Raw genomic sequence first — 57,671 nt, 5'->3', positions numbered from 1 at the left:
AGCGGGTAACGGCACGAGAACACCGTAGTACCCGGCCCTGAACACTTCGTAACCGGCCGGTGCCGCGAGCGCGCAACTGACGAGGCCCGCGGTGCGCCGCGCCCCCGGCAGCGTCACGCACCACAGGGCGACCAGGAACACCGCGGAGACCAAGGCGAGTTCGGGTCGCACCAGCGGGCCCAGGCCGATGACGGCGGCGCCCGCGTACAGTCGCCGGGTCCCGCGGGCGGTGCGGGCGGCGACCAGGAACCACCAGGCGAGCGCGATCCAGAAGGTGGTCAGGCCGTTCTCCAGGCCCGAAGTGGTGTAGTCCCAGTCGGCCTTGACCGGCAGCAGCACCAGCATGCCCAGCGGCAGCAGCGGGGCGGCGCTCATCGGGCGGACCGCCTTGCGGGCGGTGGCCACCGCGAGCGCGTAGCCCGCGCCGGTCAGCACGATGCCCAGCGACACCGCGACCACCGCCGGGTCCGTACCGCCGGCGTAGGCGGCCGCGGCCACCAGCCACTGCCACAGCGTGCCGGTGGTCGCCTCGGCGCGCTCGACCGGGTTGAAGACGGGGCCGTGCCCGGCCAGCAGTTCGCGGACCGTGCGGGTGTAGATCATGCCGTCGTCGCCGACCCACCGGTGCCGGTAGCCCATCACCATCACGGCCAGCGCCGGCACCGCGGCGATAGCGGCCTCCCGCAGCCTGCGGGCCGGCAGCAGCACCGGCAGCAGCGCGACGGCCCGGCCGGCCAGCGCCGCGGCCCTGCCCAGCGGCCCGGGCGGCCGGGCGCCGGGGACCAGTTCGGGTGATGTCACGACAGCTCCAGATCGGCTCGGCCGGCGGCTCGGCCGCGGATCGGCCGGGCAAAGGCGCCGACGGCGGCGACGGCCTCGAACGCGGCGAACACGGCGAATGCGGTGAATGCGGTGAAAGCGGCAAGGTCGGCATCGCCGGCGAGGCCAGCCAGGTCAGCAGGGTCGATGCCAGCCTGCCAAGGGGTCAGCACAGCATCAGGTCCGCCACGCGGGCGGCGGCGCGGCCGTCGTCCAGGTGGCAGAAGGCCGAGCGGAAGGCCGCGTACGCCGCCTCGTACGGGCGCACGGCCGCCGCCGGGTCGCGCAGCGCCTCGATCAGCGCGGCCGTGGATTCCAGCAGCGGGCCCGGCGCGACCCGCTCGTGGTCCACGGCGAAGCCGCGCAGCGTGTCGCGGAAGTACGCCAGGTCCGGCGCGTACAGCAGCACCGGGCGGCCGGTGACGGCGAAGTCGGCCAGCACCGCGGAGTAGTCGGTGACCAGCACGTCGGCCGCGAGCAGCAGCTCGGCCAGGTCCGGGTGGCCGGAAACGTCCCGCACGAAGCGGCCGTCGGCCGGCACGGTGTCGGCGACCAGCGGGTGCGCCCGCACCAGCAGCACATGACTGCCCGCCAGCTCCCGCTCCAGCGCGGCGAGGTCCAGCGGGAGGTGCAGCCGGTGGCGGCCGGCGCCGTACGACTCGTCGTCGCGGACCGTCGGGGCATACAGCACCACGGTGCGCCCGGCGGGCAGGCCGAGGCGGGCGCGCACCTCGTCGGCGACCTTGTCGCGGTCCTCCGCGCACAGCCGGTCGGTACGCGGCAGCCCGGTCTCGGCGATCTCGCCGCGAAAGTCCAGCGCCCGGCGCAGCACCGGGGTGGCGGCCGCGCTCGGCGAGAGCAGCAGGCTCCACTGCTTGCCGCCCCGCTGCGGTGGCCAGCCGTGGTCCAGGGCGGCGCACAGGGTGCCGGCCAGGTCCAGGCCGATCCGCTTGACCGGGGTGCCGTGCCAGGTCTGCACCACCCGCTGCCCGGGCCGGCGCTCGAACCAGGGCGGCAGGTGGGTGTTGGTGAGCACGTACCGGCTGCGGGCCAGCGCCTCGTACCAGGCGTGGCTGCCGTGCACGACGGCCCGCCCGGCCACCGGCACCGCGGTCCGGCCGTCCCTGACCACCCACAGGTGCTCCACCGGGGCGCCGCGCCGGACCAGCTCCTCGTGCACGGCCCGCGGGGAGTCGCCGCAGTCGTGCCCGTCGAAGCTGCTGTAGAGCACCGCTGGCCGCAGCGCCCGCCGGGCCAGCACCGGATAGTGCCGCTCCCGCAGCAGCCGCTGCCGGTACGGGCCCCGGTCCGCCGCCGGTACGGTCCCGCTCGCGGTCACGGCCAGGTGGTCGTGGTCCCGCCGGTCCAGCCGCAGGGCCCGGCCGCGCGCCGACAGGTCCAGCGGGACCGGCTCCGGCCCGGCCGCGGCCAGCCGCACCGGGGTGTCCCGTCCGTCCGCCCGCAGCAGCAGCCGCCACTGCCCGGCGTGCGGCAGCGCGGCCGCGTCCGGCTCGGCGGCGAACCGCTCTCCGGTCACGGCCACGGGGACGGTGACCTCGGCGGCGTACGTGTCGTGCCGCAGCACCAGCAGCGCGTCGTTCTTCGTTCCTGCTGCGGGCAGCGCGCCCTCGACGCGGAATCGGCCGCCGCTGGTACGGGTCAGCGTGTCGGCGAAGATCTGCGGCAGGTCGTCGCGCAGCACCAGGGTGCCCGCCGGGCCCGCCTCCACCGACAGCTCGCGCGAAGTGCCGTCCGCCGCCGGCGGCAGCGGGCAGCGGCACGGCGCGGGCGGGCCGTCCACCGCCACCCGGGCGGTGCTGCCGTCCGCGAACAGCACCTCGGCCCGCCAGGTCACCCCCGTCGGCGGTACGACCTCCCGCGGCAGCCCGTCCGCGGTCGGCCGCGCCGCGGTCAGCCGGTCCGGCCGGACGACGGCGAGGGCCCGCACCCAGCCGCCACCGGCTCCGCCGGATTCCACCGTGATCGGCACGTCCAGCGCCCCCCCGGGCACCGGCCCGCGCAGCCGCAGCGCCACCGGCGGCCGGCGCTCGCGCAGGGCCAGCTCGATGCGGACGGCGCGCTCGGGTGGGGCGGCGCCTGTGGCCGGGGTGGTGCGTGAGTTCGAGTTGATGCTTGTGCCGGGGGCACTGCCCGAACTCGGATGGGTGCCTGCGTCCGGGGTGCTGCCCGAGCTTGGCTGGGTGCCCGTACCCGGGGTGCCGCCCGCGTCCGAGTGGGGGCCTGTGCTCTGGTTGCCGCCCTGGCTCGGGTCGCTGCCCGAGGCTGGGTGGGCGCCCGGGCCCTGGTCGCCGCTCGTGCCCGGGTTCCGGCCCGGGCCTGGGCCGCTGCCTGTTCCTGGCGTGGTGTCCGAGTTCTGGTGGGGGTCTGGACCTGAGGTGCTGTTCGAGTCCTGGTCGCCGCCCGAGCCCCAGTCGCCGCCCGTGCCTGGGCCGCTGCCTGTTCCTGGGTAGGTGCCGGTGCCTGGCGTGGCATCCCAGTTCGGGTGGGGGCCTGTGGCCGGGGTGCCGCCCGCGTCCGAGTGGGTGCCTGTGCTCTGGTTGCTGCCCGGGCCCTGGTCCGTGTCCGAGCCGGGATCGTCGCCTGAGCTCGGGTGGGTGCCTGGGTCCTGGCCGCCGGCCCAGCTCGGGTGGGTGCGTGTGCCTGGGGTGCTGCCGGAGCTTGGGTGGGTGTCGGTGCTCGGGGTGCTGTCCGGACCCGAGTGGGTGCCTGTGCTCTGGTTGCTGCCCGGGCCCTGGTCGCTGCCCGATCCTGGATCGTCGCCCGAACTCGGGCGAGTGCCTGGGCCCATGGTGCTGCCCGAGCCCCGGTCGCCGCTCGTGCCTGGATTGCTGGCCGCGGCCGGGCTACCGTCCAGGCTGCCGCCCAGGCGACCCGGCACCGGCCGGGTCCGGTGGCCGGTCAGCCGGGCGCGTACCGGTTCCACCGCCACCTGGAGCCGGCCGTCGCTGAACCAGGGGACCAGTCGCAGGCCGTCCGTCACCCGGTACGGGGCCGGGGACGCGCCGGAGCAGGATTCGTCGGGGCGCAGGGCGGCCGGGCGCACCCGGGTCCCGGTGGCCAGCACGATGCCGATCCGCCACTGGCCGGGCCGCAGTGCGCCGCCGTGGCGCAGCCGGCGCGGGTCGAGGACGATCTCGAAGCCGGCCCAGTCGTAGCAGTGCCGCTCCTGCCCGGAGGCGTCGGTGACCTCGGGGGAGGTGATGGCGCGCAGTGGCAGCAGCAGGGTGCGGCGCCCGCAGGTGGCGAGGGCGGCTCGCAGTACCGAGTGCCGGGAAGGGGCGTCCACGTTGCGGATGTAGGCGTGCCCGCGCAGCACCAGCCGGCCGTCCCGCCAGACCGCCTCGCGCAGCCGGGCGACCACCGGCAGGTCAGGGGCCCGCACCGCCACCGCGGACCGGGGCAGCGGCACCGGTGAGCCGTCCGGCCGCGGCAGCACGGCTCGGCGGCGGCGCAGCGGCGGCCCGGCCAGGTCGAACACACCCCGCCCGCCGGCCAGTTCGTGGCCCAGCACCACCATGAGGTCGGCCAGCCGCCCCTCGTCGACGAGCCGCCAGCGCATCCGCAGTTCCACCGGCAGCGCGGCGAGCAGTGACCGGTCCACCCGGGCCAGCCAGTCGCGTGCCCCCGCCATGAACGTCCGCCGGTACTCCGGGCCCGCCACCGGCAGCGCGGCCATGAAGTACAGCAGGTCGTCGGTGAGCACCGAACGGTCGTAGTCCCGTTTGTGCGCCGGGAAGGAGGCGGCCAGGAAGCGGGAGACCCGGTCCACGCCGGCGATCCGGTCGCGCACCCCGGTGACGTCGGTGCGCCGCCGGGTGATCGACCCCTCGCGCAGCCGCCAGTAGTAGACGTGGTCGGCCAGCACGTCCACCGCCTCGGCCAGGAAGTGCGCCGGGATGGTCACCGGCGTGTCCTCGTACAGCACCCCCTCGGGGAAGGCGAGTGCGTGCCGTTCCCAGAACGCCCGCCGGAACACCTTGTTCCACGCCACCCGGTCGGCCAGCAGGCCCAGGTCCCGGGTGATGTGAGTGCGGGTCACCGTCCGCGTCATGCCGCGCTGCTGCCACGCCTGGCCACGGCCGCGGGCGTCCAGCCGGTACACATTGCCGGTGGCGAAGTCGGAGCCGGACTCCTCCAGCAGCCCGACCAGCCGCTCGTACGCCCCCGGCGCCACCACGTCGTCGCTGTCGGCGAACGCCAGGTAACGGGTGCGGTCGTCGGCGTGCCGCACCCCCGTATTGCGGGCGTGGCCCAGGCCCGCGTTGTCCTGCAGGACCAGCCGGAACCGCCGGTCCCGCCGCGCCCAGCCCGCCGCGATCCGCGGCCCCGCGTCCGTGGAGCCGTCGTCCACCATCACCACGTCCAGCGCGCCGAAGCTCTGCCCGGCGATCGAGGCCAGGCAGTCGTCCAGGTACCGCTCGACGTTGTGTACGGGCACGACGACGGTCAGGCGCGGTTCCATGGGCGGCGGCCGTCCTCTCGGAGCGCTCTCGGAATGTGCGGAAGTGGGGTCGGCAGAGGGTCGCGTCGCGCCGCGGCCGGGGGTGCCGCCCGGTTCAACCCGCGGCGCGCCGCCCGGGTCACCGGATATGAGCCGAATGGGGGACAGCGCCGGATCGACACAGCGTGTCCGACTGACTACGCTCGGGTGTCCAAGGTCGGTGGGCGAGCCCGAGTTCGCCGGGAGCGGCCCGGGCGTTGTGCTTGCGCTTCCCCGGGCACCCTCCGCGGCCCGCGCCCGGGCCGGAACGCCCGGCTTGCTTCATACCCGTGCGGGGTACGAGCGGTCGCCGTCCGCCGGACCGTGCACGGGGGGCGGACCCTGCTCCATGGGCCGGGCGCCGGCGTCGCCCGCCCGCCCGCCGAAGTGCTCCGCGGCCCGGCCGCGATCCGCGCGATTCCAGGATGGTCATGCCCCGCTTCAGCCTCGTCGTCCCCGCCCACCGCTCCCGGGGGTTGCTGCGCACCTGCCTGGAGTCGGTGCTCGCGCAGTCCTTCGGGGACGTCGAAGTGATCGTGGTGTCCGGGGCGGAGGAGGACGTGAACGGGGATGGGAGCGGTGCGATCGCACGCGAGTGCGCTGCCGCGGATTCGCGGGTGCGGGTGGTGGAGTCGGCGCAGGTCGTGGCGTCGGGCCACGCCCGGGACGCCGGGGCGGGGGAGGGCGCGGACCCGGATACGAGCGCCGGTGCCGATCCGCAGATGGTGGACCTGGCACAGGCCATGGCGCCCGGTCCCGCGCGGGACGTTGGCGTGGGGGACGACGCGAATCCCGACGTGCGCGGTGCGGCCGCGCGCGAGTGTGCCGCCGTCGATCCGCGGGTGCGGGGGGTGGAGCCAGCTCAGGCGATGGCGTCGGGCCGCGCCCGGGATGCCGGTGCGGAGACCGGCGCGAACCGGGACGCGAGCGCTGCCGCCGGTCCGCGGGTGGTGGAGTCGGCGCAGGCTGTGGCGTCGGGCCGCGCGGGGGGCGGCGCGAATCCGGACGCCAGCGCAGCCGCCGATCCGCAGGTGCTGGACCCGGCCCAGGCCATGGCGCCGGGCCACGCCCGGGACGCCGGCGCGGCTCGGGCCCGGGGCGACTACCTGCTCTTCCTCGAGCCCGCCGATCTCCTCGCGCCCGGTGCGCTGGCCGCCGCCGACGCTCGCCTCAGCCGGGCCGGCGAACCCGATCTGCTGCTGCTGGGCCACGAGCACCTCACCGTTCTGGGCGAGCCCCGCTCCAGCGGTGACCACGACGCTCTGGCCGCTCTCGGTGAAACCGTCACCACGGCCACCGCGAGCCCGGACCTGCTCGCCCTGCGCCCGGCGCCGGCCACTCGCCTGATCCGCCGTGACTTCTTCACCGGTCACGCATTCCGGTTCGCCGCCGGGGACCTCGAACTCGCCAACCGGGTGCTGCTGGCCGCCGGGCGGGTCGCAGGGCTGGACCGGGTGTGCGTACGGCACCGGGAGCGGCCGGAGCACAAGGACGGCGGGTGGGGGAACGGGCTGGCCGTAATCGACCAATACGAGGAACTGTTCGCGCAGATCGCGGGGGAGGCCGGGCGGGCCGCGCTGTATCGGCAGGCGGCCGGGGTGCTGGCCGGGATCGCGTTGGGGGTTCCGAAGGACGGGCGGCGGGAGTTCGTGCGGCGGGCCGGGCGACTGCTGGCCGCGTACCGTCCGGCGGACCCGGCGGACCCGGTGGACCCGGTGGACCCGGCGGACCCGGCAGCCCCGGCAGCCCCGGTGGGGCCCGGCGGGGAGGTGGGGGAGTGGCTGCACGCGGTGGGTTCCGGTTCGTGGCCGCGCTTCCGCGTGGTGACGGCCGGTCGTGCGGTCCGGGCCGGAGTCGGCGCGCGGGCGCGGGGCCCAAGGCGGGCGCTGCGGGGGCGGGCGCTGCGGGCCTGGTACCGGCTGCGGTTGCGCCGTCCGCTCGACCCGCGCCTGGTGGTGTACGCGGCCTACTGGAGCCGCGGGGTGTTCTGCAATCCGGCCGCGATCGCCCGTAAGGCCGCCGACCTGGCCCCGCATCTGAAGGCGGTGTGGGTGGTGGGCAGCGCCGACCGGGAGCGGCTGCCGCCCGGCACCGCGCATGTGGTGGCGGGCTCGGCGCGGTACTGGGACGTGATGGCCCGGGCCGGCTTCCTGGTCAACAACGCGGGCTTCCCCGGCGCCGTGGTGAAGCGCCCCGGCCAGGTCTACCTGCAGACCCACCACGGCACCCCGCTCAAGCTCATGGGCACCGACCTTTACGACCGCCCGGCCGCGGCGGCTGCCATGGACTTCCCCCGGCTGCTGGAGCACGCGCGCCAGTGGGACGTCTCCCTGGTGCCCAACGGGCACTCCGCCGAGGTCTGGGAGCGGGTCTATCCCGGCGGTTACCGGACCCTGCCGTCCGGCTACCCGCGCAACGACGTGCTGTGGACCGCCGGGGCCGCCGAGGTCCGGGCCGCCCGGGCCGCGCTGGGCCTGGCCCCCGGCACCACCGCGATCCTGTACGCGCCCACGCACCGCGACCACCGGCGGCGGTTCACCCTCCCGCTGGACCCGGTACGCCTCAGCCGCGACCTCGGCCCCGGCCACACCGTGCTGGTGCGCGCCCATTACTTCTACGACCGGCCCGACCTGGCAGACCTGCACGAGCGCGGCCAGGTGCTCGACGTCTCCGGCCACGACTCCGTGGAGGAGCTGTGCCTGGCCGCCGACGCCCTGCTCACCGACTACTCCTCCCTGATGTTCGACTACGCGGCCCTGGACCGGCCGATCGTGGTGCACGCCCCCGACTGGGACGCCTACCGCGCGGCCCGCGGCGTGTACTTCGACCTGCTGTCCGGAAAACCCGGCGAGACCCCCGGTGTGATCGCCCGCGACCAGGCCGAGGTCGCCGCGTCCTTCCGCACCGGCGCCCACCGCGGTCCCGGGGCCGCCGCCCTGCGCGCCGCCTTCCGCGAGCGGTTCTGCGCGTACGACGACGGACTGGCCGCCGAACGCGTGGTGCGCCACGTCCTGCTCGGCGAGCCCGGCCTGCTGCCGCACCGCCCCCTGTACGAACGCAGCCCCGCCCCCACCCCCGAGGCGGCCGAGCGGGCGGGGACGGTCTCCCCCGCATGAGCCGCACAAGCCGAATATGCCGTGACGACGCTAGTTCTTGGGCGCCGCCGCCCCCGGCGCCGAGGGCGTACGGTCGCCGGCCGGTGGCAGGGCGCCGGGCGCGGGGGCCGGTCGGCGCAGCGCCATCGGGACCACCGCAGGGAGCCCGGCGTCCTCGCGCAGGAACACCCGGCGGACCACCCGCTCGGCCGCGTGCCCGTCGTCGTACGCGCAGAAGCGTTCCCGGAAGGCGGCCCTGAGCTGCGCGGAGCGCGGGCCGCGCCAAGCCCCCGTGGCCAGGATGTCGGTGAGGTCGTCCTGGCCACGGGCCACCAGGCCGGGCGGGTGCTCGGTGATGTCGAAGTACACCCCGCGGGTGGCCCGGTAGACCTCCCAGTCCGGCAGGTGCAGCAGGATCGGCCGGTCCAGGCCCGCGTAGTCGAACATCAGGGACGAGTAGTCGGTGATCAGCCCGTCCGAGGCCAGGCACAGCTCCTCGGCCGAGGGATGGGCCGAGACGTCCAGGACCCGCGGATGGTCCGGGGCGGCGTGGCCGGGCGGGTAGCGGTGGTGGGCGCGGTGCAGCAGCACCACGTCCGGGCCGAGTTCGCCGGCCAGCGCCGCGAGGTCGAGGTCCGGCACATATCCGCGCCGGTAGTCGCGGTGGGTGGGCGCGTACAGCAGGGCGGTGGCGCCGGCCGGGATGCCGAGCGCCGCGCGCAGGGCCGCCACCCGTTCGGCGTCGGCGCGGTGGAAGACGTCGGTGCGCGGCTGCCCGTACTCCAGGGTGGTGAACGCCGACGGGTAGGCCCGCTCCCACACCAGGGTGGAGTGGCGGCTCGCCGAGAGGCTGAAGTCCCAGCGGTCCACGTGGCGCAGCAGCTTGGCGAAGTCGGTGGTGCCGGCCGCGGCCGGACGGTCCATCAGGTCGATGCCCATGTGCTTGAGCGGGGTGCCGTGATGGGTCTGCACATGGATCTGGCCGGGCCGCTTGGCGTACCTGCGGTGCAGGTTGACGTTGCTGACCAGGTACGTGGCCCGGGCCAGCGCGGTCCAGTACGCGGCCGACTCCGGTTCCAGCCGGGTCACGCCGGGCGGCAGGGTGTGGGCGTGCTCCGCGGTGGTGATCCAGGCCGCGCGCATGTGCGGGGCCAGCTCCCTGACCGCCGCCTCGATCGCGGCCGGGTTGCACACGTATCCGCGGTCCCAGTAGGCGCAGTACACCGCCAGGTCCGGGTCCAGCGGGCGGCGGCGCTGCATCAGGTAGTGGGCGTGCAGCAGCGCGGTGCGCAGGGTGCCCCGCCAGGCCCGCGCGCGGCGGGCGGCGACCGGCCGCAGCTTCTGCAGCGCGCCCAGCGCCTCGAAGGTGCGGCGGGCGCCCAGCGCCACCAGCAGGTAGCGCACCCCGCTGCGGCTGACCGGCGCCGGGCGGAAGCCCTGCGGGCGCAGCGTGCGGTACCGGGCGCGGCAGCGGCGGAAGAAGTCCGCGCGGGAGCGGCGCGGCACCCGGTCGGGGTAGCCGAAGATCGTGGTCAGGTGGTCCAGCATCCGCCGGAACAGCACCGGCCGCCAGCGCTCCAGCTCCGGGTGGCTGTCCAGGAACGCGAACAGCAGGTCGTACTGCCCGAAGACGTCGAAGTGGCGGCGGCTGGTGGTGCGCAGGATGCTGCCCCGGCGGCGCTGCCGGTAGTGCACGCACACCCGGTCCAGTACGGCGATCGACCGCGCGGCCAGCAGCGCCGGATACGTCCAGGGGGTGTCCTCGTACCAGCCGGACGGAAAGGCGAGCGGCAGCTTGGTGACGAAGTCCCGGCGGTAGGCCTTGTTCCAGGCCACCATGATCAGCCGCAGCATTTCCGGGTGGTCGTCGAGGGTGAACACCCCGGAGCCGGCCCGGGTGAGGATCGCGGCGAAGTCGTTCCGCTCGGCGCGGCCGTCCCAGTACGTGCGCTCGTAGTCGAAGACCAGCAGGTCCGGGTCGCCGGTCTCGGCCAGGCGGGCGGCGACCGCCTGGAGGGTGCCGGCCGTCATCAGGTCGTCGCTGTCCAGGAACAGCAGGTAGTCGCCGGTGGCGCGGGCCATGCCGGCGTTGCGGGCCCGGCCCAGGCCCACGTTCTCCGGCAGGTGCAGCACGGTGACGCGGCAGTCCCCGGCGGCTACGGCGTCGGCGATCTCGCCGCTGCCGTCCGGCGAGCGGTCGTCCACGACGATCAGCTCGAAGTCGCCGTAGGTCTGGGTCAGGACGGACTCCAGGCAGGCCCGCAGGTACGCCTGCACCTTGTAAACGGGGACGATCACACTGAAGCGCGGCACGGCACATCCAGGGGCGCGAACGGACGGACCCGCCCGGTCGGGCGGCGGGCGCGGGGTGGATTCCACCCCCACTCTCGCGAACGCATCCGCTTCGTCCCGGTTACGGCCTGATCGCGACATGCGCACGCACGGGTCGGCCGGGTACGGCTTCCGGGGGATCCCCGCCGCTCCTACGGTCCCGGGCCGCCCCATGCGAGAGGGGCGGCCTCCCGCACCCGGGAGAGCCGCCCCTGCCCACGTACCGCTGCGTACCGCTGCGGCCGCGCACCGCCGCCGCCGCTACTTGACGGCGCCCGCCATCACGCCGGAGACGAACTGCCGCTGGAAGGCGAAGAACACCGCCAGCGGGATGATCATCGACACGAAGGCGCCGGGCGCCAGGATGTCGATGTTGTTGCCGAACTGCCGTACCTGCTGCTGGAGCGCCACCGTGATCGGCTGCGCGTTGCTGTTGGCGAAGATCAGCGCCACCAGCATGTCGTTCCAGACCCACAGGAACTGGAAGATGCCCAGCGACGCGATGGCCGGGCCGCCCAGCGGCAGCACCACCCGGGTGAACAGCCGCAGTTCGCCGGCGCCGTCCAGCCGGGCCGCCTCCAGCAGTTCGCGCGGGATCTCGGCGAAGAAGTTGCGCAGCAGGAAGACGGCGAACGGCAGCCCGAAGGCGGTGTGGAAGAGCACCACCCCGGAGATGTCGCCGAAGATGCCGATGTCGCCGAACAGCCTGGCCACCGGCACCAGGGCGACCTGCACCGGCACCACCAGCATGGCCACCACCGCCATGAACCACCAGTCGCGCCCGGGGAAGTCCATCCAGGCGAAGGCGTATCCGGCCAGCGAACCGATCACCACGACCAGCAGGGTCGAGGGCACGGTGATCAGCGCGGTGTTCCACAGCGAGTCGGTGATCGCGTGGTTGTGCAGCAGATGGCGGTAGTTGGTGAAGGTCAGCTGCGAGGGCGAGCCGAACACCTTCCACCAGCCGCTGGCCGAGATGTCGGTCGGGGAGCGCAGGCTGGACAGCAGCAGGCCCACCGTGGGCAGCAGCCAGAACAGCGCCACCACCAGCAGGAAGACCCGCATCACGCCGCCGCCGGCGCGGGCCGCCAGCCGGGCGCCGAGCCCCTGGCGGGCCTTGACCGGGCCCCCGCCGCGCCGTTGCCGGGCCCCCGCCGGGCGCCCGCCTGCCGTGCTCGCCGTGCCCGCCGTCGCGTCCGCGCTCATCGGCGTCCCTCCCTGCGCAGCCGCCGGATGTTGAAGATCATGACCGGCAGGACGAGCAGCAGCAGGATCACGCCGATCGCGCTGCCGACGCCCTGGTCGTTGCCGCCGCCGAAGGACGACAGGTAGAGCTGGAGCGCCAGCACATTGGCGTCGTTCTGGGTCTGGCCGGGCGCGATGATGTACACGAGGTCGAAGACCTTCAGCACGTTGATCATCAGTGTGACCATGACGACGACCAGCACCGGCGCCAGCAGTGGCACCGTGATGCGGCGGAAGACCTGCCACTCGCCGGCGCCGTCCACCCGGGCCTGCTCCAGCAGTTCCCGGGGCACCCCGGCCAGGCCCGCCGCGATCAGCACCATCGCGAAGCCGGCCCACATCCACACGTAACCGGCGATGATCGACGGGGTGATCAGGCTCGGGCCGAGCCAGTCGATGCCGTTGTACTTCCCGGCGAAGTTCGAGGACGGCAGCCGCAGTTGCGCCCCCGCCGCCTTCGCGGGCAGCGCGTAGGTGCCGTCCTTGCCGGAGGTCGCCGAGGCGATCACCTTGCCGCCCTTGATCGCCTGCACCTTCACGCCGGACAGCGCCTTCTCGCCCGGGTCGATCACCCCGGGCTTGCCGGTGCCGCCGGGCCGGAAGTCCAGCCACACCGTGCCGGTCACCTTGTCCGGCCGCGGCGGCGCCGGCCGCGCCTGTCCCGCGCCGCCGGGCAGCTTGTTCTGCGGGATGCCCACCAGCGGCAGGTCGTTGGGCCGGCCCATGGCCGCGGCGGACGACGAGGTGTACGAGCCGCCGGCCGTCGGCTTCAGGTCGCTGTCCGGCCGCGGCCGCGCGCCCGGATAGGCCGCGCTGCTGCTGAAGGTGTCGTGGACCGCCACGACCACCGCGTTGGCCACCCCGCGGCTGGGGTCCTGGTCGTACACCAGACGGAAGATGATGCCGGCGGCCAGCATCGAGATCGCCATCGGCATGAAGACGACCAGCTTGAACGCGGTTCCCCAGCGCACCCGTTCGGTGAGCACGGCGAAGACCAGGCCGAGCGCGGTGGCCACGGTGGGCGCGACCGCGACCCAGATCGCGTTGTTGCGGACCGCGGTGAGGATGCCGTGGTCGCTGAAGACGGTGCCGAAGTTCTTCAGCCCGACGAAGCCGCTGCCGTTCGCGTCGTAGAGGCTGCGCCACACGGTGTACCCGATCGGGTACGCCACCAGGGCGCCGAGCAGGACGAGCGCGGGCAGCAGGAACAGCACGGCGAGCCAGGGGCGGGTGCGCACCACACTGCGGGCGCGCGCGGCGGTGCCGCGGGGCCGGGGCAGGCCCGGGCGCGGAAGGTCGGGGGCGGCGCCGGCGGCACCGCCCCCCGCCGCCCCCGGGAGGGAGGCGTCAGTCATGGCGCCTCAGTTCCCGTACGCCTTGGCCGCGTCCGACTCCAGCGCGGCCTGCGCCCCCTTGACGTCCTGCGGCTTGGCGAGGAAGTCCTGAAGGTCCTTCCACTCGCCCTCGCCCTTGGTGCCGCCGAACGCGGCCGGCGCCTGGTCCGACATGTCGAACCGGAAGTCGTCGCCGGAGGCGATCAGCGCCTGGGCGATGCTGCGCTGCACGTCGTCCGGATAGGCGGAGAAGTCCAGCGACTTGTTCGGCGACACATAACCGCCGCCCTGCGCCCAGATCCTGGCCGCGTCGGTGGAGGCGATGAAGGTCAGCAGCGCCTGCGCGCCTGGGGAGTCCTTCAGCGCCACCGCCACGTCACCGCCGCTGACCACCGGCGGCTTGCCGCTGCCGACCGCGGGGAACGGGAACACCTTCGCGTCGGTGCCCACCTTGGCCTTGGTGTTGGCCGAGACGAACGCCGAGACGAAGTCCGCCTCGTAGACCATGGCCGCCGGGTTGCTGCCGGTGAAGACCTGGGTGACCGACTTGGGGAAGTCCGCGGCGAGCGCGCCCTTGGTGCCGCCGGCCAGCAGATTCTGCTTGGTGAACAACTGGCCCAGGGTGGTGAGCGCCTGAGTGACCGACGGATCGGTCCACTTGATCTTGTGCTGGGCCAGCGCGTCGTACTTCGCCGGGCCCGCCTGGCTGAGGTAGATGTTCTCGAACCAGTCGGTGAGCGTCCAGCCGTCCGCGCCGCCGACCGACACCGGCGCGGTGCCGGACTCGTACACGGTCTCGGCGGTCTTCAGGAAGTCCGCCCAGGTCTTGGGCTCGGTGGCCCCCGCGTTCTCGAACGCCTTGGCGTTGTACCAGATCAGCGACTTGTTGGAGACCTTCGCGTAGACGCCGTACTGCTTGCCCTTCCACGCGCCGAGCTGCTGCCAGCCGGGCGAGAAGTTCGCGGTGAGCTGGGCCTGCGCCGGCGCGCCCAGCGGCTTGAGCCAGCCCTTGTCGGCGAACTGGTGCAGCACGCCGTTCTGGGCCAGGAACGCGACGTCCGGTGGCGCCCCGCCGGCGATCTTGGTGCCGAGGAAGGTCGACTGGCTGTCGCCGGTCGGCACATACGTGGACTTCGCCCCCGTGCGCTTGTCGAACTCGTCCAGCACTCGCTGGAAGTTCTGCTGCTCGGGGCCGGTCCACACCGCGGCGACCTCCAGCTTCTGCCCGTGCAGGTCGGGCAGTTGCAGCCCGCCGGCCGAGCCGGACGCCGACGCCGAGGCGGATGCCGACGGCGAGGAGCCCTTGCTGTCGTTCTTCTTGCTGTCGCTGCTGCACGCGGCAGCGGTCAGCGCGAGCGCCGAGGCCGTCACGGCGGCCAACGCTATGCGCGTAGTGCGGCTGGTGCGTGTACGTGTATATGTACGCATCTGCGCCATCCCCTCATCCCGTGGCGTCCGTCCTACGCCCGGGTGAACAAGGGCCGCAAGGGAGTGAACAGGCACGCGGGGGCGTCGTGACCACTCCGTGATCTTGTGTCAAACCTGTTGTCGGGGGCATGTTTTGAGCCGCCTGGGAACCCAGCCGCCCCGGGCACGCCACCGCGCCGTCACCGGGAGTGGCGGCGGGTGTGCCGACGGGTGTGCCGTCGTGAGTGGACGCGGGGACGTGCCGGGCCCCTGCCCCCGGACCGGGGCAGGGGGTCAGACCAGCGGTGTGGTCAGCGGGGCCGCCGGGGGACGGGGATCGTCCGGGGTGTCCTCCGCGGCGCGCTGCAGGGCGCTGGCGAGCAGGGCCAAGTCGGTCGGGCCGTTGCCCAGTTCGCGCAGCGGGCGGCGGGTGGGCGGGTCGCCCATCCGGTCCCACTCCAGCGGGACGACAGTGGGCCGCAAGGTCGCGGTCCGCGGGATACGGGCGCTCACCCGGGCCGCCTGGAACGGCGTCACCGCGCCCCCGGGCCGGCGCAGATAGCCGCGCCCCGGCAGGTCGTCCAGCGCGGCCGGGTCCTCGACGTGCACGACCAGCGCGGCCGACTCCGGGTCCTGCGCGCGCAGGCTGATCCGCAGCCGCGCCATGCCGTCGGCGTCCGTTCCCGTGGTCCGCTCCGGCCGCCCGGTGGCCGCGACCAGGTGCACCCCGAGCCGCTCGCCCTCCCGGGCCACCGCTTCCAGCGCCCGTACCACCGAGCCGGCCGCGGGCCGCCCGGGACTGCCGAGCCCCGGCGCGACCAGATCGTCGAAGTCGTCCACGACCACGACCAGCCGCGGCATCGCGGGCCGTGCGCGGGACGGCCCGGCCGCCTCACCGCCCCGGCCCCCGGGGCCTGTGGCCGGGCCGCGCCCGGCGGAGTGCGCCGGCCGGAACACGCCGCCCTCTCCCGGCCCTTGCCGGCCGGTGTCGGCCGGGCCGCGCCGCTCGTACCCGTCCCCGACTCCTTCTTGGCCGGCCGCGCGTGGGGCCGGCAGCGCCGCATGGGCCGCGTGCCAGGCGGCGAAGGTGCTCGCGCCCAGCACCTCGGCGCGCCGCTTGAGCTCGGCGGTCAGCGCCTGGGCGAACTCGCGCATGCGGACCGGGTCCGAGGCGATCAGGTGGGTGGAGACATGCGGGAGGTCGGCGACGGCGTGCAGGCCGTCGCCGCGCTCCTGTCCGGCGCCGTCGACCAGCACGAGGGCGAGCCGTTCGGGGCGCTCGGCGGTGGCCAGACCCGCGGCCAGGGAGCGCAGCAGCTCGGTCTTGCCCGCGCCGGGGGCGCCCCCGACCAGCAGGTGCGGGCCCTCGGTGACCAGGTCCACGGCGACCCGGCCGTCCGGCCCGGTGCCCAGCACGGCCGTGGCCCGCGCGAGCGCGGCCGGCGCCTCGGCCCACCGGCTGCCGATCCGGGCCGGGGTGGCCAGCGCCAGGTCCAGCTCGTCCAGCAGCCGTACGGTCGTGGGCAGGGCGTGCCGGGAGCGGTCCCGGCCGCCCTCGCCGTCCGCCTCGCGCAACGGCGCCAGCGCCCGCGCGAAGTGCTCGGCCCAGGCCGCCGACACCGCGTCGAGCACGATCTCCTCGGACCCGGAACCGCCGTCACCCGCCTCGTGCACCTCGCCGCCGTAGCCCTCGGCGTCGAATCCGGCCCCGCTGCCGGCCGGCGGCTCGGCGGCGGGCGTCAGCCGCAGCGTGGTCGCCACGTCGCCGGACAGCCGGGCCACCACTCCGCTGGAGACGGGTGGCTGCTCGCCGGTCTCGGCCAGGCACAGCACGTGCACCCCCGCCGAGGGCCCGGCGTGGGCCAGCCGGTCCACGGTCTCGCGCAGCGCCGCCGAGCCGGGGTCGCCGTCCACCACCAGCAGCGTGAACGGGCCGTCGTAGGCGACCGACGCGGCGGCCACCAGGTCCTCGGGGGCGGCGGTCCAGCCGGGGCCGAGCGGGCCCGCCTCCAGCCGCCGGACCAGCTCGGCGGTGCGCGCGTCGGCCTGGTCGCGGTCGAAGGCCAGCAGCAGCCGGCAGTCCTGGCCGTGCGCCGGGCGCAGGTGCGGCAGCCAGTTCAGCCACGACCACTCCTCGCCCCGCTGGTCGGCCGAACGCGTCCGGTCGGCGCTGACCAGCACGATCTCCAGCACCCCGGGGGCGTGCAGCGCGCAGAGCTGGGCCAGCACCGCGCGGGCCAGCCCGGCCAGCCGCGGCCGCGGCCCGGTCAGGGTGAGCGCCGCGCTGCGCGGGGAGCGCAGGTCCACGGTGACCGGCACGGCCGGCAGCCGCCGGGCGCCGTCCTCGACCGGCAGGTCCGCGGTGCCCAGCCGTACGGTCAGCGCGTCGGGGTGGTCCACCCCGCGCTCCCACAGCCGCCGCTCCGGGCCGAGCGCGGTGAGCAGCACCGCCGCCGGGTCCGGCCAGCGCTCGCGCAGCGCCTCCGCCTCGGCGCCGCCGTCCGTTGCGCCGCCCTCCTCCGCTTGCGGCGGCGGGGCCAGCCGGCGCCGCGCCCAGGCCCCTATGGTGCCCACCACGCCGCCCCGCTGCTCGCCCTCGCCCGTCCCGCCGCGCAGCCCGCGCCGCCGCTCCCCGGTGGGCCGCCGCCCGGCCTCCGCCGGCAGCCCCCGCCCGAACGTGTCCCGCCCGCCCTGCGCGTACGGCGCCGGGTCCGCGCCCTGGTGCCCGGCGGGCGGTGCCTGCGGTACGGGGGGCAGGCCGGCGCCGTGGGTGGCGCCGGCCGGCGTACCGGAGCCCGTGCCGGAGCCGTGGCCCCCGGACGTACCGGAGCGGGAGCCGCGGGGCGTACCTGATTCCGTACCGGCACCCGTGCCATGGGGGGCACCCGCGCCGGACTCGCCGGCGGAGCCCGTACCGGCGCCGTATGCCGGGCCCGCACCCGTGCCGTACGCCGATTCCGCTTGCGTACCGCCGCCGTGTCCCGCGCCGGCGTCCCGACCCGCGCCGGAGGACCCGGAATCCGTCCGCTGCCCAGGAACGGCCGCGACGCCGTGCCCCTGCGGGGGCGGTACGGCGCCGGACGGGCGGCGGGCGGGGACGCCTCCGCCGCCGGGGCGGGCCGTGGACCAGGGGGAGCCCTCCGGTGAGGGCCCGGGCAGCGGGGACGCGCCGCGGGCGCCCTCGCGGACGGTGACGCGCAGGTGGCCGTCGCCGTCGGGGACCGGGACCAGGGACGGCGGCGGGACGGGCGTGGCGGCCCCGTCCAGGCGCAGGGTGGACTCGCCGATCCGGAGCAGGCCCCCCGCGGGGAAGGCGACCGGCTGGTCGCCGACCGGGTGGCCGGCGAGCGCGGTGCCGTTGGTGGAGCCCAGGTCGAGCACGGTCACCTCGCCGTCCTCGCCGACCGTGACCTCGCAGTGCAGCCGGGAGACGTCCGGGTCGTCCAGCGGCACGTCGGCGTCGGCCGAGCGGCCGATCCGGGCCTGGCCGCCGGGCAGCAGGTGGACACCGCCCGCGTCGGGGCCGCCCACCACGTGCAGGCGCGCCATGTCGGCGGGCGGGCGGCCGTACTGCCCGAAGCGGCCGTACTGGCCGTGGTCGCCCTGCTGCTCGGCGGGCGTGTGCAGGGACAGCAGCGCGCCGTCCACCAGCGGGGGCACGCCCAGCACGGCGGTGGGTTCGAGCCGCCGCGCGCCCGCGTAGAGCACCACGGCGGCGGACCGGCCGGGCTGCCCGGCCCCCGCGGCCGAGGCCAGCGCCCCGGCGACCGCGCTCAGCGGCGTGCCCGCGGGCGCCGTGACGAGCACGTCGCAGCCGCGCGCGGCCCGGCCGCCGCGCGGCCCGAGGACGGTCAGCCGGATCTGCATCTCGTCCGCGGTCCCTTCTGCCCGGTGCCCGGGCACACGGCGGAGAAGCCCCTCCCCGGCCGCGCGCGGGCGCGTCGACACAACCGCCGGCCCGGCCGCCCAGCCGGACCAGCACAACACCTACGGCGGCCCGATCCCCGTACCCCGGCCGTCGCTTACGGATGCATCCTCCCACCCGCCACCGACAACTCGACGCCGGTACCGCGCCCCGGTGATCTTGACCGGCCGGATGACGATCATCTCGTACCACGGACGGGCGGCAAACCGCCCGGGCACCGTCCCGATGCCCACCGTGACGGACCTACTACCCCACACGAGTGATGCATCAGGCAACCGCTGACGTCAGCGCCGCGTCCTACCCGGGAATCCGGAGGCGCCGCCGGGACGTGACCGGGCCGGGCGGCACTACGCTTGCCGGAATCGGGCACCTTTTCCGGTGGTGGGTGCCCGCCCGTCCGGCCGGACGGGCAGGTCGAGTCAGCGAAGCCGAAGCCCGCGCATTCGTGCCGGGCAGGGAAGTCGGCGGACATCATCAAAACCGTCGAAAACCGTCGAACAGGGAGCACACGACGTGCGGCCGGTAGGCAGCAAGTACCTCCTGGAGGAGCCGCTCGGGCGCGGTGCCACGGGCACCGTCTGGCGCGGCCGGGTCCGCGGCGCCGAGAACGAGGCGCAGGGTGCGGGCCCGGGCGAGGCCGTCGCCGTCAAGGTGCTCAGGGAAGAGCTGGCCGGCGACCCGGACGTGGTGATGCGCTTCCTGCGCGAGCGCTCGGTGCTGCTGCGGCTGCGCCACCCGCACATCGTGCGGGTGCGCGACCTGGTGGTGGAGGGCGACCTGCTCGCCCTGGTGATGGACCTGATCGACGGCCCCGACCTGCACCGCTACCTGCGGGAGAACGGCCCCTTCTCGCCGATCGGCGCCTCCCTGCTCACCGCGGCCGTCGCCGACGCGCTGGCCGCCAGCCACGCCGACGGGGTGGTGCACCGCGACCTGAAGCCGGCCAATGTGCTGCTCGCCACGGTCCGCGCCGCGGACGGCACCGAGCAGATGCACCCGATGCTCACCGACTTCGGCATCGCCCGGCTGGCCGACTCGCCCGGCGTCACCCGCACCCACGAGTTCGTCGGCACCCCCGCCTACGTCGCGCCCGAGTCCGCCCAGGGCCGCCCGCAGACCTCCGCGGTGGACGTCTACGGCGCCGGGATCATGCTCTACGAGTTGGTCACCGGGCGGCCGCCGTTCCGCGGCGAGAGCGCCATCGAGGTGCTCCAGCACCACCTGAACGACGAGCCGCGCCGCCCGACCACGGTGCCCGAGCCGCTGTGGACGGTCATCGAGCGCTGTCTGCGCAAGGACCCCGACCAGCGCCCGTCCGCCGAGAGCCTGGCCCGGGCGCTGCGCGTGGTCGCCGCCGGCGTCGGGGTGCACGCCAGCCCCGCCGCGGCCGAGGCCGCCCTCGGCGTGGCCGCGCTGCTCGGCCCGGACCCGGACCCGGCGCCGGTCCCCGGCACGGCCGGCCTCACCGGCCTGACCGGCCTCAGTGGTGACGCCGACCCCACCCAGGTGCTGCCGTCCGGCTCCGCGCCGGGGAACGACCCGAACGCCGCCACCAGCGTGCTGCCCTCCGGCGGCGCGCCCGGCGCCCCCGGCTCCGGCGGCGACCCCACCCGGGTACTGCCGCCCACCGTGCGCGGCAGCGTGCCCGCCGAGCCGCCGACGCCCCCGCAGGCCCCCGGCCCGCACCCCTGGGAGTCGCAGCTCAACGCCGCCCGGCACCGCAACGAGCAGACCGAGCCGGTCTTCCTCACCCCCGACCAGGACCCCCTGCGCCGGCGCCCGCAGCGCCAGCCGCAGCAGCAGCCGTATCCGCCGCAGGGCTACGGCCAGGGAGGCCAGGGGGGCCAGGGGTACGAGCAGGGCTACGACCGGGGCCGGCCCGCTCCGGCCGCCGCGCGGCCCGCGCCGCGGGCGTACCAGCAGCCCCAGCACTACGACCGGCCGCCGGTCGCCGCCCCGCCCGCCCCGGACCCGGGCCGGATCCGCGAGCCGAGGGAGCCCCGCGAGCCGCGCCGCCGCAGCGCGAACCCGGTGCACATCCCGGGCCTGGGCTGCCTCAAGGGCTGCTTCGTGGTGGTCCTGGTGCTGCTCGTGATCTTCGTCGTGGTCTGGTACACCACCCCGCTGCCGGACTGGGTGAACAGCACCCGCAACCTGTGGGACGCCTCCTGGCACTGGTTCCACCAGGCCTACGACAAGATCTCCTCGATCACCGGCGGGTCCGGCTCGGGCGGATCGGGCGGATCCGGGAACGGCTGACGCCACACCGGCTGACGCGGATTCGGTTGACGGATTCGGCCGGCGCGGATGCGACCGGCCCCGGGGGAGCGGTACCAGAAATGCCCGCTCACATTGGGGATTTGTCGACTTCCAGAGGGTGATTTCTTCCGCAGAACGCCCATCGACCGTTTCCCTGTACCCCGAACAGGCCGGTATCCGCGTAGCTTTGTCGCCAGCACCACCAGCGCGAGCATCGACCAGCACCACCAACGCGACCAGCGGCGGGCGGCGTGACGGCCCGTCGGAGGGCGCGGTGCGCGGAACCGTCGGAGGAGTCGGAGAGCAGCCTTGGCCAGGAAGATCGGCAGCCGGTACACCGCCCACCAGGTGCTCGGGCGGGGATCCGCGGGCACGGTGTGGCTCGGCGAGGGCCCCGAGGGCCCGGTCGCCATCAAACTGCTGCGCGAGGACCTCGCCTCCGACCAGGACCTGGTCGGCCGCTTCGTGCAGGAGCGCACCGCGCTGCTCTCCCTGGAGCACCCGCACATCGTCGGCATCCGCGACCTGGTGGTGGACGGCAGCGACCTGGCCCTGGTGATGGACCTGGTCCGCGGCACCGACCTGCGCTCCCGGCTGGAGCGGGACCGCCGGCTGACCCCCGAGGCCGCCACCGCCATCGCCGCGGACGTCGCCGACGGCCTCGCCGCCGCGCACGCCGCCGGTGTGGTGCACCGCGACGTCAAGCCGGAGAACGTCCTGCTGGACTCCGCTGCCCCGGCCGGCCCCGGCGGCGCCCCGCCCGCGCTGCTCACCGACTTCGGCATCGCCCGCCTGGTGGACTCCCCGCGCCGCACCCGCGCCACCCGGATCATCGGCACCCCCGACTACCTGGCCCCCGAGATCATCGAGGGCCTGCCGCCGCGCGCCTCCGTGGACATCTACGCGCTGGCCACGGTGCTGTACGAGCTGCTGGCCGGCTTCACGCCGTTCGGCGGCGGCCACCCCGGGGCGGTGCTGCGCCGGCACGTCACCGAGACCGTGCAGCCGCTGCCCGACCTGCCCGGCGAGCTGTGGCAGATCCTCGCCCAGTGCCTGGCCAAGGCCCCGGCCTCCCGGCTCACCGCGGCCGAGCTCGGCGCGCGGCTGCGGGCCCTGCTGCCGCAGCTGGCCGGGGTGCCCGCGCTGGAGATCGACGCGCCCGGCCCGGACGGCGCCGCAGAGGGCCCGTACGACGACGAGCCCGGCCCGGCCCCCGCCACGGACCCCGCGCCGCCCGCCGCCCCGCCGTACCGCAGGCGCGGCGCCGTACCCCTGGTGCGCGGCACCGCGCCCGACTCCAGCCGGGACACCCACACCAGCATCAAGCTGCCCACCGCCGAGGAACTGGCCGGTTTCGGCGCCGGCGGGCGCGGCGGCAAGGGCGGACAGGGCGGCGCCGGCACCGGTACCGGCGTGTTCGGCAAGGCCGCCCGCGCCTCGGCGCCCGGCCGCCCGGCCAGCCCCCGGCATCGGGCGGTCTCCGACGCGCTGCGCCAGCGCCGGATCAAGCTCGCCGCGGCCGCGGCGGCGGCCCTCGCGGTGGCCGGCATCGGCGGCTGGGGCATCGCCTCGGCCGGCTCCTCCACCGGCTCCGGCCCCGGCACCTCGCGCGACGACCAGCTGCCGGCCCCCGGCCCGGACGCCGGCACCGGCCACGGCACCACGGGCCACGAGGCCACCGGCAACGGCACCACCCCGACCGCGCCCACCGCGGGCGACCCCTCCCCGCAGGGCCGCACCGGCGCGCCCGTCGCCCTGCCGCAGTGGTCGTACCCGCGCGACGCGCCCGCCCCCGGCGTCACCCTCACCGGCGGCCCGCGCGTGCTCACCGTGGACGGCGCCACGTACGTCTTCGCCCGCGGCGCCGACCGCAGCGTCTGGTACGTGGTCCACGACGGCTCCGGTTACGGTGCGTGGCACCGGCTGACCGGCATAAACGTGGCGGCCGACCCCGCGGTGGCCTCCTCCCGGCCCGGCCGGATCGACCTGTTCGCGCTCGGCACCGACGGCCTGCTCTACCGGCGGACCCTGTCCTACGGGGTCTGGAACGCCTGGTCCCAGGTGGACGAGCGGACCCACTTCGACGCGGCGCCGGCCGCCGCCTCCTCCGCGCCCGGCCGGATCGACCTGGTCGGCCGGGTCGGCGGCGACCTGGTCACCGCCTCCCTGGTGGACGGCCGGTGGAACGCCTGGGCATTGGTCCCCACCGCCGGGCGGATCACCGCCGCGCCCGCCCTGGTCTCCCGGGGCACCGGCATGCTGGACGCCTTCGTGGTCCGCAAGGCCGACGGCGCGGTGCTGCGGCTGCCCTACTCCGGCGCCGCCTGGCGGCCCGCCGTCGTGGTCACCGGCCTGGCCGCCGGCACCCGCCCCGACGCGGTCGCCGCCGACGGTCGCATCTACGTCTTCGCCGGCGGCGCCCAGGCCGCGGGCGCCGCCGGCACCTGGTCCAGCGCCCCCCTGCCCGCCACCCTCTCCGGCCCCCCCGGCACCGCCGCCGACGGCCGCACCCTGGCGATCTTCGCCCTCAGCCCGCACGGCACCCTGCTGCGGGCGACGGCGACGATCTGAAGCTTTCGCGCGGGGCGCGGGACCGGACGGTGTGCGCGGCACCACCGGGTGCCGCCCCGCGTCATGCGGCCCGTACCGGCCGCGGGCCTCGGGCTCGGCGATCTGCATGGCGCGCGCTGAGCACCGGACCGGGCGGTGCGCGCTGCGCGCGGCCGGGCGATTCGGGCCGTCGGCCCGCCGTACCTCCGGGCGGTCGGTCCGCCCGATGACCGGGCCCCGGCGGCCGGCGCCCGCGCCTCCGCAGCGCCCCCGCGCGGGTCGACCGCCCGGTCCCGGCCTCACGGTCCCGGCCCCACGGTGCCGGCCTCACGGTGCCGGCCTCACGGTCCCGGCCTCACGGTCCCGGCCCCACGTCCGGACCGCGGCAGTCCGCCTGCGGACGGTCGGCCGGCCGACCGCGCCGGAGCCGGTGAGCCGCGCCGCCCCAGGCCCCCGCCGCCCCCCGGCCCCCCGCGAAACCCCTGGCCCGGGCAGGGCCTCGCGGCGGCGGGGTCCGTCCGTTCACCCAGCCGGTAGGCTGGTGGGGTGGCGATCGTCGATGTATCCGAAGAACTGAAATCCCTGTCCTCGACCATGGGCTCCATCGAGGCCGTCCTCGACCTGGGCCGGATGAGGACGGATATCGCCGCGCTCGAAGAGCAGGCCGCGGCTCCCTCGCTCTGGGACGACCCGGAGAACGCGCAGAAGATCACCAGCAGGCTCTCCCACCTCCAGGCGGAGCTGCGCAAGGTCGAGACGCTGCGCGGCCGGATCGACGACCTCGGCGTCCTGTTCGAGCTCGCCGACGCCGAGGACGACGCGGACACCCGCGCCGAGGCCGAGACCGAGCTGGAGGCCGTACGCAAGGCGCTGGACGAGATGGAGGTCCGCACCCTGCTCTCCGGCGAGTACGACGCCCGCGAGGCGCTGGTCAACATCCGCGCGGAGGCCGGCGGCGTGGACGCGGCGGACTTCGCCGAGCAGCTCCAGCGGATGTACCTGCGCTGGGCCGAGCGCCACGGCTACTCCACCGAGATCTACGAGACCTCGTTCGCGGAGGAGGCCGGCATCAAGTCGACCACCTTCGTGGTCAAGGCCCCCTACGCCTACGGCACCCTGTCCGTCGAGCAGGGCACCCACCGCCTGGTGCGCATCTCGCCCTTCGACAACCAGGGCCGCCGCCAGACCTCCTTCGCCGGCGTCGAGGTGCTGCCGGTCGTGGAGCAGTCCGACCACGTCGAGATCGACGAGACCGAACTGCGTATCGACGTCTACCGCGCCTCCGGCCCCGGCGGCCAGGGCGTCAACACCACCGACTCGGCGGTGCGCATCACCCACCTGCCCACCGGGATCGTCGTCTCCTGCCAGAACGAGCGCTCGCAGATCCAGAACAAGGCCAGCGCGATGAACGTGCTCCAGGCCAAGCTGCTGGAGCGGCGCCGCCAGGAGGAGCAGGCCCTGATGGACTCCCTCAAGGGCGACGGCGGCAACTCCTGGGGCAACCAGATGCGTTCGTACGTCCTGCACCCCTACCAGATGGTCAAGGACCTGCGCACCGAGTACGAGGTCGGCAACCCGCAGGGTGTCCTCGACGGCGACATCGACGGCTTCATCGAGGCCGGCATCCGGTGGCGCAAGTCCCGCGAGAAGGCCGCCGCGTAACGGCCCCTCGTACCCCCCGCGCAACACCATTTCCCCCCGCGCGGGCGCGTTCCATGTCACAGAGCTGTGCAGAAGTGCCCGCCAAAAGCGGGCACTTCGCCTGCATTCCCGCCTAACGACCTTGACGCTGCCCGGTAAAACCACAAGGGTGTTGCGCGGCATGCGCACAACTGAGGCGTAGGCACACGGGGGGCGAAGCGCACACCGAGTTCCCGCAGTGACATCCGCCAGCTCCATGGCAGCGCAGCCCGAAGCAGCATTCAACTGGGGGTTCTTGAGCGATGAGCAAGCGCAACACAAGGCTGCGCGTCACCCGTATCGCCGCGGCCGCGGTCATCGCCGCGGGTGCGTCCTTGACGGCCGTGGGTGCGGCGCAGGCCGTGACGAACGACAGCGGTGTCCACCTCAAGGTCACCCTTGGCGCCGACGACCAGGGCAACACCAGCCTGGGCGAAAGCAGCAGCACCACGACGACCGGTGGTGGCGACACCACCACGGACGGTGGCACGACCACGACGGACGGCGGGTCCACCACCACGGACGGTGGCACGACCACGACCGATGGCGGGTCCACCACCACGGACGGTGGTTCGAGCACGACCGACGGTGGTTCGAGCACCACGGATGGTGGCTCGACCACGACGGACGGTGGTTCGAGCACGACCGACGGTGGTTCCACGACCACCGACGGCGGGTCTGTCACCATCGGCGGGACCGTCAGCATCGGCGGCAATTCGGACGGTGGTTCCGACAATGGCGGCAACGCCAACAGCGGTGGCAACGCCAACTCCGGCGGGAACGTGAACTCCGGTGGCAACGCCAACAGTGGTGGGAACGCCAACTCCGGCGGGAACGCGAGCACCGGTGGCAACTCCGGCGGCAGCGGCAACAGTGGCGGCTCCTCGTCCGCGACCGGTGGGACCTCCTCCACCGGCGGTTCGGGCAGCGGCAGCAGCGGCGGCAGTTCCACCTCCGGCGGTTCCGGTACGGTCTCCGGCGGTTCGACCGGCTCGAGCGGTTCTTCCACCTCCGGCGGCAACGGCAACACCTGCACCCTGACCGGTGACAGCGTCGACTGCGGGAACAACAACCCCGGTACCGACAACACCACCCCGGTCACGCAGGCCAAGACCACTCAGCAGCTCGCCGAGACCGGTTCCAACGGCACCACCTTCATGATCATCGGTGCCGCCACCCTGATCGCGGGCGGCGTCGGCTTCCGGCTCACCCCGCGTCTGGTCAACCGCCGCACCGCGGCCTGACCGACCGGCCCTCGGCACGCAAAGTGGCCGAGTGTCAACACAAAGCGACGGCCCGGCTCCTCGACAATACGAGGGGCCGGGCCGCCATTTGCTCAGGCTGTGGCGTGCTCCACGACCAGAACGACTGCCAGCAGCGCCACGACCAGGGCAATCAGGGTTGCCGGGGTCAAGGCGGACCAGGGGTTCTCCTGCTGGAGCCGCTCGCGGTTGGCACGGCAGACCGGGCAGCGGCCCTCACTCACAGGACCGGCGCAGTTCGCACACACCAGTCGGTCGGATGTCATCCGATCTCCTCCTCCGTCCGGTGAAACGCGCCGGGTGCCGAAATGGTTCCCGCGCCTTGTGCGGTCTACTCCCGCACCCCCTTCTTCCACTGTGCCAGTTCCGGCCCGATTCGGCGCCCCGCCCTCCGAAACCGCCCGGAACGCAAGCGCACAGGCGCACGAATCTCCGTAGTCCTTTGCCGCTCTTTGTCCAAAGATGCCCTGTGGGCAAAGCCACCAACGCCCTCCGGCGACTGCGCGCCCGCTCGCCGTTCGCGTAGTGTCGCCCCCACATCCCCTATCCGCTCATCCCCGCAACCCTGGTGCGAACGTGATCCGATTCGACAGCGTCACCAAGACCTACCCCAAACAGAACCATCCCGCCCTGCGGGACGTCTCGCTCGAGATCGAGAAGGGGGAGTTCGTCTTCCTGGTGGGCTCGTCGGGCTCAGGAAAGTCGACCTTCCTGCGGCTGATCCTGCGTGAGGAGCGGACGGACACCGGTGCGGTGCACGTCCTCGGCAAGGACCTCGCTCGGCTGTCGAACTGGAAGGTGCCGCACATGCGGCGCCAGCTCGGCACCGTGTTCCAGGACTTCCGCCTCCTGCCCAACAAGACCGTCGCCGAGAACGTGGCCTTCGCCCTCGAAGTGATCGGCAAGCCCCGTGGCACCATCCGCAAGACGGTGCCCGAAGTCCTCGACCTGGTCGGCCTGGCCGGCAAGGAGGACCGCATGCCGGGCGAGCTGTCCGGTGGTGAGCAGCAGCGCGTGGCCATTGCGCGGGCCTTCGTCAACCGCCCGATGCTGCTGATCGCCGACGAGCCGACCGGAAACCTGGACCCCCAGACGTCGGTCGGCATCATGCGGCTGCTCGACCGGATCAACCGGACGGGCACCACCGTGGTGATGGCCACCCACGACCAGAACATCGTCGACCAGATGCGCAAGCGCGTCATCGAACTGGAGAAGGGACGACTGGTCCGCGACCAGTCGCGCGGTGTCTACGGCTACCAGCACTAGCAATCGCTCGTACGCCCGCGGACCCACGGAAAGGAACCAGCAAGAATGCGTCTCCAGTTCGTCCTGTCGGAGATCGGTGTCGGCCTGCGCCGCAATCTCACGATGACCTTCGCCGTCATCATCTCCGTGGCGCTCTCGCTCGCCCTCACGGGTGGCGCCCTGCTCGCCAACAAGCAGGTCAACGCGATGAAGGGCTACTGGTACGACAAGGTTCAGGTCACCATCTACATGTGCAACAAGGCGGACGCGAGCACGACGCCGAGTTGCGACAAGGGTGCGGTGACCGACGACCAGAAGAAGTCGATCCTGGCCGACCTGAAGAAGCTGCCGGTCGTGGAGCGGGTCTATTACGAGTCGGCCGAGCAGGCGTACAAGCGGTACCAGGAGCAGTTCAAGGGCAACCCGCTGGCCAGCACCGTCACTCCGGACCAGATGCAGGAGAACTACCGGGTCAAGCTCAAGGACCCGACGAAGTTCGAGATCGTGGCCAGCGCCTTCGCCGGCCGGCCCGGCATCCAGACGGTCGAGGACCAGCGCAAGGTGCTGCAGAACCTCTTCGACCTGCTCAACGGCATGACCAGAGTCGCGTACGTGGTGCTCGCCTTCATGCTCACCGTCGCCATGCTGCTGATCGTCAACACCGTGCGCGTCTCGGCGTTCAGCCGACGGCGTGAGACGGGCATCATGCGGCTGGTCGGCGCGTCGAGTTTCTACATCCAGATGCCGTTCATCGCCGAGGCCGCCTTCGCCGGCCTGGTGGGCGCCGCACTGGCCTGCGCGATGCTGCTCGGCGGCCGCTACTTCCTGATCGACAAGGGGCTGCGGCTCCAGGAGAAGATCCCGCTGGTGTCCTTCATCGGCTGGGACGCGGTGGTCACCGTGCTGCCGTTGGTGCTGCTCATCGGCGTCCTGATGCCGGCGCTGGCCGCGTTCATCGCGCTGCGGCGGTACTTGAAGGTCTGAGCCGGTCGGGGCCCGGCCGCGCACCTGCCGGGCCCGGCCCCGGACCTGGATTTCCTGACGGTACGTCACGGGCGGCGTACGGAAGGACCGGTCGGTACCGACCGGCGCGCGCAGGCGTGGTGTACGCCACGTCACGGGCAACCTTCCGTACGCCGCCCGTTTCTGGCCTAGACTTCCGCCCATGTCCGGCCCGTCGCTGTTCGGGACGCCCCGCCGCATTCGCCGCGGGGCCACCCTGACATTGGTGTTCGGCACCATGCTGGCGACCGGCGCCGCGGCGGGCAGTTTCGCCGAACCGGCCGGCGGCCAGCGGTCGCACGGCGGGACCTCCGCCCGTATCGCCACCGTTGCCGACGCGGCGGGCGCGCGCCGGATCGCGCCCCGGGCCACCGCGCCGGGCAGCGGCACCGGGAAGCCGGCCGACAGCGGTACGGGCACCGGCACCGACGGTGGCGCGGACACCGGCACCGACAGCTCCAGTGGCGGCGACGACGGCCGGGCCGCCGCCGACACCGCGCGGATCGCGGCCGAGATCGCGTCCGGCACGGTCGGCCCGCAGGTCGTGGAGAAGCTGGTCAGCCGCAGCGGCGACCGCTGGTCGTCGTTCTACACCGCCCAGGAGTACGCGGGGCTCCAGCAGGCCCTCGACGGCCGGTACGTCGGGGTCGGCCTGTGGGTGCGGCGGATCGACGGCGGCCGCATCCAGGTCGCCCGGGTCCAGCAGGGCAGCCCGGCCGGCCGGGCCGGCGTCCAGGTCGGCGACGTCATCGCCGCCATCGGCGCCACGCACTGCACCGGCCTCGCCGTCACCGAGGTGGTGGCCGACCTGCGCGGCGACAACCAGCCGGGCAGCACCGTCACCCTCGCGATGGAACGCGGCCGCAGCGCGTGGTCCGTCACCCTGCGGCGTGCCACCCTCGCCACCGAGGCCGTCACCGTCACCCGGGAGACGGACGGCCCCACCGTCGTCAAGATCGACGCCTTCACCCGTGGGGTGGGCGCACAGGTACGGCAGGCGGTCCGCGGCGCGCGCCACGGCGTCCTGCTCGACCTGCGCGGCAATTCCGGCGGCCTGGTCACCGAGGCCGTCGCGGTCGCCTCCGCCTTCCTCGACGGCGGCCTGGTGGCCACGTACGACGTCGACGGCCGGCAGCACGCCCTGTACGCGGCCGGCGGCGGCGACACCGGCACGCCGCTGGTGGTGCTGGTCGACGGCGGCACCATGAGCGCGGCCGAGATGCTGGCCGGAGCCCTCCAGGACCGGGGGCGGGCCGTCGTCATGGGCTCGCGCACCTTCGGCAAGGGCACGGTCCAGATGCCCAGCGCGCTGCCGGACGGGTCGGTCGCCGAGCTCACCGTCGGCCACTACACGCTGCCAGACGGCCGCGAGGTGGACGGCAAGGGCATCACCCCCGACGTCCAGGTGCCCGGCGACCAGGATCCCGTGGCCGACAGCCGCGAGGTATTCGCTGGCCTCGGGGCGGCCTCGTAGTGGGACAATGGCCGGATCATGGCTAAAGAGACCGGTCGCAAGATGATCGCGCAGAACAAGAAGGCGCGGCACGACTACCACATCCTCGACACGTACGAGGCGGGCCTGGCGCTCACCGGTACCGAGGTGAAGTCGTTGCGCCTGGGCCGCGCCTCCCTGGTGGACGGCTTCGCCCAGCTCGACGGCGGCGAGGCGTGGCTGTACAACGTGCACATCCCCGAGTACACCCAGGGCACCTGGACCAACCACGCCGCGCGCCGCAAGCGGAAGATGCTGCTACACCGCTCCGAGATCGACAAGCTCGCCCAGAAGCTCCAGGAGACCGGCCACACCGTGGTGCCGCTCGCCCTGTACTTCAAGGAGGGCCGGGTCAAGGTCGAGATCGCCCTGGCCAAGGGCAAGAAGGAGTACGACAAGCGGCAGACCCTGCGGGAGAAGCAGGACCGCCGCGAGGCCGACCGCGCGATGTCCGCGGCCCGGCGTCGCCAGCGCGCCTGAGCGGTCCCCCGCGCGGGTGACGTACGGGTGGACCCGCCAGGAATGCACTGGCCCCGGTCTGCGTTGATCCCGTACAATGAAGAGGTTCCGCCCGGTGACGGGCGGTGCACCTTGATAACACCACATGGGGATGATCGGTTTCGACTGGGGATGTCGAAGCAGGGGAAGCGAGCCGAGGAAGCGGCAATGATCTCGTTAACCATATGCCGAAACCAATAATCGCCAACACCAAGCGCGATTCCTTCGCCCTCGCTGCCTGAGTAGCGACTTTGCGAAGTGTCAGCCCGGGGCTGTTCCCGACCCGGATCCTGGCATCATCTAGGGAACTAAACTGCTGAGACCGGTCACGGGTCTCAACAGGAAATCAAACAGTGACTGAGCCCGTCGGCGGCTTGTCCGCGTGACCGCCGGGGCTGAGAAAAGCACAGCGGACTGCGCTCGGAGAAGCCCTGGTTCCGCACCACAGGACGCGGGTTCGATTCCCGCCATCTCCACTCGTCGAGGGGCGAGGTGTGTCTGCTGAGAAGCGCAGACCACCTCGCCTTCGTCGTTTTCTGCGCGGCTCCGCCGCGCGCGGCGGGGGGCCTGCGGCCCACCCGCACCCCCCCGTCAGGGGGGCTCCGCCCCCCTACCCCCGGCCTTCTTCCGGGGGCGGCCTCGTGCGGTGCGCTCGGGGTTTCCCGAGGGGGTTCTCCCGGATGCGGCCTTGGCGGTTCGCCCGGGTCGGGGCGGGGTGGGGTTTGTTCGGTTGGTCACTCAGAGTGGCTGTGCGTGATGTAGCGTGTGCGGGGTGGGGACCCGAATCGATTACTTCGACGACCCGAGCGCGCCGCAGGCAAACAGCATCGTGCCCTCGGCGAATGTCATTGTGACCGATGACGCGGGACGCATCCTCATGATTCGGCGGAGCGACAACGGCAATTGGGCGGTGCCCGGGGGCGGGATGGACATCGGGGAGTCCATTGCGCAGACCGCGGTGCGGGAGACCCTGGAGGAGACCGGAATCCATTGCCGGATCACCGGGCTCGTCGGCATTTACACCGACCCGCGCCACGTCGTCCACTACACCAGCAACGACGAGGTCCGGCAGGAGTTCTCCGTCGTCTTCACCGCGCGCTACGTCAGCGGCGACCCGACCCCGAGCGACGAATCCCGGGACGTGGCTTGGGTCCCCCGGGACGAGGTGGGCGCCCTGACGATGCACCGCTCCATGCGGCACCGCATCGACGCCTTCCTTCGCGGCGAAGGGCTGCCCCAGCTCGGGTGACGGCCCTCCCGGTCGTTACTGGGCCAGGTGCCGGCGGGCCTCGGTCACTGTGGCTGTGAGGGTGGAGTGGACGGTCAGGCCGGGGCGGGCGTGCGTGAGTTGGAGGCGGACGTCGGTGGCGCGGGGGTAGGCCGGGTCGGTGCCGACGACGATCTGGCGGGTGGGAGTGGCCGCCGCGGCGCCCAGTTCGTAGAGGGTGATCGGCTGGACGGTCAGGGCCGGGTCGCAGGCGGGGAACCAGAAGAGGGTCAGGTCGGCGAGCCACAGATGGTGGAATTCCCAGGCGATCTGGTCATCGGTCTGCCCCGGGTCGGCGACGTCGAAGTCCGCCCGCCGCGGGTTGAGCACGACGAACTCGCCGAGCCCGGCCGCCGCCTCACTCTGCCACGGCGGGCAATGCGTAATGCCTCCGGCCAGGAACACCGACCGTACCGGGTCGGCCGGATCCGGTACGTAACGGTCCGGCGCCTCGTAATACCGTCGACCGGCCACCTTGGTCCCCCCATGGGCGAATGCGACATTCAGCCGGTCCGGGCGCGCGTCGTCCCGGACTGTGTCCGATGACCGTCAGACGGTGGGCAGTTCGTTCTGCTTCAGCGCGGTGAGGAAGGAGTCCCAGGCGTCCGCGGTGAAGGTGAGGACCGGGCCGTGGGGGTCCTTGCTGTCCCGGACGGGGACCACGTTGGGGGTATCCGTGGCAACCTCAACGCACTCGCTGCCCTCCGCGCCTCCGCTGTAGCTGGACTTACGCCACTGGATGGGGGTACGGCCAGGGGTCGCTCGCATGTCTGTGGTCCTCAATGGCGGCCTCGATGAAGGAAGCGGACGCACTCGGCGACAGCGCGCACGCCTTCATTCGATCGTACTGCCAGAGGCGGCGGGTAACCGTCTGCCGGTCTTCGAACACATCCCAGATTTCGTCACCTTCCTCGTAGAGCCCCATGGAGTTGTCGGGCAAGGTCAGGAACGTGAGCGTGCCGCGCATGAGGGGGCCTTCGCAGCGCGCGAACGGGACCACCTGAATCGTGGTCCGGCCCGTGTCCACGTACGGCAGGAGCGCCGCCAACTGTTCGACCATCAGGGCATGCCCGCCCACGGCACGGCGGAGCACCGCCTCGTCGACGACCGCCCAGAAGTCGGGTGAGTTGTCCTTGCGGAGCACTTCCTGGCGGCTCAGGCGCTCGGCGACCAGCCCGTCGAGCTTCTTGGAGCTGATGCCCGGATCAGCCCAGCGGATCAGCGTTCGCATGTACGCATCGGTCTGTAGGAGGCCGGGCACCAAACTCGCTCCGTACGCTTGGATTCTTACCGCCTTCGCCTCCAACTCCAGGCAGTGGTCGAACCGTTTGGGCGTGCGTTCGCGCTTGATGACCTCCCACAGGCCGGCGAAGAGCTCACCCGTGCCGAAGGCCATGTCCAGCTTTTCCGGGAGGGGTGGGAGGGGGAGCCGCTCCGCCACCTCCACGCCGTGGAGGTGGGACTTGCTGTAGTTGACGATCTCCGCCATGCGGTCCAGGGACATGCCGGCCGCCACCCGCAGGCGCCGCTGTTCCGCGCCGAAGAGGGCCCTGGCCGAGCTGGACGGCTTGAGTTCGCGTGGGGTCGGTGGCATGCCCGCTGTCCTCCCGTAGTCTTTGCGTACTGCGCAGAGTAGTGCCGTAGTGCGAGATGGAAGATGCATACGGTGATCCCTCACCCGTGAGGGGTAGTTCTCTGCGCGCGGAAGTGGGGTCGCGGCGGGTACTCCAAGTACTCTTGGGAGAACTGGGCGTAATGACGAGGGGTAGCCGTGACCGCCGCGTGGGAAGCCGATCCGTCCGCGTTATTCGTCCGCAGGCTGGGGAAATCGGCGAAGGAGCTGGGCAACTCCGACGAGGAGGACAAGTGCCCGGACATCTGGCAGTTGGACAACGGCGACATCGCCGTGATCGGCCGGGACCTCACCGCTGAGTACAACTCGCGGCTCCCGGAAGGCGTGTTGCTCGGTCCGAGTGAGCGGTTGGTCGTGATCCCCGGCAACATGCTCAGTGCGGCGAAGGCGGAAATCCCCGATGCTTGATCTGCTGGCTCCGGCTCTCCCGCTGGAACAGGGCGAGGTGCTGACCGACGAGACGTACTCGCGGGACTTCCGTGAGCGCCGCACGGCGATCCGCAACGGCGACTCGTGGAAGCTGGAGCGGCTGCAGCACTTCGAGGAGGAGGGCAGCGCCAGCCGGGACGCGATGCGCCGGGGCGACTGGGAGGCCGCGCTGCGGCTGATGGCGGGACGCGAAGACGCCTTGCGCCGCGCCGCCGAGGCCGACGTGCGCAACGGCTCGCCGTTCCACCGGGTACGGGTGGTCGAGGAGCCGTTGACGCCCTACCTGCAATGGGAGTTGCATTCGCTGCGGCAGCGCGCCCTGTGCGGGCACAGGATTCGCGTGGTCCTCGCGGAAGCGTTGTCCCGAGCAGAAGCGGGGGGGGCTCCTGCCCGAGTTGACGATCCTGGACGGCCGCGCGCTGTTCCGCGTGCTCTACAGCGGATCCGGGGTCGCTGAAGGTGCGATCCGCTTCACCGATCCGGACATTGTGCGCCCTTGGGTAGCCTTCATCAGCGACGTTTACGCAGCCGGCGAGGACGTAACGGCCTACTTCGACCGCGCGGTGGCGGACCTTCCCCCGCCGCCTGCGGCCTGAGAGGAGCGGGCGATCAGCGGCACGGACGGGGACGACGGACAACGGCGCGAGATGTCCAACGACCTCTCGGGGCAATCGCGTGACGTCGTACAGGCGGGGGACGTTTCCGGGGGCATCCATTTCCACCACATGGCCGGACCCGAACGGGCGGACGCACCCGGCCCGACCCCTCGGCAACTCCCGGCGGACGTACACGGTTTCGTCAACCGGACCGGTGAGCTCGCCGAACTGGACGCGATCCTGACCGGGCAGGACGGCAGTCGTCCGGTCGTCTCCGTCTACGTGATAGCCGGCACGGCGGGCGCGGGGAAGACGTCGCTGGCGCTGCACTGGGCCCATCAGGTAACGGACCGCTTCCCCGACGGTCAGCTTTATGCGAATCTGCGCGGCTACGAACCGGCGGAGCCGGTCACCGCCGTGCAGGCGGTGCACGGGTTCCTGCGCGCGCTCGGCGTACGGGCCGCCGACGTGCCCCAGGACCTGGACGGCGCCGCCGCGCTCTACCGGTCGTTGCTGGCCGACCGCCGGATGCTGGTCCTGCTCGACAACGCTGCCACGCCCGGACAGGTGCGCCCGCTGCTGCCCGGCAGCGGGGACAGCCTGGTCGTGGTGACCAGCCGCAGCAGGCTGGCCGGGCTCGCCGTACGCGACGGGGCACGGCGACTGACCCTGGGCACCCTCCCGGCCGCGGAGGCAGTGGCCCTGTTGCGGGTGGTCACCAGCGGGTACCGGCCCGAGGAGGATCTGGACAAGCTGTCCGAACTGGCCGACCTGTGCGCCCGTCTGCCCCTTGCGCTGCGGATCGCCGGCGAACGGGCTGCCGCCCACCCCCACCTGGGACTGGACGACCTCATCGCCGACCTGCGCGACGAATCGGCACTGTGGGACGCTCTGAGCACCGGCAGCGATGACGAGGCCGAGGCAGTCCGTACGGTTTTCGCCTGGTCCTACAGCGCCCTGCCGGACCCGGCGGCCCGCCTCTTCCGGCTGCTCGGGCTGCACCCCGGGCCCGAGTTCGGCCTGCACGCGGCGGCAGCCCTGGCCGGCGCACCTGTGCCCCGTACCCGGCAGCTGCTGGACGACCTGGTGGGCGCTCATCTGCTGGAGCAGACCGCCCCCGATCGTTACCAGTTCCACGACCTGCTGCGGGCCTACGCTACCGACCAGGCGCACACGGAGGAGCCGCCTGAACACCAGGAAGCGGCGCTGCGGCGCGTTCTGGACTGGTATCTGCGCACGGCCGACGCGGCGCAGCAACGGATCAGACCGGCGGAGCCGCGCGTGCCTCTCGCGGAACCCATGACGGACGTGGTCCCGGGGGCCTTCGCCGACTACGACGCGGCCGTGGACTGGGCCGAGCGGGAGTACGACAACTGCCTGCGCGCGGTCCGGGCCGCGACTTCTGCCGGATTCGACGACCTCGCCTGGCGGCTGGCGCTGGCGACCGGGAACGCGCGGTCCCCGTCGTCCCCGCCCGGGGACTGGGTCGGCGTGGCCGGGGCGGGTCTCGCAGCCGCCGAGCGGTCCGGCACTCCGGCCTACCCGCGGATTCTGCTGTTCAACCGGCTGGGCATCGTCCTGCGAGCAGTCAGCCGTTTCGAGGAGAGCCTGGACTGCCATCGGCGTGCCCTGGCGCTCGCCCGTGACACGGGTCACCGTCCGGAGGAGGCCCGTTCCCTCAACCTCATCGGCCTGATCCACCTGGACAGTCGTCGTCTCGGGCTCGCCGACCGCCATTTCGCGGAGGCGGAGACGATCTTCCGCGAGGAGAACGACACGCACCGGGCAGTCATAGCACTGTCCAACGTGGCCAGTACGCGCCAGGAAGCAGGCCGTCTCCCCGAAGCCGGCGCCGCTGCTCGGCAGGCCCTTGCGCTCCACCGGGAGCTGGACAACCAGAGCGGCGTCGGCAACATCCTGTACGTTCTCGCCGAACTCCACTGCGAGCAGGGCGAGATCGCCGAGGCCCGGCGAGCGGTCGACGAGGCACTGGGCATCGCGCTTGCGCTGCGCAATCACCGCCTCGAGGGCTTCTTGCTGATCACGCTGGGCACGGTGCAGCAGGCCGCGGGGGAGTACGGCGACGCGCTGGCCTCGTACCAGCGGTCCGCCATGCTGCACCGGCGGCTCGGTGACCGCAGCCGGGAGGCGCTGGCCTGGCGAGGAGCAGGGGAAACCTATCTGCGGATGGACCGCCCGGAAGAGGCCGCGGACTTCCACCGCCGGGCCGTCGCCGTCCACCGGGAACTCGGGGACACCTGGAACCATGCCGTCGAACTCGTTCGGCTGGCCGCTGCCCTGGTGGACGCGGACCCGGCGGCGGCCCGGCGCCATTGGGTCGAGGCGCTGCAAGAACTCGCCGGCTACGACGATCCCCGGGCCGCCGGGATCAGGGCCCGCATTGAGCGGCGGCTCTGACGGGGGCGGTGTTCCCCGAGGGCGCGCGGTACATCCGGGGCGAGGGGACGAGCGGGCCCACCCGTAAGAGAGGGTTCAGGCGGTTGTTCCCCGGAACGGGGCGAGACGGCGCGGGGCTTGGGGGTGGGGGGTCGGGTCGTGACGATAAGGGGTGGGCCGGTGAGGTGACCGGCCGTCACCGAGAACGTATGGCCGGAGCTGAGTCAGCATGAGCACGCCTGTTGCCCCGCGAGATGCCGAACCCAGGGATGTGGAGTGGTGGTTGGCCTGTCATCCGCGCAGTGCGGGGCGGGCGCGGGGGCGGGTGCGGGGGCAGGCGGAGGCGTGGGGGGTGCCCGAGGACGTCGCCGAGACGGCCGTGCTGCTGGTCAGTGAGCTGGTCACCAACGCGGTGCGGCACTCGCGGGTGGCGGGGCGGTACATCCTCGCTCGGTGCGTGCTGCGGGAGGACGCGCTGCGGGTGGAGGTCGGCGACGCCGGGGACGGGGTGCCGGTGGTGCGCGCGGCCGGGGACGAGGCCGAGGGCGGGCGGGGGCTCGCCCTGGTGGACGCGCTCGCGGCGAAGTGGGGGACCGAGCCGCGGGCGTACGGCATCGGGAAGACGGTCTGGTTCGAGCTGGCGCTCGGGGAGTAGGGCACCCGGACGGCGGCCGGCGCTCACAGCACGGGGCGCCGCAGGGTGAGTGCATGGTTGCGGCGACGTCACCTGGGGGCATCGGGGGGAAAACGCGCCGTTCCTAGGGTCGGCTGCACATTCCGACGGCGGGAGGCGCGATGAGTCGCTGGATCGAGCAGTGGGACCCCGAGGACGAAGACTTCTGGGCGGAGAAGGGGCGCCGGATCGCCGGCCGCAACCTGGTGTTCTCCGTCCTGTCCGAGCACATCGGCTTCTCCGTGTGGAGCCTGTGGTCGGTCATGGTGCTGTTCATGGGGCCGGACTACCACGTGGACCCGGCCGGGAAGTTCTTCCTGGTCGCGATGCCGACGCTGGTCGGCGGCGTGCTCCGGGTGCCGTACACCTTCGCCGTCGCCCGGTTCGGCGGCCGCAACTGGACCATCGTCAGCGCCCTGCTCCTGCTGGTGCCCACGGTGACCGCCGCCTTCCTGATGAAGCCCGGCACCTCGTACACCACCTTCATGCTGGTGGCCGCGCTCACCGGCGTCGGCGGCGGCAACTTCGCCTCCTCGATGACCAACATCAACGCCTTCTACCCGCTGCGGCACAAGGGCTGGGCGCTCGGGCTCAACGCGGGCGGCGGCAACCTCGGGGTCGCCGCGATCCAGCTCGTCGGGCTGGCCGTGATCGCCGGGGCCGGCGCCGGGCACCCCCGGATCCTGCTGGGCGTCTACATCCCGCTCATCGTGGTGGCCGCCCTGCTGGCCGCGCTGTTCATGGACAACCTGGCCCCGGTGCGCAACGACACCGGCGCGGCCGTCGCCGCCGCCAAGGACCCGCACACCTGGATCATGTCCGTCCTCTACATCGGCACCTTCGGCTCCTTCATCGGCTACAGCTTCGCCTTCGGCCTGGTGCTGCAGAACCAGTTCGGCCGCACCCCGCTGCACGCGGCCTACCTCACCTTCATCGGGCCGCTGCTGGGCTCGCTGGTCCGGCCGGTCGGCGGACGGCTGGCCGACCGGTTCGGCGGCACGCGGATCACGCTGGCCACCTTCCTGGCGATGGCCGCCGCCACCGGCCTGGTCGTCGCCGCCTCCGACCGGCACTCGCTGGGGCTGTTCCTGACCGGCTTCATCGCCCTGTTCGCGCTCAGCGGCATCGGCAACGGCTCGTCGTTCAAGATGATCCCCGGCATCTTCCACGCCAAGGCGCTCGCGCGGGGCCTGACCGGCGAGGCCGCCGCGGCCTGGGGGCGGCGGCTGTCCGGCGCTTCGATGGGGCTGATCGGCGCGGTCGGCGCACTCGGCGGAGTCGCCATCAACCTCGCCTTCCGCGAGTCCTTTCTCAGCCGGCACTCCGGCACCCCCGCGTTCGTTTCCTTCCTGGTGTTCTACGCCCTGTGCTGCGTCGTCACCTGGGCCGTATACCTGCGACCGGCCGCGGGCAGGCGGCAGGACGCCCGCGCCGACCAGGAAGCCGGGCAGGAACAGGCCGCGCCGGCCCGGACGAGCGTGTACGCGGAGCCGTGAGCGGCGCCCGTCGCGTAACACCGGGGAAATGGGTACGAACCGAAGCCGACACCCCGCCTTGGGACCATGCTGGTCCCGGCGGGCCGGCCGGGGCAGGGGGCAGCCGATCAGGGGACGGTCCGCGGCCACCGGCGCACGCACCTCACGTCACACTGGGGCAGAGCCTATGCACTCCAACCGAATGTCCGAATCCGCCGAGGTGGCGCCCCTGGCGGGGTTCACCGTGGGGGTGACCGCCGCCCGCCGGGCGGACGAGCTCACCGCGCTGCTGGAACGGCGCGGCGCCGCGGTGCTGCGGGCACCCGTCCTGCGCATCGTGCCGCTCTCCGACGACGCCGAGCTGCTGGCCACCACCAAGCGGCTCATCGACGACGCGCCCGACGTGGTGGTGGCCACCACCGCCATCGGGTTCCGCGGCTGGATCGAGGCCGCGGACGGCTGGGGCCTCGGCGAAGCCCTGCTGCGCGGGCTCGGCGGGGTGGAACTGCTGGCCCGCGGGCCCAAGGTACGCGGCGCGGTGCGCGCGGCCGGGCTCACCGAGGCCTGGTCGCCGGCCTCCGAATCCATGGCCGAGGTGCTGGAACGCCTCCTGGAGGAGGGTGTGGAGGGGCGGTGCGTGGCCGTGCAGCTCCACGGCGAGCCGCTGCCCGGCTTCAGCGAGTCCCTGCGGGCGGCCGGCGCCACGGTGGTGGCCGTGCCCGTCTACCGCTGGATGCCCCCGGAGGACCTGGCGCCGGTGGACCGCCTGCTGGACGCGGTGCTGACCCGGGGGCTCGACGCGGTGAGCTTCACCTCGGCGCCGGCTGCCGCTTCCTTGCTGAAACGGGCCGAACAGCGCGGGCGGCTGGACGAGTTGCTCGACGCCTTCCGTACGGATGTGCTGGCCGCCTGCGTCGGGCCGGTCACCGCGCTTCCGCTCCAGGGGCACGATGTGCCGACCCGGCAGCCGGAACGGTTCCGGCTCGGGCCGCTGGTGCAGCTCATCGCATCCGAACTGCCGGGGCGGGTACGGCCGTTGCCGGTCGCCGGTCACCGGGTGGAGATACGGGGGCACGCCGCCGTGGTCGACGGCACGCTGCGGCCGGTGCCGCCGGCCGGGATGGCGCTGCTTCGTTGCTTGGCGCGTCGGCCCGGGTGGGTGGTCAGCCGCGCCGACCTGCTGCGGGCGTTGCCGGGTGCGGGGCGCGATGAGCACGCCGTCGAGACGGCGATGGCTCGGCTGCGGACGGCTCTGGGTTCGCCCAAGCTCGTTCAGACTGTGGTCAAGCGGGGGTATCGGTTGGCGTTGGATCCGCATGCCGATGAGAAGTACGCGGGGGGCGTTTGACCGGACGTGGGGGCCGTACTTTGCGGAGTGGGGGTCTTTCCGGCTTGGGCTTTTGCGGGGGTCAGCTCGGGGGGTTCTGTGCGTTGCCGGGTGCCGCGTGCGTCGTGGCTTGTCGCGCTCGCGCGGCGCCAGCCGCATATTGAGTACAGCCCCGCGCCCCTGAAGGGTGCCCTACGCCCGCTTTTGCGGCGGAGAGCTCGGGGGGTTCTGTGCGTTGCCGGGTGCGCGTGCGTTGTGGTTTCTCGCGCAGTTCCCCGCGCCCCTATTGGGTGCCGTGCTCCCTGAGGGGTGCCGTCCTCCGTGCGGCGCGCTGCCCCTGCGGGGCGCGCATCTGGCCTCGCGGCCCTTCGGGCTCCGGCCCTCGGGCTCTGAACGGTTCCCGGCGCGTTGTGGCTTGTCGCGCTCACGCGGCGCCAGCCGCATATTGAGTACAGCCCCGCGCCCCTGAGGGGTGCCGTCCTCCGTGCGGTGCGCTGCCCCTGCGGGGCAGCACATTTCGGCCCGCGCCCCGAGGCGTGCCGGACACCGCGCACGCTGCGTTCGCCCGAGAAGGGGCTAGCCCCGGGGGAGCGGTCCGGGCACCCTGGGGGGGAGGGTGACGGGTGGTGGGAAGGAAGGCGGCGGGGCGATGCGGTTCGACAGCGGGCGCGTGTCGCTGGACCTGGTGGCGACCAGGGCGGGGCGGGTGCCGGTGCAGGAGCAGTTGCTGACGGTTGAGCGGCTGACTCAGTGGATCCGGGGGGTACGGATCGTGCCGGTGGAGGCGGAGGTGGTGCCGGGGGAGAGCTGGGTGGCCCGGTTCATCGAGTTGCGCGAGGTCATCGGGCGGATGGTGACCGCGGAGTTGGACGGCGGGGGTACGGAGCAGGGGGATGTGGCGGCGCTCAACGCGGCGGCGCGGCCGGCGCCGCCCGTGCCGTGTGCGCTGACCGGGGGTGACGGGCTGCTGGTGCGGGCGCTGACCGCGCCGCCGAGTTGTGAGGCGCTGCTCGCGGTGGTGGCGCGGGACGCGGTGGAGCTGTTCACCGACCCGCTGGACCGGTCCCGGCTGCGGCGGTGCGCCGGCGAGGACTGCAGCCTGGTGTACCTGGACACCAGCCGGGGGCGGCGCCGCCGGTGGTGCAGCAGCGAGGTGTGCGGCAACAGGGAGCGCGTGGCCCGGCACCGCCGCCGTACGACGGTGGCCGCCGTCCAGCGCTGAGGCCGGGAACGCCGCGCGCCGCAAGAGATCACACAATCGCCACCGCGCGCCCACCCACCGGGCTGGAAAGAAACGGTGCAGGTCGCGTACGGTTGTCGGCTACCCCTTCGTACGGACAGCGGAGCGGCAACCGTGCCCCGTCGCTGCTGTCGGGCCGCTCGGCCGAGGGGGCACCGATGGGAGAAGAAAGGGGTTCTGCGTGGCAGCGCAGACCGCGGCACCCGGGGTCCGGGAGCAGGAGATCGCCGCCGAGCAGGCGCACCTGGACCGGGTGTACCGGCGTCTGGAGGAGAAGATCCGGGAGGCCGAGTTCCTGGTCAGCGACGCCGCCAAGGGCGCCCAGGTGGGTACGCCGGGCGCGCTGGCCGAGCGCGACGCCCAGGTCTTCCGGGCCGGGATGCACCTGAGCCGCCTCAACAGCGAGTTCGAGGACTTCCTGTTCGGCCGGATCGACCTGCTGCGCGGCAAGGACGGCAAGAAGGGCCCGGACGGCGCGTACACCTCGGTGGACCCCGCCGACGACGCGGTGGGCCCGGACGCCGGCGCCGACATCGCCGAGACCCTGCACATCGGCCGGATCGGGGTGCTGGACACCGAGTACGCGCCCCTGGTCATCGACTGGCGGGCGCCGGCCGCCGCCCCCTTCTACCGTTCCACGCCGGTGGCCCCCGGCCGGGTGGTGCGCCGCCGGGTGATCCGCTCCCGGGGACGCAAGGTGCTCGGCGTCGAGGACGACCTGCTGCGGCCCGACCTGGTCACGGGCCTGCCGGTGGTCGGCGACGGCGCCCTGATGGCGGCGCTGGGCCAGGCACGTACGCACACCATGCGGGACATCGTGGCCAGCATCCAGGCCGAGCAGGACACGGTGATCCGCGCCCCCGCCGCGTCCGTCACCGAGGTGACCGGCGGCCCCGGCACCGGCAAGACCGCCGTCGCCCTGCACCGGGCGGCGTACCTGCTCTACCAGGACCGCCGCCGCTACTCCGGCGGCATCCTGTGCGTCAGCCCCACCCCGCTGCTGGTCGCCTACACCGAGGGCGTGCTGCCCTCCCTCGGCGAGGAGGGCCAGGTGGCGATCCGGGCGCTCGGCTCGCTGGTGGACGGAGTCACCGCCGACCTCTACGACGAGCCGGCCGTGGCCCGGGTCAAGGGCTCGCTGCGGATGCTGAAGGTGCTGCGCAGCGCCGCCCGCGGTGCGCTCGACCTGGGCCCGGACCGGCCGGCCCGGCTGCGGGTGGTGGCGTTCGGCCGGCGGATCGAGCTGGACGAGGAGGAGCTGGCCGAGGTGCGCCGGCAGGTGCTGAGCGGCACCGCCCCGGTCAACCTGCTGCGCCCGCGGGCCCGCCGGCTGCTGCTGGACGCCTTGTGGCGCAAGACCGGCCGCCGCTTCGACGACGCGGAACTGGCCGTCGAGGAACGCCAGGGCTTCGACGAGGACGTCAGCACGGAGTCCGACTTCACCGACTTCCTCGACGCCTGGTGGCCGCTGCTGGAGCCGCGCACCGTGCTGGCCGCGCTCGCCGACGACCGGCGGCTCGGCCGCTGGGCCCGCCGGGTGCTCACTCCGCCGGAGGTACGGCGAGTGGCGCGGTCGCTGCGCCGCGGCGGCGTGTCGGTGCACGACGTGGCGCTGCTGGACGAGCTGGACGCGCTGCTCGGCGCTCCGCCCCGGGAGAAGAAGCGCGAGCTGGACCCGTTGGACCAGCTCACCGGCCTGGAGGAGCTGATGCCCGAGCGCGGCGAGAGCCGCCGGGAGCGCGCCGACCGGCTGGCCCGGGAACGCACGGAGTACGCGCACGTCATCGTCGACGAGGCGCAGGACCTCACGCCCATGCAGTGGCGCATGGTCGGGCGCCGGGGGCGTACCGCCACCTGGACGGTGGTGGGCGATCCCGCGCAGAGCTCCTGGATCGACACGGACGAGGCCGCCCGCGCCCGCGACGAGGCGCTCGGCACCCGGCCGCGGCGGCGCTTCACCCTCACCGTGAACTACCGCAACCCGGCGGAGATCGCCGAGGTGGCCAGTACGGTGCTTTCCCTTGCCATGCCCGGAACGGTGTCCCCCCGCGCGGTGCGCTCCACCGGCATCCTGCCGCGTTACGAGGTGGTCGGTGAGGATCTGGGCGCCCAGGTACGGGCCGCCGCCGCGGGGCTGCTCGACGAGGTGGACGGCACGGTGGGGGTTGTCGTCGCCATGAACCGGCGGGCCCAGGCGCGTACGTGGCTGGCCGGGCTCGGCGAGCGGGTCGTCGCGCTGGGCAGCCTTGAGGCGAAGGGGTTGGAGTACGACGCGACGGTCGTCGTCTCCCCGGCGGAGATCGCCGAGGAGTCTTCGGCGGGGCTGCGGGTTCTCTACGTGGCGCTGACGCGGGCGACCCAACGGCTGACCGTTCTGGCAGGGCCTCGTGATCTTCCCGATCACGAGGGGGTACCGGATCTGTTGCGGCGCGACTGAGGTGCGGCTTCTTTCCGGCTTGGGCTTTTGCGGGTTCCAGCTCGGGGGGTTCTGTGCAGTGCCGGGTGCCGGTGGGCTGTGGCTTGTCGCGCTCACGCGGCGCCAGCCGCATATTGGATGCAGCCCCGCGCCCCTGGGGGTGCCGTGCTCCGCACGGGCGGCCCCCGCGCCTCTGGGGTGACGTGCTCCCGCACCGGCACCCTTGCACACGCAAACGGCTCTCGCTCTTCCTGGCGGAAGGGCGAGAGCCGTGACGTTTACGACACCGACCCGCCATGCTCGCCTCGCGGCAAGTGGGCGCTCGAAGCGCCTAAGGTTGGGCCCGGGGGCTTGGATCGGGCCGGTGCCTCACCCAGGCTAACAAATGACGGGCGGAACCTCTTCCCTGACGGCGGAAATCCTGCCGATCACTCCGTGGCCACCAGTTCTTTGCCCGGGCGGTTTCCGTGTACCGGGCAGTAGGTGACACGATCGACAGGCATCAAACACGCATCGACAGGCACACCTGCCGCCCCGGCGGCACGCGCACGGAAAACCCGGAAGAAGGTCGTCATGGCAACGGCGCCCAGCGTCTCGTACTCGATCACGGTGCGGCTGGAGGTGCCCGCGAGCGGAACCGCGGTCAGCCAGCTCACCACGGCGGTGGAGTCCTCCGGCGGGTCGGTGACCGGCCTGGACGTGACGGCGTCGGGACACGAGCGGCTCCGGATCGACGTGACGATCGCGGCGACGTCGACCGCGCACGCCGACGAGATCGTGAGCAAGCTGCGCGGCATCGAGGGCGTGTCGATCGGCAAGGTGTCCGACCGTACGTTCCTGATGCACCTGGGCGGCAAGATCGAGATGGCGTCCAAGCACCCGATCCGCAACCGTGACGACCTGTCCATGGTGTACACGCCGGGCGTGGCGCGGGTGTGCATGGCGATCGCGGCGAACCCGGACGACGCGCGCCGGCTGACCATCAAGCGCAATTCGGTGGCCGTGGTGACCGACGGCTCGGCGGTGCTGGGCCTGGGGAACATCGGGCCGAAGGCCGCGCTGCCGGTGATGGAGGGCAAGGCGGCGCTGTTCAAGCGGTTCGCGGGGATCGACGCGTGGCCGCTGTGCCTGGACACCCAGGACACCGACGAGATCGTGGCGATCGTCAAGGCGATCGCGCCCGGCTTCGCCGGCATCAACCTGGAGGACATCTCCGCGCCGCGCTGCTTCGAGATCGAGGCGCGGCTGCGCGAGGCGCTGGACATCCCGGTGTTCCACGACGACCAGCACGGCACCGCGATCGTGGTGCTGGCGGCGCTGACCAACGCGCTGCGCTGCGTCGGCAAGGAGATCGGCGGGCTGCGGGTGGTGATGTCCGGGGCGGGCGCGGCCGGCACCGCCATTCTGAAGCTGCTGATCGCGGCCGGGGTGAAGCACGCGGTGGTGGCCGACATCCACGGCGTGGTGCACGCCGAGCGCGACGACCTGGTGAACGCCGATCCCGACTCGGCGCTGCGCTGGATCGCGGACAACACCAACCCCGAGGGCGTCACCGGCACCCTGAAGGACGCCGTGGTCGGCGCCGACGTGTTCATCGGCGTGTCGGCGCCGAACGTGCTGGACGGCTCGGACATCGCCCGGATGGCCGACGGCGCGATCGTGTTCGCACTGGCCAACCCGGACCCGGAGGTGGACCCGGCGGCCGCCCGGGAGACCGCCGCGGTGGTCGCCACCGGCCGCAGCGACTTCCCGAACCAGATCAACAACGTGCTGGTCTTCCCGGGTGTCTTCCGCGGCCTGCTGGACGCCCAGTCACGTACGGTGAACACCGAGATGATGCTGGCCGCGGCCCGCGCGCTGGCCGGGGTGGTCGGCGACGCCGAGCTGAACCCGAACTACATCGTCCCCAGCGTTTTCAACGACAAGGTGGCGGGTGCGGTGGCCGACGCCGTACGGGACGCGGCGCGCGCCCAGGGCCCCGCCGTGGCCGCCGCGGGCTCGGCGGCGCTGCCCGCTTGATACGTCCGGCTGCCTGATACATGCGTGACCGGGCGGCCACGAAAAGTCGCGGAATCCGATTCGATGCGTCTATGGTGTGACGACAATCCGTCATCACGGGTCTCGCCAGGGGCTTTTTCCACGACTCGCGCGGGCAGGCGATTGGCTTTCCCCCCATATATGGGGGCAGGATGCACACCTGGGCAGTGAGGCACACGGCAACAGCTACAGGCTCGCGCGCCCCCATGGCAGAAAGAACACGGGAGTACAGATATGAACCGCAGTGAGCTGGTGGCCGCCCTGGCCGACCGCGCCGAGGTGACCCGCAAGGACGCCGACGCCGTTCTGGCCGCGTTCGCCGAGACCGTCGGTGAGGTTGTGGCCAAGGGTGACGAGAAGGTCACCATCCCCGGCTTCCTGACCTTCGAGCGCACCCACCGTGCGGCCCGCACCGCCCGCAACCCGCAGACCGGCGAGCCGATCAACATCCCCGCCGGGTACAGCGTCAAGGTCTCCGCGGGCTCCAAGCTGAAGGAAGCCGCCAAGGGCAACTGAGAACCCGGGGCGCGACGGGTTCTGACATCGATGGCGGCGGTCCCCCGGCAGGGGAACCGCCGCCATCGTCTGCTGTGCCGATCGAGTGCCGATCGGTGCCGGTCAGATGCCGGTCAGGCCACCCGGGCCGCGGCGCGGTCCTCGCCGGGCACCTCGATCTGCGCCCCGAGGTCCCGCAGCTTCGCGGTGAAGTTCTCGTAACCCCGGTTGATCAGGCTGATGCCGTGCACCCGGGAGATGCCCTGCGCGGCCAGCGCCGCGATCAGGTACGAGAAGCCGCCGCGCAGGTCGGGGATCACCAGGTCGGCGCCCGCCAGCTTGGTCGGCCCGGACACCACCGCCGAGTGCAGGAAGTTGCGCTGCCCGAACCGGCAGGCGCTGCCGCCCAGGCACTCGCGGTAGAGCTGAATGTGTGCGCCCATCTGGTTGAGCGCCTCGGTGAAGCCCAGCCGCGACTCGTACACCGTCTCGTGCACGATGGACAGCCCCGACGCCTGGGTCAGCGCCACCACCAGCGGCTGCTGCCAGTCGGTCTGGAAGCCCGGGTGCACGTCGGTCTCCAGTGCGATCGCGTTCAGCGGCCCGCCCGGGTGCCAGAACCGGATGCCCTCGTCGTCGATCTCGAACGCGCCACCGACTTTCCGGTACGTGTTCAGGAACGTCATCATCGACCGCTGCTGCGCGCCGCGCACGTAGATGTCGCCCTCGGTCGCGAGCGCCGCGCTCGCCCACGATGCCGCCTCCAACCGGTCCGGAATGGCGCGGTGCGTGTAACCGCCCAGCTTCTCCACTCCGGTGATGCGGATGGTGCGGTCGGTGTCCATGGAAATGATCGCGCCCATTTTCTGCAGGACGCAGATCAGGTCCTCGATCTCCGGCTCCACGGCCGCGTTGGCCAGCTCGGTGACGCCCTCGGCGAGCACCGCGGTCAGCAGCACCTGCTCGGTGGAGCCCACCGACGGGTACGGCAGCCGGATCTTCGCGCCGCGCAGCCCCTTGGGCGCCTCCAGGTACTGGCCGTCCGCCCGCTTCTCGATGACCGCGCCGAACTGCCGCAGCACGTCGAAGTGGAAGTCGATCGGCCGGCCCCCGATGTCGCAGCCGCCCAGCCCCGGGATGAAGGCGTGCCCGAGCCGGTGCAGCAGCGGGCCGCAGAGCAGGATCGGGATCCTGGAGGAGCCGGCGTGCGCGTCGATGTCGGCGACGTTGGCGCTCTCCATCCGGGTGGGGTCGAGCAGCAGCTCGCCGGGCTCGTCCCCGGCCTCGACCGTCACGCCGTGGAGCTGGAGCAGCCCGCGCACCACCCGTACGTCCCTGATGTCCGGGACGTTGCGCAGTCTGCTGGGTTCGCTGCCGAGCAGAGCGGCGACCATGGCCTTCGGCACCAGGTTCTTCGCACCTCTGACCCGGATCTCGCCCTCAAGTGGGGTTCCGCCATGGACAATGAGTACATCGGCGATGTCGTTCATGGTCTCGCGATCGTCGGAACGGGCAGTGACAGCCGGGCGGCCGGAGCCGGCCGGCAACATTCGGGCAGGACGGTCGGCAGGGACCGTCGCAACGGGACGGGGAGACGACCCGCTCTCCGCACGAGCGGAGGTGAGTCATGGTAATCGGCTTGACGGGCCGCTCCGTGCGCCCACGCGATGCGGGATCATGTCAGCCATGACCGAGGTGTCCTCGCTCACCGGACGGCTGCTCGTGGCGACCCCGCGCCTGGCCGACCCCAACTTCGAGCGGTCCGTGGTGCTGCTGCTCGACCACGACGCGCAAGGATCGCTCGGCGTCGTGCTCAACCGGCCCACCCCGGTCGGTGTCGGCGACGTGCTCCAGCCGTGGGCCGCGCTGGCCGGCGCCCCGCAGGTGGTCTTCCAGGGCGGCCCGGTCTCGCTGGACTCCGCGCTGGGCCTGGCCGTCGTCCCGGGCGAGTCGCGGGGCGGCGAGGCCACCGAGGTGCTGGGCTGGCGCCGGGTGCACGGCGCGATCGGCCTGGTCGACCTGGAGGCGCCGCCGGAACTGCTGGCCGCCGAACTCGGCAGCCTGCGCATCTTCGCCGGCTACTCGGGCTGGGGCCCCGGCCAGTTGGAGAAGGAACTCGCCGAGGGCGCCTGGTACGTGGTGGAGTCCGAGCCCGGCGACATCTCCTCGCCCGCCCCGGAGGGGTTGTGGCGCTCGGTGCTGCGCCGGCAGCGCAGCGCATTGGCGATGGTCGCCACATATCCCGACGACCCGTCGCTCAATTAACCCGCGGTCTCATTTACGCTTGACGGTTATGAGCACTCTTGAGCCCGAGCGCGGGACCGGCACCGGCACCCTGGTCGAGCCGACTCCGCAGGTATCCCACGGTGACGGCGACCACGAGCGCTACGCGCACTATGTCCAGAAGGACAAGATCATGGCGAGCGCCCTGGAGGGCACGCCCGTTGTCGCCCTGTGCGGCAAGGTGTGGGTCCCCGGCCGCGACCCGAAGAAGTACCCGGTCTGCCCGATGTGCAAGGAGATCTACGAGGGCATGCCGCTGGGCGGCGGTGACGGCGACAAGTCCGGCAAGGGCAAGGGCGGCGCCTGACGGCCATGCCGGCACGACTGCGGCAGGATCCAGGGGAGAACGTTGAACGGCGTGGGTGACGGAGGCGTGTCCGGGGCACCGGACCAGCCCGACGGCCACGACGACGACGCCGTCATCGGGGAACGGGTGCACGCCCTGGTCGGCCAGGGCCGCTACGCCGAGGCGCATGCCGCGGTCGGCGACGCCTTCGTGGAGCGCAACGGCAGCGCCGGTTACCTGCTGCGGGCCTGGATCCTCGCCCAGGAGAAACGCCACGCGCAGGCCCGCGAGACCGTCGACTGGGCGCTGGCCATCGCCGGCCCGGCCGAGGCGGCGGACGTCTTCGTCCTGGCCGGCGTGGTGCTGCTGGCCCTGGACGAGGCGCATGCCGCACTGACCGTGGCGCTGCGCGCGAGCGGCGCCGACCCCGACGGCTGGGAGCCGGCGGTGCTGCTCTCCGACGTCTACCGGCGGCTCGGCCGCGTCCCCGACGCGGTGGCCGCCGCCCGCCGCGCGGTCGTGCTCGCCCCGCGCGAGGCCGAGGCGCACGTGGCCCTGGCCCGCTCGCTGACCGCCGGGCGCGGCGTGCTCGGCCGCATACCCAGGCGGCACCGCGCGGAGCACCAGCAGGCCGTGGAACGCGCCCTGATACTCGGCGCCTCACCCGCCGAGCTGACCGCCCCGCGCACCGGCGCGGCCATCGGCGCCGCCGCCATGGCCCTGCTGTTCGGCCTCCAGCTCTTCCGGATCGAGGGCGGCGACGGCTGGGGCTTCCTCGCCGCCGGCGTCGGCGCGCTGATGGGCATCACTCTGATCGCCGTCTTCGCGGTCTCCGCCGGCCGCCGCAGCGGGATGCCGGTGGGCCACCGGCTGCGCGGCATCCGCGCCACGGTCCGCACCGAACTGGCCGGCGATCCCGGGCTGCGCCGCATCCGCGAGATGAACGCGGTCGCCGCGCTCCCCCTGGTCCCGCTGCTCACCACCGCCCTCCCCTCCGACCGCGCCAGCCAGGGCCACCCCTGGGCCCCCTGGGCCGTCGCCCTGGTCGCCGGCATCGCCCTCCCCCTCCTCCTGGCCGTCGCCCTCACGGTCAGCTGGTGGTACGGCGGCTGGTTCGCCCGCCGCGCCTTCCTCCAGACCTGGCTCGGCCGCGCCCAGCTCGCCGGCGCCGTCGCCCTGCTCCTCACCACCCTCGCCCTCTCCGCCGCCCGCATCCACGGCACCCCCTGGGCCGCCCTCCTGGCCGCCCACCTGGTCTGGCTGGTGCTGGCCCTGACGGTCACGGCGGTGGCAGTGGGCCGAGCGCGGGTGGAACGTCTGCGGAGTCTTTGACGTAAGGCAGCGCACAACCCCAGCCCTCCCCGTACCACCCCCGCACGTGCGGGTTCGCGCAATGGTCTATGCCAATCGACCATGCTGGAGGCAGGATGACCTCCATGGATCTCATCCCGCACCCCCGCCACGTCACCGCGTATTCGGAAGAGGACGGCTTCACGCTCACGGCAGGGACCGTGCTGGCCGCAGGGCCGGGGACGGAGGCGGTGGCGCGGTGGATGAGAGGGGTGCTGGGCGCGGCCACCGGGCTGGCGTTCGCCCCGGGGGAGCGGTCGGCCGACGGGGTGGTGCGGCTGGCGATCGACGAGCACGTACCCGGCGGCCCGGAGGCGTACCGGATCACCGTGGACCCGTCCTCGGGCGTACGGATCACCGGCGCGGGCCCTGCCGGCGTCTTCTGGGGCGCGCAGACCCTGCGCCAGCTCCTCGGCCCGGACGCGTACCGCCGCGCTCCGCTGGGCCGGGGCCGCACCTGGCGGGTGCCCGCCCTGCACCTCCAGGACGCGCCCCGCTTCGGCTGGCGCGGCTTCATGCTGGACGTGGCCCGCCACTTCATGCCCAAGGACGTGGTGCTGCGCTACCTGGACCTGATGGCCGCCCACAAGCTCAACGTGCTCCACCTGCACCTGACCGACGACCAGGGCTGGCGGGTGGAGATCCGGCAGTACCCGCGCCTGACCGAGGTCGGCGCCTGGCGGACGCGCACCAAGGTGGGCCTGCGCGAGTCCCAGGTGTGGGACGAGCGCCCGCACGGCGGCTACTACACCCAGGACGACCTGCGCGAGATCGTCGCCTACGCCGCCGAGCGGCACATCACCGTCGTCCCCGAGGTGGACATCCCCGGCCACTCCCAGGCCGCCATCGCCGCCTACCCCGAACTCGGCAACGCCGACGTGATCGACACCACCGAACTCGGGGTGCTCACCAGCTGGGGCGTCAACCCCAATGTGCTGGCCCCCACCGAGGACACCCTGCGCTTCTACGAGAACGTCCTCACCGAGCTGCTGGAGATCTTTCCCGGCGAGTTCGTCCACGTCGGCGGCGACGAGTGCCCCAAGGAGCAGTGGCAGTCCTCGGTCACCGCCAAGGACCGCATCGTGGAGCTCGAGCTGAAGGACGAGGACGAGCTGCAGAGCTGGCTGATCCGGCACTTCGACCGGTGGCTCGCCGAGCGCGGCCGGCGGCTGATCGGCTGGGACGAGATCCTGGAGGGCGGCCTCGCCCCCGGCGCCGCCGTCGCCTCCTGGCGCGGCTACAGCGGCGGCATCGCCGCCGCCCGGGCCGGGCACGACGTGGTGATGTGCCCGCAGAGCCACGTCTACCTGGACTGGCGGCAGTCCGAGGACCCCGACGAGCCGGTGCCGATCGCCCACGCCCGCACCCTGGAGGACGTCTACCGGTTCGAGCCGGTGCCCGGCGACCTCACCGAGGACGAGGCCCGGCACGTCATCGGCACCCAGGCCAACGCGTGGACCGAGGTGATGGACTCGGTCCGGGTGGTGGACTACATGGCCTTCCCGCGGCTGGCCGCCTTCGCCGAGGTCGCCTGGACCCCGCTGCCCGCCCCCGCCGAGCGCGACTGGCCCGGCTTCGAGCGCCGGATGACCACCCACTACGCCCGGCTCGACGCCCTCGGCGTGGAATACCGCCCGCCCGGCGGCCCGCGCCCCTGGCAGCGCCGCCCCGGCATTCCCGGCCGCCCGAAGCCGGGCCCGCCCCCGGTGGGGTGAGCCATTGTCAAAGTTATTGTCAGAGTATTTGTCGGACTTTCCGCGATCGGCTGCCGGCACCCGCGTCCACCTGGCACCGTGGACCCCGTACGTACCACGGCGACACCCCCGGGCCCCGGCGACCACCGCACAACCGGCCGTACCGGCAGGTCGGTGCGTTCGGGCCCGTGGCGGACGGACCGGTACGTCATGGACCCACGCGCTCACCACCGGGGAACATGTGCCAGAGTTGCCACGTCCGGGCTGTCAGCACGTACCGTACGGCTACCGCGTGACGCAGGAAGCCGGGAAGGGGCAGCGGCGTGAGCACGTATGCAGGACAGGCGGCGGAGAACGTCACGCTGCCGTCCTCGCTCGACGAGGCCGTGGCGGCACTGGCCGCCATGCCCAGCGCCGTGCCGGTCGCCGGCGGCACCGACCTGATGGCGGCCGTCAACTCCGGCCTGCTGCGCCCGGCCGCGCTGGTCGGGCTCGGCCGGATCAGCGAGATCCGCGGCTGGCAGTACGCCGACGGTGCCGCGCTGCTGGGCGCGGGCCTGACCCACGCCCGGATGGGCCGCCCCGACTTCGCCGCGCTGATCCCGGCGCTGGCCGCCGCCGCTCGCTCGGCCGGCCCGCCGCAGATCCGCAACGCCGGCACCCTCGGGGGCAACATCGTGACCGCGGCCCCGACCGGCGACGCGCTGCCGGTGCTGGCCGCGCTGGAGGCGAGCGTGATCCTCGCCGGGCCGGAGGGCGACCGCGAACTGCCGGTCAGCCACCTGCTCACCGGCATGGACCCGCTGCGCCCCGGCGAACTGCTGGCCTTCGTCCGCATCCCGCTGCTGCACGCCCCGCAGACCTTCCTGAAAGCCACCGGCCGCACCGGGCCCGGCCGCGCCACCGCCTCGGTGGCCCTGGTCGTCGACCCGGCCCGGCGCCAGGTGCGCTGCTCGGTCGGCGCGGTCGCGCCGGTGCCGCTGCGGCCCCTGGAGGCCGAGCAGTGGGTGGCCGGACTGATCGACTGGGACGGGGAGCGTACGCTCGCGCCCGAGGCCTGCACGGCCTTCGGGGAGTACGTGGCGGCGGCCTGCATCCCCGATCAGCCCGGGGTCGAACTGCCGCCCGCCGCGGTGCAACTGCGGCGTACCGTGGCCACACTGTCCCGCCGAGCGCTCGGGAGGGCTCTGGCATGACCGACCAGCCGCAGCAGCCGGGCGTGCCCGGCAACTCCGGGGCCTGGCAGCCCGTTCCGGGCGGCGGGGACTACGACCCCGACCAGACCATGCACGTCTCCTTCGCCGCGCAGATCCCGCCGCAGCCGCGGCCCGGCGAGGACCCGCTGGGCGCGCACGGCCCGGTCGGCCCGGCCGCGCCCCCCGACCAGTCCGGTGCCGATCCGGCCGACCCCGCCACCGCGTGGACGATCCCGGTCATCAGGGACGAACCGGACGTGGAATCGGGGGAGTACACGCTCGGCAGCTACTCCCCGTCCGCCTGGGACCAGGCGCCCTCGCCCGCCCCGCCCACCACCCAGTCCTTCCCCGCGGGGATGTTCGGGCAGGGGGCCGCGGCGGCACAGGCCGCGCAGGCGGCCCAAGCGGCGGCCGCGGAGGCTGCGCAGGCCGCCGAAGCGGCCAGGGCCGCCGCCCGGCAGGCGCACGTGGAAGCGGCGCACGCCGAGGCCGTGCACACGGAAGCGCCGCACATCGAAGCCCCGCATACGGAAGTCCCGCACATCGAAGCCCTGCACACGCAGGCGCCGCGCACCGAGGCGCCGGGGGACTTCCCGTCGGTGTACCGCGGCGCCGGCTCCGGCTCCGGCGACCATCTCACCGGCGAGTGGCCGGCGTTCACCGGTCCCGAGAGCGGGGGCGTGCCCTGGCTGCCCGCGCACGCCCCGGCCGCCGACGCCGCCTGGGCCGGCGTGGTGGACGACCCCGAGCGGGTGGAGCCCCCGGCCGCCCACCCCGACGACCCGGCGGTGGCCGCTCCACACACCCTGGACGCCGCCGCGCCCGACGCGGGACTGGCCGCCGAGGCCGGTACGTCCTTCCCGACGGCCGGCGACCCGCTGCCCGACCCGTCCGCCCCCTACGCGCCGCAGCCCCTCCCCGAGGCCGTGGTCCCCGAGGGGCCCGCCCCCGAGGCGGCCGGCTCGCACCCGGACCTGCCCGAGGGCGACCCGGCGGCGCCGCCCGGTGCCGCGCAGCCGCTCCCTCCCGAGGCATCCGCGGCGGACGCACAGAACACTTCGGACGCTGCGGGCGCGCTGGACGCTCCGGAGACCGACGACGAGGCCGCGCCCGAACCGGAACCCGAGCCCGCCGAGCCGACCCGCAGCGAGCACCCGGTCGCCTCGTACATGCTGCGGGTCAACGGCACCGACCGGCCGGTCACCGACGCCTGGCTCGGCGAGTCGCTGCTGTACGTGCTGCGCGAGCGGCTGGGCCTGGCCGGCGCCAAGGACGGCTGCGAGCAGGGCGAGTGCGGGGCCTGCTCGGTGCAGGTCGACGGCCGGCTCGTCGCCTCCTGCCTGGTGCCCGCGGCCACCGCGGCCGGCAGCGAGGTCCGTACCGTCGAGGGCCTGACCGTGGACGGCCGCCCCTCCGACGTGCAGCGCGCCCTCGCCGAATGCGGCGCCGTGCAGTGCGGCTTCTGCATCCCGGGCCTGGCCATGACCGTCCACGACCTGCTCGAAGGCAACCACCACCCCACCGACCTGGACGTACGCCAGGCGATCAGCGGCAACCTGTGCCGCTGCTCGGGCTATCGCGGGGTGCTGGACGCCGTCCGCCAGGTCGTCACCGAGCGCGGCACCGACGAGGACGGCACCCCCGCCGACTCCGACCCGGTCCGCGTCCCCCACCAGGCCAGGACCGGCGCCCCGGAGGCCACCGCATGACCCCAGCCCGTCCCCTCCCGGGTACGGCCCCCCCGCCGGCGCACACCGGCGCACGCCCGGGCACCCGTACGGCGGCGCAGCCGGTCCGTACACCGGGGTCGGCCGCTGTCACGAGGCGGCCGGGGGCCCGGACCGCCGAGCCGAGGGGCCGCGGGCTCGCCCGCATCGCCGGTTCGGTACCGCCGGCCGGCCGCCGCGGGGCACGTACGGTCGCACAGCCGGTCCGTACGCCGGGGTCGGCCTCTGCCACGGGACGGCCGCGGGCCCGGACCGCCCCCGGGTTCGCCGGGCCGGACGGCTCCGTAAACGCTTCGGCCACCGCGCCCGGCCGCCGTGCCGCGGGCCGCGCGGGAGGTCGTAACGCCGTACTCGCCCGGCCCGGGGCCGGTCATCCGGACAGCACGCAGGACGGAGGCGTCGCATGAGCGTGATCGAGGGGACGCCCGTGGCCGGTGGGCTGGCCGAAGGGGCGCCGCCGCACGGGATCGGGGCGTCCGTGCCGTCCGCCGACGCGCTGCCCAAGGCGCAGGGCACGTACCCCTATGCCGCCGACCTGTGGGCCGAGGGCCTGCTGTGGGCCGCGGTGCTGCGCTCCCCGCACCCGCACGCGCGGATCGTACGGATCGACACCGCCGAGGCGCTGGCCATGCCCGGGGTGCGGGCCGTGGTCACCCACGAGGACGTACCCGGCGAGCCCATGCACGGCCGGCGGGTCGCCGACCGGCCGGTCTTCGCCAAGGACATGGTGCGCCACCACGGCGAGCCGATCGCCGCCGTCGCCGCCGACCACCCGGACACCGCGCGGCTGGCCGCCGCCGCGATCCTGGTCGAGTACGAGGTGCTGGAACCGGTCACCGACCCGGAGAAGGCGTTCGCCGCCGAACCGCTGCACCCCGACGGCAACCTGATCCGGCACATCCCGCTGCGGTTCGGCGACCCCGAGGCGATCGGCGAGGTCGTGGTGGAGGGCCTGTACCGGGTCGGCCGCCAGGACCCCGCCCCCATCGGCGCCGAAGCGGGCCTGGCCGTGCCCCGCCCGGACGGCGGCGTGGAACTCTACGTCGCCTCCACCGACCCGCACGCCGACCGCGACCTGGCCGCCGCTTGCTTCGGCCTGGAGGCCGACCGCGTCAAGGTCGTCGTCACCGGCGTGCCCGGCGCCATGGGCGACCGCGAGGACCCCGGCGTCCAACTCCCGCTCGGCCTCTTGGCGCTGAAGACCGGCTGCCCGGTGAAGTTCGTCGCCACCCGCGAGGAGTCCTTCCTCGGCCACGCCCACCGCCACCCCACCCTGCTGCGCTACCGCCACCACGCGGACGCCGACGGCCGCCTGCTCAAGGTCGAGGCGCAGATCCTGCTCGACGCCGGCGCCTATGCCGACACCTCCTCCGACGCGCTGGCCGCCGCGGTCGCCTTCGCCGCCGGCCCCTACGTCGTCCCGCACGTCTTCGTCGAGGGCTGGGCGGTCCGCACCAACAACCCGCCCTCCGGCCACGTACGCGGCGAGGGCGCGCTCCAGGTGTGCGCCGCCTACGAGGGCCAGATGGACAAGCTCGCCGCCAAACTCGGCCTGGACCCGGCCGAGTTGAGGATGCGCAACGTGCTGGCGACCGGCGACCTGCTGCCCACCGGCCAGACCGTGACCTGCCCGGCCCCGGTCGGCGAACTGCTCGCGGCGGTCCGCGACGCCGACCTGCCGCCGCTGCCCGACGGCGAGGACGAGTCGCAGTGGCTGCTGCCCGGCGGCACCGCGGGGGCCGGCGAGCCCGGCGCGGTCCGGCGCGGCGTCGGCTACGCGCTCGGCATGGTCCACGTGCTCGGCGCCGAGGGCACCGACGAGGTGTCCACCGCGACCGTACGCGTCCACGACGGGCGCGCCACCGTCATCTGCGCCGCCGTCGAGACCGGCCAGGGCTTCTCCACCCTGGCCCGGCAGGTCGTCCAGGAAGTGCTGGGCGTCGAGGACGTCCGCGTGCTCGGCTCCGACACCGATCAGCCGCCCGCCGGCCCCGCCGCCCGCGGCCGCCACACCTGGGTGTCGGCCGGTGCGGTCGAACGCGCCGCGAAGATGGTGCGCACCCAGCTTCTCCAGCCGCTGGCCGCCCAGTTCGGCATGTCGGTGGAGCTGCTCACCATCGCCGACGGCAAGATCACCTCGTACGACGGGGTGCTGTCCACGACCGTCGCCGAGACGCTGGACGGCAAGGAGCTGTGGGCCACCGCGCAGTGCCGCCCGCACCCCACCGACCGGCTCGACGAGGTCGGCCAGGGCGACGCCTTCGTGGGCCTCGCGTTCTGCGCGATCCGCGCGGTGGTCGACGTCGACATCGAGCTCGGCGCGGTCCGCGTGGTCGAACTCGCCGTCGCCCAGGACGTCGGCCGCGTCCTCAACCCCCGCCAGCTCGCCGCCCGCATCGAGGCCGGCGTCACCCAGGGCGTCGGCCTGGCCCTCATGGAAGACCTGCGCGCCCCCCGCGGCATCGTCAAACGCCCCTCCTTCACCGGCTACCCGCTCCCCACCGC

39 protein-coding genes, 1 other RNA gene and 2 pseudogenes (2 of these 42 only partly in view) are annotated in these 57,671 nt (G+C 73.6%); 29 read left to right on the top strand and 13 right to left on the bottom strand.

Annotated elements, in window-relative coordinates; all coding sequences use genetic code 11:
• The 3 genes in view from ITX44_RS30800 to ITX44_RS30790 are tightly spaced (each overlapping or abutting the next) and all read right to left on the bottom strand, a layout consistent with a single transcriptional unit that may run on beyond the window.
• Positions 1–801, bottom strand: partial view of an arabinofuranosyltransferase AftB family protein gene (locus tag ITX44_RS30800; protein ID WP_205361289.1) — the 5' end (the start) only. Its footprint begins 984 nt before the window's first position; only the first 801 of its 1,785 coding nucleotides appear in the window; the start codon lies at positions 799–801; the stop codon falls past the left edge of the window.
• Positions 798–992 (bottom strand): hypothetical protein, encoded by a 195-nt coding sequence (locus ITX44_RS30795; RefSeq protein WP_205361288.1) that lies wholly within the window; start codon positions 990–992, stop codon positions 798–800. Before ITX44_RS30795 ends, ITX44_RS30800 begins: the two co-directional genes overlap by 4 nt.
• Positions 986–5,302: a CDP-glycerol glycerophosphotransferase family protein gene (locus ITX44_RS30790; RefSeq protein ID WP_205361287.1), complete on the bottom strand. Its 4,317-nt coding sequence runs from the start codon at positions 5,300–5,302 to the stop codon at positions 986–988. The genes ITX44_RS30795 and ITX44_RS30790 overlap by 7 nt, the downstream gene beginning before the upstream one ends.
• Before the next feature lie 449 nt (positions 5,303–5,751).
• Between ITX44_RS30790 and ITX44_RS41705 the strand changes: the two genes are divergently transcribed.
• Positions 5,752–8,436, top strand: a complete 2,685-nt coding sequence (locus tag ITX44_RS41705; RefSeq protein WP_236061993.1) for a bifunctional glycosyltransferase/CDP-glycerol:glycerophosphate glycerophosphotransferase — start codon at positions 5,752–5,754, stop codon at positions 8,434–8,436.
• A 30-nt stretch (positions 8,437–8,466) separates the two neighbouring features.
• Here the strand turns inward: ITX44_RS41705 and ITX44_RS30775 are convergent, their stop codons facing one another.
• The 5 genes from ITX44_RS30775 to ITX44_RS30755 all read right to left on the bottom strand — a co-directional run bounded on the left by ITX44_RS30775 (position 8,467) and on the right by ITX44_RS30755 (position 18,599).
• Positions 8,467–10,728, bottom strand: coding sequence for a bifunctional glycosyltransferase/CDP-glycerol:glycerophosphate glycerophosphotransferase (locus ITX44_RS30775; RefSeq protein ID WP_205361286.1), 2,262 nt, complete (start codon positions 10,726–10,728; stop codon positions 8,467–8,469).
• Positions 10,729–11,007: 279 nt separating this feature from the next.
• The gene (locus ITX44_RS30770; protein WP_205361285.1) at positions 11,008–11,952 is read right to left on the bottom strand and encodes a carbohydrate ABC transporter permease; all 945 of its coding nucleotides are present in this window, start codon (positions 11,950–11,952) and stop codon (positions 11,008–11,010) included.
• On the bottom strand, positions 11,949–13,346 hold the full coding sequence (locus ITX44_RS30765; protein ID WP_205361283.1) for a carbohydrate ABC transporter permease: 1,398 nt from the start codon (positions 13,344–13,346) through the stop codon (positions 11,949–11,951). Before ITX44_RS30765 ends, ITX44_RS30770 begins: the two co-directional genes overlap by 4 nt.
• Before the next feature lie 6 nt (positions 13,347–13,352).
• On the bottom strand, positions 13,353–14,753 hold the full coding sequence (locus ITX44_RS30760) for an ABC transporter substrate-binding protein (protein WP_205361281.1): 1,401 nt from the start codon (positions 14,751–14,753) through the stop codon (positions 13,353–13,355).
• Positions 14,754–15,026: 273 nt separating this feature from the next.
• Positions 15,027–18,599, bottom strand: a complete 3,573-nt coding sequence (locus ITX44_RS30755) for an FtsK/SpoIIIE domain-containing protein (protein ID WP_205361279.1) — start codon at positions 18,597–18,599, stop codon at positions 15,027–15,029.
• Between the two features lie 571 nt (positions 18,600–19,170).
• On the opposite strand from ITX44_RS30755, the gene ITX44_RS30750 reads away from it, so the two are divergent.
• The 5 genes and pseudogenes from ITX44_RS30750 to ITX44_RS30735 all read left to right on the top strand — a co-directional run bounded on the left by ITX44_RS30750 (position 19,171) and on the right by ITX44_RS30735 (position 26,390).
• Positions 19,171–20,916, top strand: coding sequence for a serine/threonine-protein kinase (locus tag ITX44_RS30750; RefSeq protein ID WP_205361276.1), 1,746 nt, complete (start codon positions 19,171–19,173; stop codon positions 20,914–20,916).
• 309 nt (positions 20,917–21,225) lie between these two features.
• A pseudogene (locus ITX44_RS41700) lies at positions 21,226–22,548 on the top strand (serine/threonine-protein kinase); the annotation flags it as partial.
• The gene (locus tag ITX44_RS43250; protein WP_504739966.1) at positions 22,537–23,487 is read left to right on the top strand and encodes a DUF8189 domain-containing protein; all 951 of its coding nucleotides are present in this window, start codon (positions 22,537–22,539) and stop codon (positions 23,485–23,487) included. The pseudogene ITX44_RS41700 and the gene ITX44_RS43250, both read left to right, overlap by 12 nt.
• A gap of 525 nt (positions 23,488–24,012) precedes the next feature.
• Entirely contained in the window at positions 24,013–25,128 is a 1,116-nt protein-coding gene (gene prfB / locus ITX44_RS30740) for a peptide chain release factor 2 (protein WP_205361273.1), read from the top strand.
• 281 nt (positions 25,129–25,409) lie between these two features.
• Positions 25,410–26,390, top strand: a complete 981-nt coding sequence (locus ITX44_RS30735; protein WP_205361271.1) for a hypothetical protein — start codon at positions 25,410–25,412, stop codon at positions 26,388–26,390.
• 92 nt (positions 26,391–26,482) lie between these two features.
• Here ITX44_RS30735 and ITX44_RS30730 read toward each other — a convergent pair whose 3' ends face one another.
• The gene (locus tag ITX44_RS30730; RefSeq protein ID WP_205361269.1) at positions 26,483–26,674 is read right to left on the bottom strand and encodes a hypothetical protein; all 192 of its coding nucleotides are present in this window, start codon (positions 26,672–26,674) and stop codon (positions 26,483–26,485) included.
• 310 nt (positions 26,675–26,984) lie between these two features.
• On the opposite strand from ITX44_RS30730, the gene ftsE reads away from it, so the two are divergent.
• The 6 genes from ftsE (at position 26,985) to ITX44_RS30700 (ending at position 31,894) form a co-directional block, all read left to right on the top strand.
• Positions 26,985–27,674: a cell division ATP-binding protein FtsE gene (ftsE, locus tag ITX44_RS30725; RefSeq protein ID WP_205361268.1), complete on the top strand. Its 690-nt coding sequence runs from the start codon at positions 26,985–26,987 to the stop codon at positions 27,672–27,674.
• 45 nt (positions 27,675–27,719) lie between these two features.
• Positions 27,720–28,637 carry a permease-like cell division protein FtsX gene (gene ftsX, locus ITX44_RS30720; protein WP_205361267.1) on the top strand — a complete coding sequence of 306 codons (918 nt, stop codon included), beginning with the start codon at positions 27,720–27,722 and terminating at the stop codon, positions 28,635–28,637.
• A 181-nt stretch (positions 28,638–28,818) separates the two neighbouring features.
• Positions 28,819–30,129, top strand: a complete 1,311-nt coding sequence (locus ITX44_RS30715; RefSeq protein WP_205361266.1) for a S41 family peptidase — start codon at positions 28,819–28,821, stop codon at positions 30,127–30,129.
• 18 nt (positions 30,130–30,147) lie between these two features.
• Positions 30,148–30,627: an SsrA-binding protein SmpB gene (gene smpB / locus ITX44_RS30710; RefSeq protein ID WP_205361265.1), complete on the top strand. Its 480-nt coding sequence runs from the start codon at positions 30,148–30,150 to the stop codon at positions 30,625–30,627.
• Positions 30,628–30,753: 126 nt separating this feature from the next.
• Positions 30,754–31,124, top strand: a transfer-messenger RNA (tmRNA) gene (gene ssrA, locus ITX44_RS30705).
• 293 nt (positions 31,125–31,417) lie between these two features.
• Positions 31,418–31,894 carry an NUDIX domain-containing protein gene (locus ITX44_RS30700; protein WP_205361258.1) on the top strand — a complete coding sequence of 159 codons (477 nt, stop codon included), beginning with the start codon at positions 31,418–31,420 and terminating at the stop codon, positions 31,892–31,894.
• 15 nt (positions 31,895–31,909) lie between these two features.
• Here ITX44_RS30700 and ITX44_RS30695 read toward each other — a convergent pair whose 3' ends face one another.
• The 3 genes from ITX44_RS30695 to ITX44_RS30685 all read right to left on the bottom strand — a co-directional run bounded on the left by ITX44_RS30695 (position 31,910) and on the right by ITX44_RS30685 (position 33,506).
• A complete protein-coding gene (locus ITX44_RS30695) occupies positions 31,910–32,386 on the bottom strand; it encodes a nucleoside 2-deoxyribosyltransferase domain-containing protein (RefSeq protein ID WP_205361256.1) in 477 nt (158 codons plus the stop codon).
• A 75-nt stretch (positions 32,387–32,461) separates the two neighbouring features.
• Positions 32,462–32,680: a DUF397 domain-containing protein gene (locus ITX44_RS30690; RefSeq protein WP_205361254.1), complete on the bottom strand. Its 219-nt coding sequence runs from the start codon at positions 32,678–32,680 to the stop codon at positions 32,462–32,464.
• Complete coding sequence (locus ITX44_RS30685) at positions 32,640–33,506, bottom strand: helix-turn-helix domain-containing protein (protein WP_205361252.1); 867 nt, start codon at positions 33,504–33,506, stop codon at positions 32,640–32,642. The genes ITX44_RS30690 and ITX44_RS30685 overlap by 41 nt, the downstream gene beginning before the upstream one ends.
• Positions 33,507–33,683: 177 nt before the next feature.
• Here ITX44_RS30685 and ITX44_RS30680 point away from each other — a divergent pair, with 177 nt between their 5' ends.
• The 10 genes and pseudogenes from ITX44_RS30680 (at position 33,684) to ITX44_RS30635 (ending at position 46,651) form a co-directional block, all read left to right on the top strand.
• A complete protein-coding gene (locus ITX44_RS30680) occupies positions 33,684–33,953 on the top strand; it encodes a hypothetical protein (RefSeq protein ID WP_205361250.1) in 270 nt (89 codons plus the stop codon).
• A pseudogene (locus tag ITX44_RS30675) lies at positions 33,946–34,570 on the top strand (DUF6879 family protein). The gene ITX44_RS30680 and the pseudogene ITX44_RS30675 overlap by 8 nt, the downstream one beginning before the upstream one ends.
• Positions 34,571–34,699: 129 nt before the next feature.
• Positions 34,700–36,988, top strand: coding sequence for an ATP-binding protein (locus ITX44_RS30670; protein WP_205361248.1), 2,289 nt, complete (start codon positions 34,700–34,702; stop codon positions 36,986–36,988).
• Positions 36,989–37,319: 331 nt separating this feature from the next.
• The gene (locus ITX44_RS30665) at positions 37,320–37,622 is read left to right on the top strand and encodes an ATP-binding protein (protein ID WP_372441041.1); all 303 of its coding nucleotides are present in this window, start codon (positions 37,320–37,322) and stop codon (positions 37,620–37,622) included.
• A 140-nt stretch (positions 37,623–37,762) separates the two neighbouring features.
• A complete protein-coding gene (locus tag ITX44_RS30660) occupies positions 37,763–39,136 on the top strand; it encodes a nitrate/nitrite transporter (protein WP_205361245.1) in 1,374 nt (457 codons plus the stop codon).
• Positions 39,137–39,317: 181 nt separating this feature from the next.
• The gene (locus tag ITX44_RS30655; RefSeq protein ID WP_307795572.1) at positions 39,318–40,463 is read left to right on the top strand and encodes a uroporphyrinogen-III synthase; all 1,146 of its coding nucleotides are present in this window, start codon (positions 39,318–39,320) and stop codon (positions 40,461–40,463) included.
• A gap of 628 nt (positions 40,464–41,091) precedes the next feature.
• Complete coding sequence (locus tag ITX44_RS30650; protein WP_205361243.1) at positions 41,092–41,664, top strand: CGNR zinc finger domain-containing protein; 573 nt, start codon at positions 41,092–41,094, stop codon at positions 41,662–41,664.
• 199 nt (positions 41,665–41,863) lie between these two features.
• Complete coding sequence (locus ITX44_RS30645; RefSeq protein WP_205361238.1) at positions 41,864–44,119, top strand: HelD family protein; 2,256 nt, start codon at positions 41,864–41,866, stop codon at positions 44,117–44,119.
• A gap of 552 nt (positions 44,120–44,671) precedes the next feature.
• A complete protein-coding gene (locus ITX44_RS30640) occupies positions 44,672–46,117 on the top strand; it encodes an NAD-dependent malic enzyme (protein ID WP_205361236.1) in 1,446 nt (481 codons plus the stop codon).
• Positions 46,118–46,369: 252 nt separating this feature from the next.
• The gene (locus ITX44_RS30635) at positions 46,370–46,651 is read left to right on the top strand and encodes an HU family DNA-binding protein (protein ID WP_205361234.1); all 282 of its coding nucleotides are present in this window, start codon (positions 46,370–46,372) and stop codon (positions 46,649–46,651) included.
• Between the two features lie 113 nt (positions 46,652–46,764).
• Here ITX44_RS30635 and murA read toward each other — a convergent pair whose 3' ends face one another.
• Entirely contained in the window at positions 46,765–48,120 is a 1,356-nt protein-coding gene (gene murA, locus ITX44_RS30630; protein ID WP_205361232.1) for a UDP-N-acetylglucosamine 1-carboxyvinyltransferase, read from the bottom strand.
• Positions 48,121–48,307: 187 nt separating this feature from the next.
• Between murA and ITX44_RS30625 the strand changes: the two genes are divergently transcribed.
• From ITX44_RS30625 to ITX44_RS30595, 7 genes are all read left to right on the top strand, one after another.
• Entirely contained in the window at positions 48,308–48,895 is a 588-nt protein-coding gene (locus ITX44_RS30625) for a YqgE/AlgH family protein (protein WP_205361230.1), read from the top strand.
• Positions 48,896–48,923: 28 nt separating this feature from the next.
• On the top strand, positions 48,924–49,220 hold the full coding sequence (locus tag ITX44_RS30620; RefSeq protein WP_205361228.1) for a DUF3039 domain-containing protein: 297 nt from the start codon (positions 48,924–48,926) through the stop codon (positions 49,218–49,220).
• Between the two features lie 66 nt (positions 49,221–49,286).
• Positions 49,287–50,531 carry a tetratricopeptide repeat protein gene (locus ITX44_RS30615; protein ID WP_205361226.1) on the top strand — a complete coding sequence of 415 codons (1,245 nt, stop codon included), beginning with the start codon at positions 49,287–49,289 and terminating at the stop codon, positions 50,529–50,531.
• A gap of 104 nt (positions 50,532–50,635) precedes the next feature.
• Complete coding sequence (locus ITX44_RS30610) at positions 50,636–52,264, top strand: beta-N-acetylhexosaminidase (RefSeq protein WP_372441042.1); 1,629 nt, start codon at positions 50,636–50,638, stop codon at positions 52,262–52,264.
• Positions 52,265–52,566: 302 nt separating this feature from the next.
• Positions 52,567–53,439 carry an FAD binding domain-containing protein gene (locus ITX44_RS30605; protein ID WP_205361222.1) on the top strand — a complete coding sequence of 291 codons (873 nt, stop codon included), beginning with the start codon at positions 52,567–52,569 and terminating at the stop codon, positions 53,437–53,439.
• Positions 53,436–55,148 (top strand): (2Fe-2S)-binding protein, encoded by a 1,713-nt coding sequence (locus ITX44_RS30600; RefSeq protein WP_205361220.1) that lies wholly within the window; start codon positions 53,436–53,438, stop codon positions 55,146–55,148. The genes ITX44_RS30605 and ITX44_RS30600 overlap by 4 nt, the downstream gene beginning before the upstream one ends.
• Before the next feature lie 421 nt (positions 55,149–55,569).
• Positions 55,570–57,671, top strand: the 5' portion of a protein-coding gene (locus tag ITX44_RS30595) for a xanthine dehydrogenase family protein molybdopterin-binding subunit (protein ID WP_205361219.1). The gene runs 208 nt beyond the window's last position; the window shows 2,102 of its 2,310 coding nt (coding positions 1–2,102); the start codon lies at positions 55,570–55,572; its stop codon lies beyond the right edge, outside the window.

The organism is Actinacidiphila acididurans, from assembly GCF_016918855.1.
Taxonomy (GTDB): Bacteria; Actinomycetota; Actinomycetes; order Streptomycetales; family Streptomycetaceae; genus Actinacidiphila; species Actinacidiphila acididurans.
This window is presented reverse-complemented; position numbering and strand designations above follow the sequence as displayed.

Coding starts and splice junctions, on each gene's coding strand:
- ITX44_RS30635 (WP_205361234.1), top strand. CDS start 46,370: ATGAACCGCAGTGAGCTGGTGGCCGCCCTGGCCGACCGCGCCGAGGTG.
- ITX44_RS30755 (WP_205361279.1), bottom strand. CDS start 18,599: ATGCAGATCCGGCTGACCGTCCTCGGGCCGCGCGGCGGCCGGGCCGCG.
- ITX44_RS30690 (WP_205361254.1), bottom strand. CDS start 32,680: ATGCGAGCGACCCCTGGCCGTACCCCCATCCAGTGGCGTAAGTCCAGC.
- ITX44_RS30650 (WP_205361243.1), top strand. CDS start 41,092: ATGCGGTTCGACAGCGGGCGCGTGTCGCTGGACCTGGTGGCGACCAGG.
- ITX44_RS30670 (WP_205361248.1), top strand. CDS start 34,700: ATGGCCGGACCCGAACGGGCGGACGCACCCGGCCCGACCCCTCGGCAA.
- ftsX (WP_205361267.1), top strand. CDS start 27,720: ATGCGTCTCCAGTTCGTCCTGTCGGAGATCGGTGTCGGCCTGCGCCGC.
- ITX44_RS30600 (WP_205361220.1), top strand. CDS start 53,436: ATGACCGACCAGCCGCAGCAGCCGGGCGTGCCCGGCAACTCCGGGGCC.
- ITX44_RS30610 (WP_372441042.1), top strand. CDS start 50,636: ATGGATCTCATCCCGCACCCCCGCCACGTCACCGCGTATTCGGAAGAG.
- ITX44_RS30620 (WP_205361228.1), top strand. CDS start 48,924: ATGAGCACTCTTGAGCCCGAGCGCGGGACCGGCACCGGCACCCTGGTC.
- ITX44_RS30730 (WP_205361269.1), bottom strand. CDS start 26,674: ATGACATCCGACCGACTGGTGTGTGCGAACTGCGCCGGTCCTGTGAGT.
- ITX44_RS30625 (WP_205361230.1), top strand. CDS start 48,308: ATGTCAGCCATGACCGAGGTGTCCTCGCTCACCGGACGGCTGCTCGTG.
- ITX44_RS41705 (WP_236061993.1), top strand. CDS start 5,752: ATGCCCCGCTTCAGCCTCGTCGTCCCCGCCCACCGCTCCCGGGGGTTG.
- ITX44_RS30660 (WP_205361245.1), top strand. CDS start 37,763: ATGAGTCGCTGGATCGAGCAGTGGGACCCCGAGGACGAAGACTTCTGG.
- ITX44_RS30790 (WP_205361287.1), bottom strand. CDS start 5,302: ATGGAACCGCGCCTGACCGTCGTCGTGCCCGTACACAACGTCGAGCGG.
- ITX44_RS30715 (WP_205361266.1), top strand. CDS start 28,819: ATGTCCGGCCCGTCGCTGTTCGGGACGCCCCGCCGCATTCGCCGCGGG.
- ITX44_RS30685 (WP_205361252.1), bottom strand. CDS start 33,506: ATGCCACCGACCCCACGCGAACTCAAGCCGTCCAGCTCGGCCAGGGCC.
- ITX44_RS30760 (WP_205361281.1), bottom strand. CDS start 14,753: ATGCGTACATATACACGTACACGCACCAGCCGCACTACGCGCATAGCG.
- ITX44_RS30765 (WP_205361283.1), bottom strand. CDS start 13,346: ATGACTGACGCCTCCCTCCCGGGGGCGGCGGGGGGCGGTGCCGCCGGC.
- ITX44_RS30655 (WP_307795572.1), top strand. CDS start 39,318: ATGTCCGAATCCGCCGAGGTGGCGCCCCTGGCGGGGTTCACCGTGGGG.
- ITX44_RS30735 (WP_205361271.1), top strand. CDS start 25,410: ATGAGCAAGCGCAACACAAGGCTGCGCGTCACCCGTATCGCCGCGGCC.
- ITX44_RS30640 (WP_205361236.1), top strand. CDS start 44,672: ATGGCAACGGCGCCCAGCGTCTCGTACTCGATCACGGTGCGGCTGGAG.
- smpB (WP_205361265.1), top strand. CDS start 30,148: ATGGCTAAAGAGACCGGTCGCAAGATGATCGCGCAGAACAAGAAGGCG.
- murA (WP_205361232.1), bottom strand. CDS start 48,120: ATGAACGACATCGCCGATGTACTCATTGTCCATGGCGGAACCCCACTT.
- ITX44_RS30770 (WP_205361285.1), bottom strand. CDS start 11,952: ATGAGCGCGGACGCGACGGCGGGCACGGCGAGCACGGCAGGCGGGCGC.